Genomic DNA, 57671 nt, shown 5'->3' with positions numbered 1-57671 from the left:
CGCGGCTCGGCGAGGGGCGCTGCTGCGGCTTCCGACATGTCAATGATGGTCACACGGCCCCTGGTTCCGGGGCATCAGGGTCGGTCCCGGAGACTCCCCTGATCTCCGGGACCGACGATTTCTGGGGATCAGGCCTCCCGGACGCTTCCCCGGCCGCCCCTCAGGGCCGATATCAGGGTCCGGCCAGGGTCGTCCCGACTGCCGTCGCGGCGGCTCGCCCGCCACCATGGACCCATGACAGATCACGAGCACGCCGCGACGGGTCCGGGACCCGGCTCCGGCCCGCGCCCTCCCGGGGGTGCCGGGCCGCGGGAGGGCGCGCCTGCCGCAGGTACGGCAGGCGGTGGGGCGGCCGGGGAGACCGCGCCCGCCGGAGCTCCGCGTCCTCCGGGCGAACCACCCGTGCCCGAGCCGTCGCACCGTTTCCGGCGCGACCGCCGGCACCAGATGCTCGGCGGGGTGTGCTCCGGGCTCGGCCGGCAGTGCGACATGGACCCGGTGGTCTTCCGCATCACGCTGGCGGTGCTCTCCGTCACCGGTGGCGTCGGCCTCATCTTCTACGGCTTCGCCTGGCTCGTCGTCCCGTACGAGGGCGAGGAGGAGAACGGGGTCCGCAGGCTGCTGACCGGCCGGGTCGACGGCCACACGCTGGCGGCCGTGCTCTTCGCGCTGGTCGGCTGCGGTGTCTTCCTCAGCATGCTGAACAACGGCGGGTTGCTGAGTTTCGCCGTGATGCTCTCCCTGCTGCTCGCCGGCGCCGGGTACTGGTCGCGGCAGCGCGGTACCCCCAGCCCCGACCCCCTCGCCGCCCAGGCCGCGGCCGACGCCCCGCCGGAGCCCCAGGCACCGCCGGTTCCCGCCGCCTTCTCCTCGTGGTGGCGCGATCCCATCGTGAAGGACGGTACGCACATCGGGGGCACGGGCTACCTGTGGGGTCCCCGGGATTCCCGGGACGTGGACATCGCCTCCGTGGTCGACGTCAGACTCACCCCGCACTTCTCCGCCCGCGGCGGTTCATGCACCCCTCGCCGGCCGGTGAAGCCACGTGGCCCCCGCTGGATCGGCGGCTGGATCTTCCTGCTCGCCCTGCTCGCGGCCGGTCTCGGCACGGGCCTGACCTGGGCGGAGCAGCCGCTCGGCACCAGCCTGCAGACCGGCCTCGCGTGTGCGCTCGCCGTCTTCGGCATCGGTCTGGCGGTCAGCGCCTTCCTGGGCCGCACCGGAGCGGGGTCGATCCTCCTGGCAGTCATCACCGCGGGGCTGCTCGCCGCCTCGTCGGCCGTGTCCAAGGACATCGGCACCGAGTGGACGCGCACCACCTGGGAGCCCGCGTCGGTCGCCCGGATACGCCCGGTCTACGACCTGGGCACGGGCACCGGCATCCTGGATCTGTCCAAGGCACGGATACCCGGGGGAGAGACCGTGTCGACGCGGGCGAACGTCGGTGTGGGCCGCGTCCACGTGATCGTGCCCGAGGGCGTGACCGTGAGGCTCAGCATCGACGTGGGAGTGGGCGACATCCAACTGCCCGGCGACACACAGAAGGACGTGGACGTGGCACCGGGCAAGCACGAGGAACTGACCTTGCGGCCCCCTGCCGGCGTCAAGAGGGCGGGGACGCTCGACCTGGACGTCCACGTCGGTGCGGGACAGGTGGAGGTGAGCCGTGCTACGTCATGAGTTCCAGCCCGGCAGGCTGGTCGCCGGCCTCTTCCTGACCCTCGCCGCCGTGCTCTACGCAGGCGACGCGGGTGGCGCCTGGGAGACACCGTGGTTCGTCGCGATTCCGGTCGTCACGGGCGGTCTGTGCCTGGCCGGGGCAGTGGCCGCCGTGACGGCGCTGATACGCCGGCACAGACGCTCCGGCGGCCGGGAAACCCACGCGAAGTCACCGGCCTGACAAAGCGGCGCGACGCGGCGACAGCTCGGCGGGACGGCCTGGGAGGCGACCCGGCGCGAGGCGTCCCGGCCGACGGAATGGGCGGATCCATCCGGACGAGGGCGGATCCGCCCTGCGGAAAGCGTGGCCCTACCGGTAGTCCCCCGCCCGCTGTCGCCGTCGCAAGCGGAGTGCGGCGTCCACGGAGAGGAGGGGGGCGCCCGCCAGCAGCAGCGGAGTCCAGGCCATGAGGTAAGGGAGATCATTGCCGTAGTAGTAGGGCTCGGCGGCCCAGCTCACCGTCAGCCACAGGCTGAGGGAGATCAGCGCACCGCCGAGGGCGGCCAGCCGGGTGAGCAGGCCGATCAGGGTTCCGATCCCGACGGCCAGCTCGCCGAAGGCCATGGCATAGCCGAAGGCGACGGGACTCTCCAGGGACATGTCGACCAGTGCGGGAAGGGCCGAGGAGTCGCGGACGGCCCGCATCATGTCGCCGATCGACCCGGCCCCGGCGTCCTTCATGAACGCGCTGTCGGTGAGTTTGTCGATCCCCGCATAGAGGAAGGTGACGCCCAGAAATATTCGCAGAGGAAGGAGGGCGTACCGCGTGGCGGTCTCCCGCCGGCCTCTGTCGCCGTCGAGCGGGGGGCCGTAAGTATCCGCTCGCATACCGTGAGTCATCGCCGTCTGCCGCCTCTCGCCGCCGTACCGAGACCCCCCTCACCAGAGCATACGTACGACAATTGACACCGGATCAATCCAGGCCGTCCGGATTTTTTCGGACGTTCACCGGAGAGCGGACGTTCACCGGAGAGCAACGGAGGAGGCTCGAGAGGGACCGGCCTAGTCCGTCACGTCGATCGCGTACCGGTTCGTCTCCACCCCTGCCGCCGTGACGACCTGCACCTCGACCCGCCCCGGTTCCACGTCCGCCGGGACCGGAACCGTCAGCAGGGCGTCCGTCGGGTTGTCGAAGCCGCCTGCCACCGGCACCAGCGGTACGTGGACGTGCACGGCGCCCACCCGGACGACCATACGGGCCAGCCGGTCGGCTCCCTGCGCGCCCAGCGGCACGAAGCCGGCCCCGCGGATCTCGATGTCGTCGCCGGTCCGGATCGGCGCGTCCAGGTCACCGGCCTCCCGTGCCCGTACCACCGACAGGATCACCGGCCGGCCGCCCTCCGCGTACTTCCCGGCGAGATAGGTCGCCGCCGACACCAGCACGACCACGGCGAGCCCCCAGGGCAGGTCCGGCAGTTGGTCCGGCCGCCGCGCCAGCCGCACCGCCGCGAATGCCAGCGCGACGCCGCTGACCACGACGTACTGGATGTCGGCGAAGGCGCCCCGGCCCGCGTCGTCGGTCAGCAGATCGGCCGCCCGGGGCCGGTCCGCACGCACCTTCTGCAGCCGCTGCCCCTGCACGCGCAGCCCGACCACCCGCCGCACCACCACGGCGATCCCGCACACCACGGCGAGGACGGTCACCACACCCGCACCGCGGGCGAGTTCCAGCCCCGCGATCAACGCGTCACGTTGCCGGTGGTCGGAGGCGACGGCCAGTTGTCCGACCAGGACCAGCACCGCGTACGCCAGGAAGAGCACCCAGGCGGACGCCACCGCACGGGACGTGGAGAGGCGGTTGTCCTCCCCGACGACCGGGGCCAGGACCCCGCCGCGCGCCCGGTGGAACCAGGAGGCCGCGGTCAGCGCACCGGCGACCACCAGCGCCGCCAGCAGTCCGGCCGTGCGGGCGGCGCTCCATCCCGGGCCGATCGCCGTGAGCGCCTGGCCCAGGAGCAGCAGGACGACCGCCGACCAGACCACCACCACCGTCCGGCGCCACACGCGCACCAGCCAGACCACCTTCTCGGCCCGGCCGCGCCGGGCGACGAGTTCGGCGGCCTGCGCCAGCTCTTCCGAGATCCATTGGCGGGAGGCGGACGCCGAGTGGGCCACCGCCGCGGGCAGCCCGTGGCCGGCCGCGAACTCCTCGCGTTTCAGCAGGAACGCGGCGACCGCGCGCCGATGCCCCTCACGCGCTCCGTGCGGACAGTCCCCGCAGGCGCAACCGCCCTCGTGGGCGCCCGCCTCCGCGCCGCCCTGTCCCGCCTCCTGCACCGCCACGCCCGAAGCCCGCCTTCCCCGCATACACGTTCATGATCACGACCGCGTTTCCGGCCGCCTGTACCGGTGCAGACAACTCCCCTGCAACGAAAGCGAATTGTGCCCTACGTCCGGCCCTCTTCACCCGACAGGTCCGGTCCGTGGGAGTGAAGTCCGAGGCCTCATGTTGACCCGGCCGCAGGAGTTCCCCCACCCGGCACCTCAGGACGGGGCAGGCACCTCGGATCAGGTCAGGTCAGGTCAGCAGGTCGGGTTCGCTTCGGCCGATGTCCCGCCACATCGGCTGGTAGTTGATCCACGCCACCAGGTCCCCGCCCAACTGCTCCCGCGTCGCCACCGCCTGCCGGTGGTCGATCAGCACGGGCCGGCCCGCCGCCTTCGCGCCGAGTTGCACCTGGCAGGAACGTTCCGTGGACACGAACCACCAGGCCGCCGCGTCCACCGAGTCTCCCACGGTGAGCAGCCCGTGATGGCGCAGCACCAACGCCTTGCGAAGGCCGAGCACGGCCGCGATGCGCCGGCCCTCGTGCGCGTCGACGGTGACACCGCTGCAGGTGTTGTAGAGGGTGTGGTCCTCGTAGCACGCGCAGCTCTCCTGGCTGATCGGGTCGAGCAGGTCGCCGAGGGCGGCGAGCGCGCGGCCGTGCACCGAGTGGCAGTGGGCGACGACGTCGGGCCGCGCCATGTGCACCTACGCGTGCATGGCGAACGCCGCCTGGTTGACGTGGTGGCCGCCCTGGACCACCTGACCGTCCCGGTTGGCGAGCACCAGGTCGCTCACGGTGACGTACCGGAAGGGCATCCCGAACGGATTGCCCCAGAAGCAGTCCGTGAACCAGGGATCGCGTGCGGCGATGTGCCCGGAGACGCCGTCCTCGAAGCCGAGCCGTCCGAACAGCCGCAGTGCGCCCGCGAGCCGCTCCTTGCGGTGCCGGCGCTCGTCCTCGGCCGACTCCTGCAGGGGCGGCATGGCGAACCGCAGCCGGTCGGTGGGCAATGGCAGGGGCGGGGGCGGGGTCTGCCCGTGCACAAGTCCTCCAGCAGGGGGGCGCACGGTGCGGAAGTCACCGTCGTGCAGTCATGGACGACAGATCGATTCCGCAAAGATCCGGTGCGACGCGACAAAGGCGACACCCGGGCGCCGCCATCGGGAAGCCGCCGTCCGGAGGACCCCCGTCCGGAGGACTCGGCGGATACCCGACACAAGACGTCCGGTATCCCCGCCACACTCGGCCCATGAACACGAACTGGGAGGCCTTCGCCACCGCCGAGCCCGCCCTCGCGAAGACCGTGGAGGAGCGCTTCGCCACGCACACCCACCACGTCCTCGCCACTCTGCGCAAGGACGGGTCGCCGCGCACCACCGGCCTGGAGGTGCGTTTCCTGAACGGCGAGCTGTGGCTCGGCATGATGCCGGGCTCGTTCAAGGCACTCGACCTGCGCCGCGACCCGCGCTTCGCGCTGCAGGCGAATCCCGGTTCGGGCACGGGCATGGGCGGCGGGGACGTCCGGATCAGCGGCCGGGCAGTCGAGGTCGAGGACGAGGAGAGCCGGCGCGGATACACCGAGGAGGTGGAACCGCCGGAGCCGTTCCACCTCTTCCGCACCGAGGTGACGGAGGTCGTACGGACCTGTGTGGAGGACGAGACGTATCTCGTCCTCCAGGTCTGGAAGCCCGGTGAGCCGGTGCGCACGCTCAAGCGGACCTGAAAGGCCCGCCAGGCCCTACAAGGGCCTGGCGGGACGTGACAGGGACCACTCCCCGCCGGGCGTCACTCCCACTCGATGGTCCCCGGCGGCTTGGACGTCACGTCGAGGACGACGCGGTTGACGTCCCGTACCTCGTTGGTGATGCGGGTCGAGATCTTCGCGAGGACGTCGTACGGCAGCCGCGACCAGTCGGCGGTCATGGCGTCCTCGGAGGACACCGGACGCAGGACGACCGGGTGGCCGTAGGTCCGGCCGTCGCCCTGGACCCCGACGCTGCGGACGTCCGCGAGCAGGACCACCGGGCACTGCCAGATGTCCCGGTCGAGGCCGGCCTCGGTGAGTTCCTCGCGGGCGATGGCGTCGGCCTCGCGCAGCAGGTCGAGCCGCTCCTTGGTCACCTCGCCGACGATACGGATGCCGAGTCCGGGGCCGGGGAACGGCTGGCGCTGGACGATCTCGTCGGGCAGGCCGAGCTCCTGGCCGACCCGCCGGACCTCGTCCTTGAACAGCTGGCGCAGCGGCTCGATCAGCTGGAACTCGAGGTCCTCGGGGAGCCCGCCGACGTTGTGGTGCGACTTGATGTTGGCGGTGCCGGTGCCGCCGCCGGACTCGACGACGTCCGGGTAGAGGGTGCCCTGGACCAGGAACTCCACGGCCGGGCCCGCGTCCGCGATGATCTCGGCCTGGGCCTGCTCGAAGACCCGGATGAACTCGCGGCCGATGATCCTCCGCTTCTCCTCGGGGTCCGAGACGCCCTTGAGCGCGGCCAGGAACCGCTCCGACGCGTCGACGACCTTCAGCTGGACGCCGGTCGCGGCCACGAAGTCCTTCTCGACCTGCTCGGTCTCGCCCTTGCGCATCAGGCCGTGGTCGACGTACACGCAGGTCAGCTGCGAACCGATGGCCTTCTGGACGAGGGCCGCGGCGACCGCGGAGTCCACTCCGCCGGACAGGCCGCAGATGGCGCGCCGGTCGCCGACCTGCTCGCGGATCGCGGCGACCTGCTCCTCGATGACGTTGCCGGTGGTCCAGTCCGGGCTCAGGCCGGCGCCCCGGTACAGGAAGTGCTCCAGCACCTGCTGCCCATGCGTGGAGTGCATGACCTCGGGGTGGTACTGGACGCCGTAGAGCTTCTTGGCGTCGTTCTCGAAGGCGGCGACCGGGACGACGTCCGTGGACGCCGTGACGGCGAAGCCCTCGGGGGCGGCGGAGCAGGCGTCGCCGTGCGACATCCACACCGTCTGCTCCTCCGGGGTGCCCTCGAAGAGGGTGGAGGCCGCCTTGGAGACGTGCAGTCCGGTGCGGCCGTACTCACGGGAGCCGGTGTTGTCCACCTGGCCGCCGAGGGTCTGCGCCATGAGCTGGAAGCCGTAGCACATGCCGAAGACCGGGACGCCGGCCTCGAAGAGCGCACGGTCGACGGTGGGGGCACCCTCCTCGTACACGGACGAGGGGCCGCCGGAGAGGATGATCGCCGCCGGGTTCTTGGCGAGGATCTCCGCGACCGGCATGGTGCTCGGCACGATCTCGCTGTAGACCCGGGCCTCGCGGACGCGACGGGCGATGAGCTGGGCGTACTGCGCGCCGAAATCGACGACCAGGACGGTGTCGGGCGCGTGGGCAGCGGAAGTCGCTGATGACACGAGGTGCCTTCCGGCGGTGGGGCGGGATCTGGTGCCTTCCGATTCTACCGGGAGGCGCGTGCCCGCCCTCTCCCTCACTCCCGGTGCCCGCGCGGTGGAGCCCGTCTCAGCATGCGACCCGTGTTGGCCGGCCGGGGACCGCGCGGCATACTGGGCCCATGCTCACGCACCCGACCTTCCTCTTTACCTATGGCAACCGGCCCACCGGCTGCCATGGTCGTGCTGCTTGAGTCACTGACGAGCACCTTCCCAGGCGCCCCGGGCCGACAAGGTCCGGGGCGCCTGACGTTTTCGGACCATGTACCCGGGCACTCCGCACCGTCCGACGAGGAGCCCCGACATGACGACAACCACCACAGCCACCACGGCGACCACGGTCACCACCGAAGCCGCGAGCACCGAGAAGACCGGCGCCCGCACCGCCGAGGCCGCCGGTGTGATCACCGGCGCGCGCGAGCGGATCGACGCGCTCGACGATCGGATCATCGGCCTGGTCCAGGAGCGGATGGCCGTGTCGGTCGTCATCCAGCAGGAACGGATCACCTCCGGCGGCCGGCGGGTGAACCTCTCCCGGGAGATGGAGGTCCTCGGCCACTACAGGGATGCCCTGGGCAAGCCCGGCACCACGCTCGCGATGACCCTGCTGGAGCTGTGCCGCGGCAGGATCTGACTCCCGGCCGCCGGCGCCGAACCCCCGTTCCGGTACAGACGTACGCACCCCTTACAGACGTACGCGTCCCTTCTCACCCGTACGGTGCGTGACCGGGACCGGGATCGCGCCGTTGGTACCGGTGTCCGTGTCAGCCAGGGGCGGGCCCGACAGAACCACGCGTGGCTCGCCGGAGCGAGGAGACGTGCGGCTCGTGCCGTGCGTCGTGGGACCTCGCTCCGGACCGGTGACCGGACGGCAGGGGACAGCAGCCCGGTCACCCGGTAGAACGGTCGGCTCCGGGGACGCCCGGAGCCGACCGGCGGGCCAGGCCCCGGTCCGGTCGGAATCACCATCGGACGAGCAGAACCACACCAGACGGCAGACGATCGACACTCAAAACAGTCTCCGCTCATGACCGTCCATGGCCGTTCGAGACCAGCGGCGCCGCCCCCTTGGTGCCGCTCCGGCACCGGCGCTTCCCTGACGCCGGTGCTGACGCAGGAAGGGCCCCGCGACTCCGGCCGGCGGGGCCCTTCCTCTGCCGGGCGACGGAGTTCGCGCCAGGTACGGGAGACCCTGCCGCAGCCCTCATCGGCTCCGCGCACCTCCCTGCCCAGGTCGCACGGGCGCCCGAGCGGACCACACCCCTCAAGTGATCCACATCACATAAAAATTATGTCAGGCCCGGGACAACCCTTCGCAGGGTTCGGTGATCAAACGCACCGGAACCACGGGCCACTCCCGCGCCCCACCGCGGAGGCCTCCACCCGACGCGTGCCGCAACCGGCGGTACACCCGACTTCCTGAGGTCTTCATGAAGCTCCGCCGCGCCATGGCTGTCGCCGCCGCGACAGCAGTGACAGTCCCGGCAGCGCTCCTCGCGGCTCCGGCCGCCTACGCCACCGAGTCGACAAGCCCGTCGCCGACCGTCACTTCGACCGACGCCCCCGGGGCGAGCGAGGAGGAGGAGACGGACGCCCCGCCGGCCACGACCGGTCCCACCGACGGCCCGGGCACCCCCGGCGACACCGAGACCGACGGCACCGAGACCGACGAGCCCGGGAACGACGAGGGGCCGGAGCCCACGCCCAGCGACTCCGAGGACGAGGACGAGGACGAGGCGGAGCCGACTCCGAGCACCTCCGTCTCTCCGACCAGCCCGGCGCCGAGCACGTCCGCGCCGGAGGAGTCGGAGTCTCCGGAACCCGAGCCGTCCGTGTGCGAGGACACCAAGGTCGACGTGGGCGTCTCCGGCCTGCCCGGCAGGATCGTCGCGGGCAGTGGCTGGCACGAGTTCTCGCTGGACGTGGTGAACAACTCCGACTCGACGCTCGAGAACCTCGACTACTTCGCCGGAGCCGCCGCCGGCGCGGACGGCGCGGACCTCTTCAAGAGCAAGCAGATCGAGCTGCAGGTCTGGAACCCGGACGGCAGGAGCTGGGCCACCCTCGACGAGGACGGCTACGCGGTCGGTTACATCGGCTACAGCACCGAACTCGAGGCCGACTACCAGGTCAACATCCCGATGCGGCTCAACGTGAAGGCCTCCGCCCCGGTCGGCGCCGACTTCACCCTCGGCGCGACCATCTACGGCGACAGCGACGGCGCGTGCACCGACTACGGCTCCATGGCGTACAGGTTCCAGATCGTGGGCGCCGGTACGGACACGGACGGCACCAGGCCGCAGGAAGGCGGCAAGGCGCCCGTCGCCGACAAGAAGCCGGTCCGCAGCAACACCCCGAAGGTCACCGGCAGCCTCGCCGAGACGGGCGCCGGCTCCGACCTGCCGATGATCAGCTTCGTCAGCGGTCTCGCCCTCGTGGCCGGCACCGGCGCGGTGTACCTGGTGCGCCGCCGCAAGGCCGGCTCGGTGGCGTAAGCACGCCGTACGGCGGTTGACGCCGGACCAGGCAAGGTGAAGGACCTGCGCTCGGAGGGGGGCGCAGGTCCTTCACCCTTTCCCGCCCCTCCCGGCCTTCCCGTCCGCCCCTTGCCGGCCTACTTCTTCGGCGGCATCGCCGGCATCCCCAGGAACGGCAGCTTCAACGCTCCGAAGGCGTCCGCCGGGACCGCCGGGGACCTGGGCTCGACCGGCTGGAGCCGCTCGTAGGCCGCGCCCTGTTCCGGCCGCCGGTCGGGCTCGCCCCTGTTGGGCCAGTACGACATCGCCCGCTCGGCCTGGGCCGTGATCGTCAGGGACGGGTTCACCCCCAGGTTCGCCGAGACCGCCGCTCCGTCCACGACGGAGATGCCGGGGTGGCCGTAGAGCCGGTGGTACGGGTCGATCACGCCGGTCTCCCGGTCGGAGCCGATGGGGCAGCCTCCCAGGAAGTGGGCCGTGAGCGGCATGCCCGTCAGCTCGCCGATGTTGGAGCCGGCGAAACCGTTGATCTCGGCGGCCAGGGCGGACGCGCCCTCCGTGGCCGCCTTGATCTGCTTGGGGTTGGCGGCACCGTGACCCTGCCGGGCGGTGAGCAGCCCGCGCCCCGGGCCGGACGGCTTCAGGTACGTCGTCAGGGAGTTGTCCAGCGACTGCATCACCAGACCGATGATGGTCCGTTCCGACCAGCGCCGGTTGGAGAGCGAACGCACCAGCAGCCAGGGGTGTTTCGCCGCGTTGCCCAGCCAGCCCAGGACCCTGGCCGGGCCCGATTCGCGGCCCGCGTAAGGAACCTGGAGGATCGAGAGGCCGCCCATCGAGTTCGAGCCGCGGCCATAGCGGACCGGCTCGATGTGGGTGTTCTCGTCGGGGTGGATGGACGACGTGATGGCCACACCGCGGGTGAAGTCGGCCTTGGGCGCACCGGACACCTTGCGATAACGGCGGTCGTCGGTCTGCGCGCCGACGAGCGCCTCGGAGTTGGTCCGGGTCAGCTCCCCCAGCCTGTCCGAGAGGTGCGGCAGTTGTCCGTTCGCCTTCATGCGGTGCAGCAACGTCTGGGTGCCGTAGGTGCCGGCGGCCAGCACGACCCGGCGGGCCCGGAAGGTCCGGCCGTCGCCCTTGCGGCGCTTGTCGGTGGGGAGGGTGGCGACGGCGAATCCGCCCTGCGAGTCCTCCGTCACCGACATGGCCGTCGTCATGGGGTGGACGACCGCGCCGGTCTTCTCGGCGAGGTGCAGGTAGTTCTCGTTGAGGGTGTTCTTCGCGCCGTGCCGGCAGCCCGTCATGCACTCGCCGCACTCGGCGCAGGCCCGGCGCGCCGGCCCCGCCCCGCCGAAGTACGGGTCGGGCACCTCCTGCCCCGGCTTCGCCTTCGCCGTCGCCTTCCCTCCGGCGTCCTCGCCGTCGCCGAAGAAGACGCCGACCGGGGCCATGTGGAAGGTGTCTCCCACACCCATCCGCTCGGCCGCCGCCTTCAGGTGCACGTCGGTCGGGGTCGTCGTCGGATTGAGCCGTACGCCCAGCATGCGCTGCGCCTGGTCGTAGTACGGCTTCAGCTCCTCCTGCCAGTCGGTGATGTCGCGCCACTGCGGGTCCTCGAAGAAGGGTTTCGGCGGTACGTACAGGGTGTTGGCGTAGTTGAGGGAACCGCCGCCGACGCCCGCGCCGGCCAGGACCATGACGTTGCCCAGCAGGTGGATGCGCTGGATGCCGTACATGCCCAGCCCGGGAGCCCACAGATAGTTCTTCAGGTCCCAGGAGTTCTTCGGGAGGGACGCGCGGGTGAAGCGGCGGCCCGCCTCCAGGACACCGACGCGGTACCCCTTCTCGGTCAGGCGCAGGGCCGTGACGGAGCCGCCGAAGCCCGAGCCGACGACGAGGACGTCGTAGTCGTACGCGGAGGAGGAGGCGGAGGAGGAGGCGGCGGAGGCGGTGGACGCGGTGTCGTCTTCGCGTTCGTCGTTCCGTTCCTGGGCGGAGTTCTCCTGTGACACGTGCTCTCCTCGTTGAAAGCTGCGGTGCCGGCCCGGTCGGCGCGGGGTCGGCTAGCGGAAACGGAACGCCTTCATCAGACGCAGGCTGCGGCTCATGAACGCCGCGTACTGCTCGTCGTCCATGCCGAAGGCGGGGGCCATGGGCAACAGCCTCTGGTGGGCGACGGTCTGGGCCTCCGTGTACTTGAGGATGCCCTCGGAACCGTGCCGGCGGCCGAGGCCGGAGTCCTTCATGCCGCCCATCGGCGACTGGACGCTGCCGTAGGCGGGCGCGTACCCCTCGTTGATGTTCACCGTGCCGGTGCGCAGCCGGGCGGCCACCTCGCCGCCGCGCCGGGCGTTCTTCGTCCAGACCGAGGAGTTCAGCCCGTACGGGGTGGAGTTGGCGCGTTCGACGGCCTCGTCGTCGGATCCGAAGCGGTAGACGGAGACGACCGGGCCGAAGGTCTCCTCCGCGCAGACGCTCATGGACTCGTCGACGCCGTCGAGGATGGTCGGCTCGTAGAAGTAGGGGCCGATGTCCGGGCGTGCCGTGCCGCCCGCGAGCACCTTGGCGCCCTTGGCGACGGCGTCGTCCACGTGCCGGGTGACCGCCTCCAGCTGGCGTTCGCCGACCAGGGAGCCCATGTCGGCGCCGTAGGCCAGGGAGGTGCCGAGGCGGATCGCGCGGGTCCGGGCGGCGAAGCGCTCCAGGAAGGCGTCGGCGACCGACGCGTGGACGTACAGCCGCTCGATGGAGATGCAGAGCTGGCCCGCGGAGGAGAAGCAGGCGCGGACGGCACCCGCGGCTGCCCTGTCCAGGTCGGCGTCCTCCAGGACCAGCATGGCGTTCTTGCCGCCGAGCTCCAGGGACACCCCGACCAGCCGGGCGGCGGCGATCTGGGCCACCTCGCGGCCGGTGCGGGTGGAGCCGGTGAAGGAGACGTAGTCGGCGCGCTTGACGACCTCCGGACCGACGACGGGTCCCTCGCCGAGCACGACCTGGAAGACGTCGGCGGGCAGTCCGGCCTCGATCAGCAGGTCACGGGCCCACAGGGCGGTGAGGCAGGTCTCCGTGTCGGGCTTCATCACGACCGCGTTGCCCGCGACGAACGCCGGGAGCGCGTCGCCGACGGACAGTTCGAGCGGATAGTTCCAGGGGGCGATCTGGCCGACGACACCGCGCGGGTGACGCCGCTCGACGGCCTTCGTGAGGGCCGGCATGGCGCCCGCGTGCCGCTTGGGCCGGAGGTACGCGGCGGCCCTGCGGCCGTAGTGACGGGCGGCGACGGCGACGCCCTGGACCTCCTCGTGGGCGTGCAGGCGGGCCTTGCCGGTCTCCAGCTGGATCAGGTCGAGCACCTCGGCCTGGCGTTCCAGAAGCAGGTCGTGGAAGCGGAGCAGCACGCCCGCGCGCTGCCGCACCGGGGTCCGCTCCCACACGGCCTGGGCGGCGCGGGCCGCCTCGAAGGCCCGCCGCACGTCCTCGGGGGTCGACTCGGGCAGGTCGGCCAGCTTCTCACCGGTGAAGGGCGTGTGATTGGCGGTCAGCCCGGACCCGACGACCCCTTTGGTGAGCTGGGCGACCAGCTCGGGTGTGACCACGTCGGCCGCGGTGCGGGCGCCCTCCGGGGCGGCGGCGGGAGGATTGGTACCGGTCGTGTACCGGGTCTGCGCGTCCGTCATGAGCCGCAGGGTATGCCCACGCGAACACTTTGTGTACCCGTCGGTAACAGATTCACCGACTGCTCACACACCGCGCCAGTGAAAGCTGGCAGCAAAGCCGCTGATCAGGGCGTTGCCGACCGGACCGCTCCGATCTCGAGCCGATCGCGGGCGCCCTTGAACACCGCCGTCCCCTCCTTCTCCCTGGGCGTGCCGGCGGGCATGTCGACACGGAGCTCGTACATGCGGCCGCCTTCGACGAGGATCATCAGCTGCATGACCCGGACGCGCCGCTCGTCCGGGCCGTACGTCGTGTCGACGAGGACGGCTTCGTGCCCCTCGAAGTCGGTACGGGTGTACTGCGTGCGCGCGTCCCCCTCGTACGCGTCCCAGTCCGCGTGCGCCTGTCGCGCCTGGGCCATCGGGGACCGGGGGGCCCGGTCCCACTGGGTGAGGCGGACGTCGACGCCGTCCCGGGAGTTTCCGTCGTTGAACCCGTAGACCACGATCCTGGGCTGATCGCGCGCACCGCCTTGCCGGGCGAACTCCTGGTAGTCGTGCGGGAGGGAGAGGACGGCGGCCATGGAGGTCTCGCGGTGGGCGGTCCAGAGGGGCGCGGCGGGGGCGACCGTGGGGGTGGACATCGGGGTGGCGGAAGCGGGAGGGGTCCGCTCGGTGGCCGCCTCCGTGTCCGACACGAGGGTGGCGGCGGACCAGGCACCACCCACGAGCAGAGCACCGAGGGTCGCCACCGGGGCGGGACGGAGAAGACGGCGCGCGAGGGGCGGGAGCACAGGGGTACCGCGGCCTGGGGTGCCGGGACCGGAGGTCCCGGGAGCAGGGGTGAACTCGGGCTCGGGCTCGGGCTCGGAGACGTCGGGCCTCGGCTCGGACCCCGGGATCGACTCGGACATCGACTCCGACTCCGGCTCGGGCTTGGGAATCGGTTCAGGTATTGACTCGGGCCCCGGCTCCGGTCTCGGCTCCGGTACGTGTGGGCCCTCCTCGAGTGCGGGTGCCGACACCGGTACCGGTACCCGTGCTGCGCCGGAGCCGCCCAGCCGCACCGTCCCGGCGTCGTCCGCCAGCTCTCTCATCCCGGAGGCGTCCTGGCTCCTCGCCCCGGATGCCGTGGACGCGGGTTCCGGCCATCTGCTCGTCGCCGCTTCCAGCTCCGCGGCGGCCGCCTCCGCGTCCGGCCGGTCCTCGGGCTCCTTCGCCAACAGCCTCACGATCAGCGGCTCGAGCCCGCCTGCCTGCTTCGGCTCGGGCGTGTCCTCGGTGATGATCGCGGCGAGTGTGGACTCCAACGTCGTACGGCGGAACGGGGACCAGCCCTCGACCGCGGCGTACAGCAGAACACCCAGGGACCACAGGTCGGAGGCGGGGCCGGCGAGGCGGCCGGACATCCGCTCGGGGGCGACGAACTCCAGCGAGCCGATGAACTCCCCGCTGGCCGTGAGGGATTCCTCGCCCTGGACGTGGGCGATGCCGAAGTCGGTGAGGACGACACGCCGGTGCGGTCCGAGCAGGACGTTGGCGGGCTTCACATCGCGGTGCACGATGCCGACGACGTGCGCCGCCCGCAGTGCGCCGAGGACGGCGAGGCCGATGCGGGCGGCCTCGGCGGGCGGCAGCGGACCGCGTTCGAGCAGCTCGTGCAGCGACTCGCCGCGGACCAGCTCCATGACGATCCAGGGGAGTCCGTTGGTGCCGTCCCTCCCCTCCGGCTCCTTGGTCCCGTCCTCCTCGACCACGACGTCGTGGATGGCGACCGCGGCGGGATGGTCGACGCGGGCGGCGGCACGGGCCTCGCGGTGCAGCCGGTGGGCGGCCCGCCGGTGCCTCTCGTCCCCGGGGTGACCCGGTAACCGCGGCTGCTTCACGGCGACCTCACGCCGGACGAGTTCGTCGAGCGCCCGCCAGACCGTGCCCATGCCACCGGAGCCGATCTGCTCGATCAGCCGGTAGCGGCCGCCGACCAGGCGGCCCCGGGCGTCCGTCGCGCCACCGTCGTTGCTCATGCCCCATCAGTACCGTGCGGGGCACCGCGTTGTCGACGCGGTGCCCGTACCGGGCGCGGTGCCCGTACCGGGCGCGGCACGGTCTTTCCCGGGCCGGATCAGGGCTCGTCGACGTCCAGGTTGGCGATCACGGTCTTCGCCACTTCGCGCCCGCGCTCCGTGAAGTCGCCCTTGCCCGGGTAGCTGATGGTGAGCTTGTACATGTCCTCCTCGGAGGTCATGTAGTAGAAGATCCGCATCTCGCGGGGGTGGGGGTTCCGGCTGTCGGTCGTGGTGTAGACGACGGTGTTCTCCGCGGCCTTCCTCCCCTTGTACGTGAGGTCCGGTTTCGGCGCCGTCCTCGCGTTCTCCGGCATGCCGAGGGCGTAGCTGCCGGTCTCCTTGAAGTCCTTGTTGTCGTCGTACATCTCGGCGTCGGCGGAGGCCTCGATCTCGTTGCCGGTGTCCTCGGCCTTCCGGTCCAGCGTCAGACCGACCCAGATGCTGCCGCTGTGGTCCGTGTACCTGACCCAGCGTTCCTTGTCGCCGCCCGGGGAGTCCTCCGGGTCGGGCACGGTGCGCTGGTAGGCCTTCGGCACCGACACGGAGGCCGCGACGCCCTTCTCCTCGTGGGTCTTCCAGTCGTCCGGAAGCGGTCCCGCGAACGGATCCGCGATCACCAGGTACGCGGCCACCGCTCCGGCGACGACCGCCGCGCCCAGTGCGGTCAGTGTTCTGTGGCCGATCCGGGTGCCCTTGCCGCCGGATCCACTGCCGGAGCCGTCGCCGGGGCCCGGGGTGTGGACGATCTGCGTGGGCTGGGGCGCGGGCGGGTTCGCGACCGCGTCCAGCAGCGTGCGGACCCGGGCGGCGTTCGGACGGCGCGCCGGGTCCTTCTGCAGCAGGCCCGTGATGACCTCGGCGAGCGGACCCCGCGCGGCGGCGGGCGGCGCGGGCGCGGCGTTGAGGACCGACTGGAGGGTCGCGGGGGTGTTGCTGCGCCGGAACGGCGAGACGCCCTCCGTGGCCGCGTACAGCACGACGCCGAGGGACCACAGGTCGGAGGCGGGCCCGGGACGCTGGCCCAGCACCCGCTCGGGCGCGATGTACTCGGGCGAGCCCACGAAGCCGCCGGTGTCGGTCAGATGGGTCTCGCCCTCGATCTGGGCGATGCCGAAGTCGGTGAGGACGACCCGGTCGTGCCGGCCGAGCAGCACGTTGTCCGGTTTCACGTCCCGGTGCAGGATGCCGGCCGCGTGCGCGGCCTCCAGCGCGCCGAGCACCTCCAGGCCGACCCTGGCCGCCTCGCGCGCGGAGAGGGTGCCCTCCTCCTGCAGGACGGCACCCAGGGAGCGGCCCTGGACCAGCTCCATCACGATCCACGGCTGCCCGTCCACGACCGCGACGTCATGGACGGTGACCACCGCGGGGTGATCGAGCCGGGCGGCGGCACGGGCCTCGCGGCGCATGCGTTCGAACGCGTTGGCGCGTTCGCGTTCGGGAAGGTGGTCCGGGATGCGGGGCTCCTTGACGGCGACCTCGCGGTCCACCGTCTCGTCCGCCGCCCGCCATACCGTGCCCATGCCGCCGTACCCGAGCTTGGAGAGCAGCCGGTAACGACCGGCGATGAGCCTGCCGGCGCCGGGATCGTCCTGCGACGGCCGAGAGGGCGACGCCTCGAGGCGGGGCGGCGGTGAAGGCGCCGCCGACGGTGCCGGTGGTGCCGACGGCCGGCCGGGCGCCTGCTGCTGCTGCGGAACCACCTGCGTGGGTGCCGCGTACGGGTTGCCCGGATGCGGCACGGACACGGGCGGGTTCGGGTTCGGCGGTTGCAGACCGAAACTCGTTGGTTCGTCGGCCGCGCCGTGGCGGGCTCCCCCGTTGTTGCTCATGCTCCATCCATATCGCGCCGGCTCCTCGCGGAGCCACAGCGGGTGCCGTCCGGTCACAGACCCGTGATTCCGTTCGCGGCTTATCCGCCTTTTATGGGACTACGCGCCCGACAAGGAGGTGCCGGACCCCACGGACCGCGAAGGCGTCACCGAGGTCACCACGGCGGAAGACGTGGTGGGAGAAGGCGCGGGAGAAGCCGACGGGCCCGCCGTACGGGGCGGGTGGAGCCCCGGAGGCCGGCTCGCGGGCGTCAGCGGCCCGGTGCTCGACGGCGTACCGCCCCCGCCACCGCCGCTCCCGTCACCGTCGCGGTCCAGGAACAGGAGCGCGGCAAACGCCCCCGCTCCCATCAGCGCGGCGACGGCCAGCGCGGCCACGAGCACGCTCCTCAGGGGCCGCCCCGGCGAGCGCCCGGCGGCAGGGCCGCCGGACACGCGCCCCCACCCGCGTGACGGGTGGCCGAGCTGCGGGGACTGCGGTGTGCGGCCCGTCTCGAGGAAGGACCGCAGCATCCCCTCGGCGCGGTCCGCGTCCAGCCGCCGGGCGGGGTCCCGTTCCAGCAGGCCGCGTACGACGGGCAGGATCGGCCCGGCTTGCACGGGTGGCCGTATGTCATCGGCCACGACCGCGTGCACGATCCCGCCGATCGAGTCCCGGCGGAACGGCGACTCGCCGCTGAGCAGCGTGCACAGCAGCGCGCCCAGCGACCACAGATCGGACTCGGGCCCGGTCCTGGCCCCGGACATCCGCTCGGGGGCGGTGTACTCGGGCGAGCCGACGAAGGAGCCGGACTCGGTGAGCGTGGGGGCGCCGGCGACCTGGGCGACGCCGAAGTCGGTGAGGACGACCCGGTCGGTGTCGCGTTCCAGCAGCACGTTCGCGGGTTTGAGATCGCGGTGCAGCACGCCCGACGCGTGGGCGGCACGCAGCGCGCCGAGCAGGGCGATGCCGATGCGCGCGGCCTCCACCGCGTCGACCGGGCCCCGGGCGGCAACACGGTCGGCGAGCGAACCGCCGTCGATCAGCTCCAGGACGATGTAGGGACGTTCGTCGTCCTCGACGACGTCGTGGACGACGATGATGTGCGGATGGCTCAGCTGGGCGAGTGCCCGCGCCTCCCGCAGGGTGAGGTCCCGCTGCCGACGGGCCTCCGCCGCGGTGAGCGCCTCGTCCAGGGGGAGTTCCTTGACGGCGACGCCACGCCCGAGCAGTTGGTCCGTCGCCCGCCACACCACGCTCATGCCGCCACGCCCGAGCCTCGCCTCCAGGCGGTAACGGCCCGCGATGACACGGTCGTCGTGCCGCGCGGACCCGCTTCCGGGCTCCCCCTCGGTCACCATGGGCCCATCATGCCTCACCGGATGTCATCCCTCCGGTAGGCCTATTCGGCCAAGCGACGCCGTCGCGGCCCCGAACGGCCGGATTTCCCCCCGGGGCCGGGTCCCGTCTCAGCCGGCTTCCCGCCATCCCCGCAGGACCGTTTCGAACTGCCGGCTCGTCGTGGCCCAGTCCTCGGCCGGGGACGCCATGTAGATCGCGTACTCGACTCCGTCACGGGAGATGTACATCTGGTCCACGGCCCGGTACGGCCCGGGGAACTCCGTGTCCTTCGCCAGCGCGGTCCAGGTGTACTCCAGCCGCGCGCTCTCGCGGTCGCGGTAGACGCGGCGTTCCAGCGTCACCTGCCGGTAGTCGACCAGCCGCTGTCCCACCTGCTCGTCCAGATCGCTCAGATGCTCGTACGAGTCGTCGAAGTCGGGAGGATCGCCGACGGCGATGCGCAGGAGGGTCCTGCCGCCGTCGGGCGTGTAGTCGACCTGGCGGGTCGCCTCGTCGAAGACGACCCGCTCCCAGTCGTCGCCGGGCAGGGCGACACTGAAGCCGAACGGATCGTCGCGACGCACCCAGCCCGCCGGCAGCCCGCCCGTCTGCTCGTCGCCGTCCGCACCGGTCCGGTCGGACGACGACGGCGAGGCCGTGGGGGTCGGTTCGCCGAAGGGCGACGCCGAGCTGCCGCTGTCCTGTTCCTTGCCGTCGCCCCCTTGCACCAGCAGCAGCGCCGTCCCTCCGCCGACGAGCGCGGCCAGGACCGCGACCAGGGCGATCAGGCGCCCGCGCCCGGGCCGCCGCGGCCCGGCGGGGGCGACGCCCCCGGGAGGCGGCTGGACGGCTGTGGCACCGGGACCGGTACCCGGTCCGGGCTCGTACGCCGCCGGACCCGAGGGCCACGGAGACGGCGACGACTCCGACACCGGCGGCGGCTGCGTCGGAGATGAGGCAGAGGCCTGCGAGAGCGCTGCCGCCCGAGACGACGGCGACGTCTGTGCCGAGGCCGGCCGCCGCCCCTCCGCCGCCTCGGCGAGCATCTGTTCGGCAGCCGTCGTGTCGGGCCGCGTGACCGGATCCTTGCGCAGGAGCGCGCTGATGACGGGCGCGAGCGGGCCGGCGTACCGCGGCTCGTCGGCCTCGTCCTCCACGACCGCCTGCATGGTGGTCAGCGGGGACGTGCGGCGGAACGGAGATCTGCCCTCCACCGCCGTGTACAGCGTCGCGCCGAGCGCCCAGAGGTCCGGGGAGGGGCCGGGATCCTGACCGCGGATCCGCTCGGGTGCCAGGTAGTCGACCGAGCCGACGACCTCTCCGGTACGGGTGATCGCCGTGTCGCCCTCGATCTGCGCGATGCCGAAGTCGGTGAGCAGCACGCGTCCGTCGTCGCCGAGGAGCACGTTGCCGGGCTTGACGTCGCGGTGCACCACCCCGGCTGCGTGCGCGGCGCGCAGGGCGCGCAGCACCCACAGGCCGATGCGGGCCGCCTCACGGGGCTCGACGCGCTCCCGCTCCTTGACGGCGTCGGCGAGCGAACGGCCCTCGACCAGTTCCATGACGATCCACGGCCGGCCGTCGTGCTCCAGCACGTCGTGCACGGTGGCGACCGCGGAGTGGTTGATCCGTGCCGCGGCGCGTGCCTCGGCACGGGTCCGCGCCAGCATCACGGCCTGGTCCGCGTCGGAGACGTAGAGCGCGGCGGTCAGTTCCTTGATGGCCACGGACCGGTGCAGCACCTCGTCGTGCGCGCGCCACACCCGGCCCATGCCACCGCTGCCGAGGGCATCGCCCAACCGGTAGCGGCCCGCGACGAGCAGGCCCTGCATCTGATTCACCTTGCCCCGTAATGTTCTTGACAGGGTCAGATTAGGTTTCCGGGTCCGGCCTGGGAACAGCGGGCGGGCCATGGAAACCGCACTGTGATGGTTGCCACTGCGGGGAACGCACGGTGCCGGACGCGACCGGGGCTACTGCTGAGGCGTACGGCGCCGGGTCAGCCGGTGAACCGGTAGGTCGCCGAGGCCTGCTCGAACAGCCGGGTCACCTCGTCCCGTTCGCCCTCCGGACCGCGCACCTGCAGTACGTGGTACCGGCCGTCGATCAGCGCGGCGAGGTTGCGGATGTACAGCTCGCCGCGGCCCCCGGTCCAGGTGAACTGGCCCTCGGCCATGGTCCGTCCGCCCACCTCGATGGTCTTCAGACCGGTGGAGGTCGCCCAGCTGGAGTCGCGGTACGGCTGGAGCTCGCGCTCGTCGTCCCGCTGATAGGCCATCGGGTCGTTCCCGTACTGCGCGGCGCTGTCCCGGCCCGGGACGACGATCAGCTCGAAGTCGCCGCCGGAGTAGAGGACCTGACCGCTGCCGTTCTTCCCGGTGCGCTGCCATCCCTCCGCCACGGCGACACGGAAGCCCTCCGGGTCCTTGCGCAGGGTGAAGCCTTCGGGGACGTCGGGATCGTCGGGGCCGGTGGTCTGCGTCTCGTCGGCCGCGCCGGACTCCCCGGTGCCGCCCTCCGGGTTCTTCGGGTCCCCCGGTTCCGCCGGGAAGTCGCCGGAGCCGGTCCCCGGCGCGCCGCCCGCCTCCTGCGAGGGAGACGCCTCGCCCGCCGCACCGGTGCGGTCGGCCGCCCCCGTGCCCCCGGTCTCCTCGCCGGCCTTCGGCATGAACATCACGGCGTACGCGATCGCCGCGGCCATGGCCAGGAGCACCAGCAGAAGCAGCGTGCGGCCCAGCCGGCGCGGGGACTCCGACTCCCGCTTGGCCCGCTTGTGCCGTCCGTGGTGCGCGGGCAGTCCGGCGCGGCGCCTGCGCACCAGCTCTCCGCGGCGGCGCACGATCGGCAGCCGACTGGTGTCGACCGGCGGCGCCGCTATGACGTGCACGCCGGCTTCCGGCTCCGGCGCCGACCGCACCAGCGAACGCAGCCAGCCCCGCAGTTCCTCGAAGTCGAGCCGCTCGGTGGGATCCTGGCGCAGCAGCGACTCCACGACCGGCCGGAGCGGCCCGCACTCCTCGGCGAACGCGGGCGGCTCGGCACACACCAGCTGCACCAGCTCGGCCGTCGACTCCTCCGGGTAGGGCGCGTGCCCCTGGACGGCCCGGAACAGGAGCGCGCCCAGCGCCCACAGGTCCGTCGCGGGGCCGATGGGGGCGGCCAGCTGCCAGTTCTCGTGCACGGGCCCGGCCTGCTCCGGCGCCCACCGCTCCGTCACGGGGCCGACGACGGCCATCCGCGCCTGTCGCGCCCGCTCGGCGGCCAGCGCGGTGGTGGGGCCCCGGCGCACGGGTGCGTGGGCCACCGGCTCGTCCCAGCGTGCGGTGCCCCGGGCAGCTCCGCCGAAGTCACTGTCCCTGCCACTGCCACTGCCACTGCCACTGCCACTGCCACTGCCACTGGGCAACTGCGGGCTGCCGGTGCCCGGTTCGGCGGCGGGGGAAACACTGCGGGGTGTGGCGCCGTGCCGGCCGGTGGCCTCCACGCCGTACGGGTCGGCTATCTGCCCCGGCGGGACCGTGCCGGTCCCGCTCCCGCCCGGCAGGGCCGACGAACCGCTGGTGTACGGTGCCACGGCGGCCTGGCCGCCGTCCCCGGTGGCGGGAGCGGCCCCGGGCAGGGCTGCTCGGCCCGACCCCTGCACCTCCTGCACCCGGGCGGCGGCACGGGCACCCGCCCGGTACGCGGCGATCGCCCCCGCGCGGGCGGCCCTGACGTCCCCGGCGCTGTCGGCGGCCCGCGCGGCCGATGCCCCGGTGCCCGGGTCCGCCGTCTCGCGCCCGGGCAGCCGACCGGCCCGCGCCTCGATGGCGGCCCGTCGCGAGGCGTCGGGAGGTGAGTCGGAACCGGGACCGGTGTCGAGCCCGGGCGCGGGACCGGAACCGTACCCGGGGTCGGGGTCGGCGGTGAATCCGGGCGGCCATGACGGAGCGCGCCCCGGTTCCTGTGCCGGAAGACCGGTGCCCGTGGGCGCCACGGGCCCCAACGCCCCGGCTGCCGGGCCCGAACCCGCACCCGCCCGCGGCGCCACAGGGTTCGGAGCAGCCCTGCCCGCAGCGGCAGCATCCGGAAGAAACGTGTCGGGAACAGGCACCGGGTCGTACCCGCACAGCGCCTCTTCCGCCGCGCCGACCGCGAGACCGGTCAGCATCACGCGGCCGTCGTCACAGACCAGCACCGTACGCGCGGTGATGTTCCGGTGCACCCAGCCGTGCCCGTGCAGCACCCGCACGGCCATCAGGACATCGGCGGCGACCTCGGCCGCCCGGTACGGGGTCAGCGGCTGCTCGGCCAGCAGCGCCGCCAGCGGCCGGGCGGACACCAGTTCGCTGACGATCCAGAGGGAACCGCCCTCCGCGAACACGTCGAAGACCTGGTCCAGCCGAGGATGGTCGGGGATGGCCGCCGCGGCCTGTGCGGCCTCGACCGCTCGCCGCACCACGGGATCGGTGGGCCGCCGCGTGCCCGCACGGTCCGCCGTACGCCCACCGGCCCGGCGGGCACTTCCGTCGCGCGCCGTGAAACCGTCGGGCAGTCCTTCCGCGTCGAGCACCTCGGCCTCGACGACCTCCGGCAACGGGATCTGCCTGACGAGGACTTCCTGCCCGCTGTAGGTGTCGAAGGCACGGGTCTCGGTCAGTTCGTACTCGTCGGACGGCGGCAACGGCAGGCGGTAGCGGTCGGCGAGAACCCGCCCCGCGTATTCGTCCACTGCGCCTCCCCCGGCATTACGGTCGGTCAGGTCCGCTCGCCCGGCGGCCTGTTCCGGCTGCGTGCGGTCCGCGAACATTCACGATACGTGCCGGAGGCAACCCGGAGAGAGGGGATGCCACATCTCACTCTCCATTCGGCGGCCGCTCGTGCTCAGGACGTGGGTTCGAAGGACTGCGTCAGCGCCTTCCAGGTCTCCTTGCGCTGCTCACCGCTCCAGCCGTCGGCCTTCGCCGTGTACATCAGCGCATACCCGACCCGGCCGTCCACGACGAACCCCCGGTCGATGGTCCGGTACTTCGTACCGCCGTCCACGTAGGTGAACTCCCAGTCGGCAGTGTTCCACCCTCGGTAGTCCACCGCCTCTATCCGGACCCTCTTGTACTGCGAACGCACCATGCCGCGTTCCTGGTTCTCCCAGTCGGCCACCGGGTCGTCCTTCGGCGTGGACGTCCAGGCGATGAGCAGCTTCTGTCCGTCGGGCCCGGTGAACCGGTCCCCGGCGCTGTCCGTCGAGCGGTACTTCCAGCCCTCGGGCAGACCGATCGTGTACCCCTGGGTCCCGTTGTGCGTCGCCACCACCGAGGCGTCCCCGTCGGTCCCGGCCGAGTCGTCCGACCCGCTGTCGCCCGTCCCGGCGCCGGCCTCGGCGTCGGCGTCGCCGGACCCGGCTCCTGTACCCGTGTCCTGCGACTCGGCTGCCTCGCCGTCGGTTCGGGTGCCGTCGTCCGCGCCGCCCTCGGAGCCGTCGTCCTTCTTGGTCTCGGCGCTGGGCGCCTGGCCGGAGGCAACCTGCTCCGAGCCGTCCTTCGCCGCCGCGCCGCCCTCGTCGTCGCCGCCGAGCGTCAGCGCCAGCACGGTACCGATCACGGCGAGCACCACGACCACCGCGATGAGGACCAGCGTCCGCCGCGGCACCACATCGGTGAGCGACGCCTTCGGCGCGGGCCGCGTCGGCAGGTCCGGCGGCGTCATCACCGGCCACCCGGATTTCCGGGCACCCGAAGCCGGGTTCGTCGCCGCCCCGGAAGCCGGGCCGGGTGCCGAGCCACGCACCGAACCGGTCCCGCGGTTCGCCGCCGGACCACCCGGCCGCACCCCGTTCCCCTTCCCGGCCCCGGATCCAGCCCGGGGTGTGGTCGGCGCGGTGGCCGGGGCCACCGGGTCGGCCGGGTTCGCCGAGGTGGTCTTGGCGCCCGTCGAACCGGCTTCGCGGCTACCGGGCCTGGCGCGCGTCGCAGCCGCCGAACCGGCCGCCCCCGCCGACGCCGCGGCCTTCCGCACGGAACGCATCGCGCCGCGCAGCCGCTCCCCGGCCTCCTCGCCGCCCCGCCTGCCTCCGCCACGCCCGCCGGGCTGCTCGGGCAGCGGCACGACCTTCGTCGCGTCCGCCGGTTCCGCGTCGGCGGCCTTGGTCTCGGGCGCGTTGATCACCGCGTTCAGCATGGCCCGCGCAGTGGCGTCGTCGAGCCGCTGGGCCGGGTCCTTGGTGAGCAGCCCGTGGATGACGTCCCTGAGCGGTCCCGCGTTGCCGGGCTCCTCGAGCGGCTCGGTCATCACCGCCGTGAGCGTCGCGATCGCGGACCCCTTGTCGTACGGCGGCGTACCCTCCACCGCCGCGTACAGCAGCCCGCCGAGCGACCACAGGTCGGCCGCCGGCCCCGGCTTGTGCCCGCGGGCCCGTTCCGGGGAGATGTACGAGGGGGCGCCGACCAGCATGCCGGTCGAGGTGATGGACGGGTCGCCCTCGACCTGGGCGATGCCGAAGTCGGTGAGCACGACCCGGCCGTCCTCGGCGATCAGCACGTTCGAGGGCTTCACGTCCCGGTGCAGGATGCCCTCCCGGTGTGCGGAACGCAGCACGTCGAGCACCGCGAGCCCGACCTCGGCGGCACGCCGGGGTTCCAGCAGGCCGTCCTCCCGGATGGCCTCGGCGAGCGACTTGCCCTCGACGAGTTCCATCACGATCCAGGGCCGGTCGTCCTCCTGGACCACGTCGAAGACCGTCACGGCGCTGTTGTTACGGATGCGCGCGATCGCCTTGGCCTCGCGCAGCGTCCGTGTGATGAGCCGCCGCTTCTCCTCCTCGTCGATGCTCGACGGGAACCGAAGCTCCTTGACGGCGACGGTCCGCCCCAAGGTCTCGTCCTCGGCGCGCCACACCGTCCCCATGCCGCCGCGACCGAGCACATCTCCCAGCCGGTACCGCCCGGCGAGCAGACGTGCGCTCTCGTCCTGACGGGTTGTCCCCGCCCGCTCCGGCTCCGACATGCGTCCCCTCATGCAACCCGCCCCGACAGAGCTTTCATTGTCCCTCACCCGACAAGTGCTCCACGCCCAGGGTGCCCCGGGCCCCACCTCGCGCCCGGCGCACCCGGAACCCGGGTGAAGGCCGTACTCAGCGGCCCTGCATGATGTCCCTCCGACAAGAGAGGAACCGGATGCCGCCGCCTCGGACGCTCCTGGCCATCGCCGTGTCCGTGGCCACGCTCGCCCTGGCGCCGACGGTCTCCTCGGCCCTGGCCGCCCATCCCGCTGACGTGCTCCTCCCACTGCTGGTCACACAGGGCGGGGCCCCGGCGGCGGCCCTGCTGGCCGTGGAGGAATCCGGCCCGCGCTACGCCCAGGCCGGTGAGGGCATGGGCCGGACCGACCACTTCCGCGCCGGCAGCATCACGAAGACGTTCATCGCGACGCTCGTGCTGCAACTCGCGGGCGAGCACCGCCTGTCGCTGTCCGACACCGTGGAGAAACATCTGCCGGGACTGGTGCGGGGAGCGGGCAACGACGGCCGTGCGCTGACCCTGCGTTCCCTGCTCAACCACACCAGCGGTCTGTACGACTTCGTCGAGGAGACCCGCGGCACGGTCCCCCTCACTCCCCGTCAGGCACTGCGTATCGCCCTCGCCCACTCCCCGGCCGACCCCGGCCGCTACTCCTACTCCTACTCCTACTCCAACACCAACTACGTCCTGCTCGGCCTGGTCGTCGAACACGTCACCGGCCACTCGTACGCAGCCGAGGCCGAGCGGCGCATCATCGCCCCGCTGCGTCTGACGGGCACCTCCTTCCCCGGCTCCCGCTCCTCCCTGCCCTCCCCGCACGGCCGCGCCTACGCCACCGACGGAACCGATGTCACCGCACTCGACCCGCGGGTGGCCGGCGCCGCGGGCGAGCTGGTGACCACGCTCGCCGACCTGGGCCGCTTCTACGCGGGCCTGCTGGGCGGTGAACTGCTGCCCCCGCGCCTGCTGCGCGAGATGCTCGACACCCGTGCCACACACGGCTCGTACGGCATGGGCCTGTACCCCGTGGAACTTCCGTGCGGCACCACCGTGTGGGGACACAACGGACACATGACCGGCAGCTACGTGCGCAGCGCAGCCACCGTCGGCGGCCGACATGTCCTCACCTTCCGGGTGAACACGGACGCGATAGCGGACCCCGGCCTCGAACCCGCGGTACTCGCGGCCGAGTTCTGCCCTCGCACCCGGTAGAACGGCCGGGTTCCGAACGGAGATCCCTGTTCACGACACTCGTTCGAGTGAACGTGATCCCGGGACCCGGAACCCGGGCTCCGGAACTCGCACTCCGGGGTCCGGGGGTCGATCTCGTCCTGCTCCCGGCCGACGGCCTCCCCCCTACACCTACACCTACACCTACACCTACACCTACAACGGAACGATGTCCGGAGCCCCCAGCCGGGCCGCGTCCGCCGTCAGGTCGTCCGGCTGCCGCTGCGACTCCCGTTCGGCCTCCACCCGCTTCTCGTAGTGCTGCACCTCGCGCTCGATCCGGCCCTTGTCCCAGCCCAGCACGGGTGCCATCAGCTCGGCGGCCTCCCGGGCGCTGCGCGTGCCCCGGTCGAACGTCTCTATGGAGATGCGGGTCCGCCGGGTCAGCACGTCGTCCAGGTGCCCTGCTCCCTCGTGCGAGGCGGCGTAGGTGATCTCGGCGCGCAGGTAGTCGTCGGCCGCCTGCAGCGGTTCGCCCAGCGAGGGGTCCTCCGCGATGAGTTCCAGGACCTCTTCGGCCAGCGACCCGTACCGGTTCAGCAGGTGTTCGACCCGCACCACGTGCAGTCCCGTGCGTGCGGCGATCCGTGCCCGCGCGTTCCACAGCGCCCGGTATCCCTCGGCGCCGACCAGCGGGGTGTCCTCGGTGACGCAGGCGGCGACCCGCACGTCGAGGCCGTGCACGGCCTCGTCCACCGCGTCCTTGGCCATCACCCGGTAGGTCGTGTACTTGCCGCCCGCGACCACCACGAGTCCGGGCACGGGATGAGCCACGGTGTGCTCGCGCGACAGCTTGCTGGTCGCGTCGGACTCACCGGCGAGCAGTGGCCGCAGGCCGGCGTACACACCCTGGACGTCGTCCCTGGTGAGCGGGACCGCGAGGACCGAGTTCACATGCTCGAGCAGGTAGTCGATGTCCGCGCTGGACGCGGCCGGATGCGCCTTGTCGAGGTCCCAGCCGGTGTCCGTGGTCCCGACGATCCAGTGCCGGCCCCAGGGGATGACGAACAGGACGGACTTCTCCGTGCGCAGGATGAGCCCGGTGGTGGAGTGGATGCGGTCCTTGGGGACGACCAGGTGGATGCCCTTGGAGGCCCGTACGTGGAACTGTCCCCGCTCGCCCACCATCGCCTGGGTGTCGTCGGTCCACACACCGGTGGCGTTGACCACCTGCTTGGCGCGGACTTCGTACTCCCCGCCGCCCTCGACGTCCTGCACCCGGGCGCCGACGACCCGTTCGCCCTCGCGCAGGAATCCGGTGACCCGTGCGCGGTTGGCGACCTTCGCGCCGTACGCCGCCGCGGTGCGCACCAGCGTCGCCACGAACCGGGCGTCGTCCATCTGGGCATCGTAGTACTGGAGCGCCCCGACCAGGGCGTCCTTCTTCAGGCACGGCGCCACGCGCAGTGCGTGACGGCGGCTCAGGTGCCGGTGCACGGGCAGTCCCCGCCCGTGCCCGGGGGCCATGGACATGGTGTCGTAGAGCGCGACGCCCGCCCCGGCGTACAGCCGCTCCCAGCCCTTGTGCTGCAACGGGTAGAGGAACGGCACCGGCTTCACCAGGTGCGGGGCGAGCTTCTCCAGCAGCAGGCCGCGCTCCTTCAACGCCTCCCGCACGAGGACGAAGTCGAGCATCTCCAGGTAGCGCAGGCCGCCGTGGATCAGTTTGCTGGACCTGCTGGACGTGCCCGACGCCCAGTCACGCGCCTCGACCAGTCCTGTGGACAGGCCGCGTGTCACGGCGTCCAGCACGGTGCCGGCGCCGACCACGCCACCGCCCACCACCAGTACGTCCAGTTCACGCTCCGCCATGGATGCGAGTGACTCGGCGCGCTCCGCCGGTCCCAGTGTCGCTGTCCTCACCGCTGCCTCCCGCTCGTCGGTCGCATCGGCCGCACCCGTCGGGCGAAGCCCGGTCCCCCTCCCTCATGCCCAGATTCTCGCCGCGTTGCCCGGTTCCAGCCACCACGCGCCCCGCCCTGTGGACGACTCCCACCGCGACTCGACGGAAACCGGAGAAACCCGATGAAACTCGGCGAAACTCAGCCGATCAATACGGCATATCGGTCATATTTACTCCTAGTCTGACATTGCGCTCGCTCGTTCTGTCCACCGGGCTTGCGCGCCTGTCCCGCTTCGGTTACTGGGAAGGACGGCCCACGCCATGCCCGCAGATCTCGCCGTCATCGGACTCGGCCCGTACGGCCTGCCCCTGGCCCAGGCAGCCGTCGCCGCCGGCATCCCCACCATCGGCTACCGGACCGGCCCGGAGGCGGCCTCCCTCAGCCCCGCCGAGCTGCGCCGCATGGCCGCCCGGGGGTTCCGTGTGATCACCGGCCCCGCCGAGCTGGGCCGGGTGCGTACCGCCGTCGTCTGCGCGCCGGTCCCGCGCGGCGCGGAAGGCGGGCTGGATCTCGGCCCGGTGGAAGCGGCCGCCCGCACCCTGGCCGCGCGGCTGCGCCCGCACACCACGGTGATCCTCGAGTCCCCGGTACCCCCCGGAACGACCGAGGAATTCCTCCGCCCCCTGCTCGAATCCGGATCCGGCCTCCGCGCGGGTCACGGCTTCCACCTCGCCTACTCCCCCAGCCGGGTCGACCCGGGCAACCGCGACTTCACCCCCGCCAACACCCCGAAGGTCATCGGCGGTCTCACCCCGGCCTGCACCGAGTCGGCCGCCGCGTTCTACGGGAGGCTCACCGACAAGGTCGTCCGCGCGCGCGGACCGCGGGAAGCGGAGACCGTGCAGTTGCTGGAAACCAACTTCCGGCACGTGAACACCGCCCTCGTCAACGAGATGGCCGTGCTCTGCCACGACCTGGGTGTCGACCTGTGGGACGTCATCCGCTGCGCGGAGACCAAACCCTTCGGCTTCCACTCCTTCCGCCCCGGCCCCGGCGTCGGCGGCCACGCCCTCGCCCAGGACCTCACCGCCCACACGGGCCGCACCCTGCGGATGGCGGAACTCGCCCAGCAGGTCAACGGCAGGATGCCCCCCTACGTCGTCCAGCGCGCCGCCGCGCTCCTCAACGAGCACGGCAAGTCCGCCCGCGGCGCACGCGTGCTCCTCCTCGGCGTCACCTACAAGGCCGACCTCGCCGACCAGCAGGGCAGCCCCGCACGGGAGATCGCGATGCGGCTGATGGAGCTGGGTGCCTCCGTCAGCTACCACGACCCGCACGTCCCGTCCTGGAGCGTGCTCGACCGCCCCCTCCCCCGCGCCGATTCCCTGTACGAGGCCGCCGCCGACGCCGACCTGACGATCCTGCTCCAGCAGCACCGCACGTACGACCTCCAGGGCCTGTCCGTGAAGGCGCAGCTGCTGCTGGACACCCGCGGGGCCACTCCGACGGGCGCGGCACACCGGTTGTGAGAGGGGCGAGAGGGGGCGCCCACGGCGTCCCGTGCTCCAGGAGCTGGTGGTGGACGGCGCCCGGCGCGGGTATTTTGGGATTCAGCCGGGGCTCACCGCAGAGGGCGCTGCGGCAGGCTCCGGATGGATCACGAAGTGTCCACCCCTATGTCTCGTAGGGGTGGCCGCTCACCATCCAAAACCCGCAGAATCCACCTCCTCCGGCACTTCACCGTCCCCCGACGGATCCGGTCCCAGCGGGTGGGCTTGCGGCGGCGCCCCATGGACACGCCCCCTTCCACGAGGCCGTCCGTCAGCCGGTAGGGCGGTCCGTTCGGAATCGGGCCGGGCCCCGAAGGGCGGGGTCCGGATCGTGTCCTTGGAAGGGGGCCTCCCAGAGAACCGGGCCGCCGGACACGGACATTACCGTCCCGAATCGGCCCGTCTCCCGATATTCACGCCGAAGGCAACCGCGCGCCCTCCTCGCGCCCCACCCGCCCCCTCACCATGGCGCCACCCTCGTGGACATGCGGCGGGGCCCGGCCGCCCCTTACGGATGGCCGGGCCCCGTCCTCACTCTCAGGACTTTCGAGGGCGTCGTGCGCGCCGCGCTCCGTGCGGGCGCGGCATCACGTCATCGCCGGTGCTGGGAGTCCGCCACCGTCACCTCGACGCGCTGGAACTCCTTCAGCTCGCTGTACCCGGTGGTGGCCATGGCGCGGCGCAGGGCGCCGAAGAGGTTCATCGAGCCGTCGGGCGTGTGCGACGGACCGGTGAGGATCTCCTCTATCGTGCCGACGGTGCCGAGGTCGACCTTCTTGCCGCGCGGCAGCTCCTCGTTCACCGCCTCCATGCCCCAGTGGTTGCCCTTGCCGGGACCGTCGGTGGCGCGCGCGAGCGGGGAGCCCATCATCACCGCGTCGGCGCCGCATGCGATGGCCTTGGGCAGGTCGCCCGACCAGCCGACGCCGCCGTCCGCGATCACGTGCACGTACCGGCCGCCGGACTCGTCCATGTAGTCGCGGCGGGCGGCCGCCACATCGGCGACCGCGGTCGCCATGGGGACCTGGATGCCGAGCACGTTGCGGGTGGTGTGCGCAGCGCCGCCGCCGAAGCCCACCAGGACGCCGGCCGCGCCGGTGCGCATCAGGTGCAGGGCCGCGGTGTAGGTGGCGCAGCCGCCGACGATCACCGGGACGTCGAGTTCGTAGATGAACTGCTTCAGGTTGAGCGGCTCGTGCGAGCCGGAGACGTGCTCCGCCGAGACGGTCGTCCCGCGGATCACGAAGATGTCCACGCCGGCGTCGACGACGGCCTTGGAGAACTGGGCGGTGCGCTGCGGGGAGAGCGCGGCCGCGGTGACCACGCCCGAGTCGCGCACCTCCTTGAGGCGCTGCCCGATCAGCTCTTCCTTGATGGGGGCGGCGTAGATCTCCTGGAAGCGGCGCGTGGCCGTCTCGGCGTCCAGCTCGGCGATCTCGTCGAGCAGCGGCTGCGGATCCTCGTAGCGCGTCCACAGGCCTTCGAGGTTCAGCACGCCGAGGCCGCCGAGCTCACCGATACGGATCGCCGTGGCCGGCGAGACCACCGAGTCCATGGGGGCGGCCAGGAACGGCAGCTCAAAACGGTAGGCGTCGATCTGCCAGGCGATCGAGACCTCCTTCGGGTCCCGCGTACGGCGGCTGGGGACGACGGCGATGTCGTCGAAGGCGTACGCCCGGCGGCCGCGCTTGCCTCGCCCGATCTCGATCTCAGTCACGTCTGTGGCCTTTCCCTGATGCGTTGCAGCGCCTTCCAGTATCCCCGACCGTCACGCCCCGCATCGCCCCGCGTCACTCCGCATTACCCCGGACGAACAACGCGAGGGCGGCCCGGACCTCTCCCGGGCCGCCCTCGGACGACTGGAACGAGCCGTCGCCCGCGCGTGCGTCACACGCCTGCGCGGGCCGTCGGCGGCTGCGGCTGTGGTGCTGTCAGCGCTTGCTGCTGTAGTTGGGTGCTTCGACGGTCATCTGGATGTCGTGCGGATGGCTCTCCTTGAGCCCCGCGGAGGTGATCCGTACGAACCGGCCGTTCGCCTGCAGGTCGGGCACGGTCCGGCCGCCGACGTAGAACATCGACTGGCGCAGACCGCCGACCAGCTGGTGGACCACCGAGGAGAGCGGGCCGCGGTAGGGCACCTGGCCCTCGATGCCCTCGGGGACGAGCTGCTCGTCGGAGGCGACACCCTCCTGGAAGTAGCGGTCCTTGGAGAACGACCTGCGGTCGCCGCGGGTCTGCATCGCGCCGAGCGATCCCATGCCGCGGTACGACTTGAACTGCTTGCCGTTGATGAACAGCAGCTCGCCCGGCGACTCCGCGCAACCCGCGAGCAGCGAACCCAGCATCACCGTGTCGGCGCCCGCGACCAGGGCCTTGGCGATGTCGCCGGAGTACTGCAGGCCGCCGTCGCCGATGACCGGGACACCGGCCTCCTTGGCGGCGAGCGCGGCCTCGTAGATCGCGGTGACCTGCGGCACGCCCACGCCCGCGACGACACGGGTGGTGCAGATGGAGCCGGGGCCCACGCCGACCTTGATGCCGTCGCAGCCCGCGTCGACCAGGGCCTTCGCGCCGTCACGCGTGGCGATGTTGCCGCCGATGACGTCGACGCCGGCGGAGTTCGACTTGATCTTGGCGACCATGTCGCCGACGAGGCGGGAGTGGCCGTGCGCGGTGTCGACGACGATGAAGTCGGCGCCCGCCTCGATCAGCGCCTGGGCGCGCTCGAAGGCGTCGCCCGCGACGCCGACCGCGGCGCCGACCAGCAGCCGGCCCTCGCCGTCCTTGGCGGCGTTCGGGTACTGCTCGGCCTTCACGAAGTCCTTGACCGTGATCAGGCCCTTGAGGACGCCGTGGTCGTCGACCAGCGGAAGCTTCTCGATCTTGTGGCGGCGCAGCAGCTGTACGGCCTCCGCACCCGAGATGCCGACCTTGCCGGTGACCAGCGGCATCGGCGTCATGACGTCGCGCACCCGCTGTGAGCGGTCGGTCTCGAAGGTCATGTCGCGGTTGGTGACGATGCCGAGCAGTTTCTTGTTGCCGTCGGTCACCGGGACGCCGCTGATGCGGAACTTGCCGCACAGGGCGTCGGCCTCGGCGAGGGTGGCGTCCGGGTGAATGGTGATCGGGTCGGTGACCATTCCCGACTCGGAACGCTTCACCAGGTCGACCTGGTTGGCCTGGTCCTCGATGGACAGGTTGCGGTGCAGGACACCGACGCCGCCCTGGCGTGCCATCGCGATCGCCATGCGCGATTCGGTCACCTTGTCCATGGCGGCGGACAGCAGCGGGACGTTGACCCGCACGTTCCTGGAGACGTGGGAGGCGGTGTCGATCTCGTCGGGCGCCATGTCCGACGCGCCCGGCAACAGCAGCACGTCGTCGTAGGTCAGCCCGAGTGTCGCGAATTTACCGGGCACTCCGTCGACGTTCGCAGTCATGACACCTTCCCCAAATGGCCTTGATCGGTGCGGATGTCCATGCTAACGGGCAGGAGAGCTGTCTCATTCCATGGTTCCACGGGGCTCCGGCCCTTGTACGTGTGTACGGAATCGGCCGCGAGCCCGTTCAGCGCCCCAGGGGCGGCCGGGCGGCGGTCGGTTTCGGCGGCGTCTACTGCTCCGCCAGCGCGCGCAGCCGGCTCAGGGCGCGGTGCTGGGCGACCCGGACGGCACCGGGTGACATTCCCAACATCTGGCCGGTCTCCTCCGCCGTGAGGCCCACGGCGATCCGCAGCAGAAGCAGCTCGCGCTGGTTCTCGGGCAGGTTGGCCATCAGTTTCTTGGCCCACTCGGCGTCGCTGCTGAGCAGAGCGCGCTCCTCCGGGCCGAGGGAGTCGTCGGGACGCTCGGGCATCTCGTCGGAGGGCACGGCCGTCAGCCCGGGGTGGCGCATGGCGGCCCGCTGCAGGTCGGCGACCTTGTGCGCGGCGATGGCGAAGACGAACGCCTCGAAGGGGCGGCCGGTGTCCCGGTAGCGGGGCAGTGCCAGGAGCACCGCTACGCACACCTCCTGGGCGAGGTCCTCGACGAAGTGCCGGGCGTCGCCCGGGAGCCGGGACAGCCTGGTGCGGCAGTACCGCAGTGCCAGGGGGTGGACGTGGGCGAGCAGATCGTGCGTGGCCTGCTCGTCTCCGTCGACGGCACGGTGGACGAGCGCACCGATCGCCCCGCGGGCCGTGCCCGCCTCGTCGTCGCGCATCGGTCCATGGTGCCTTGCGGGCGCCGGCTCCGCGGCACCCCGCCCCGTGTTGTGCACCGAAGCGTTATGAGCAGGTGCGCCGGAACTCATCGCCTGCGCCCTCCCCTTCCGCTCGACCGACTTGTCCCCGAGGAACTCCACACCTCAAGGATGCGTCATCCGCGGCGAAACAGGCACAGGGCGCTCGGCAACCGGCTTCGGCACCCTGGTGGACCAGGCGTTTCACGCCTCTGCCGACGGCATGCGCGCGGACGCCCGCAGGACCTGTCGTCCGGACCGGTCCTGGGCCGGCCGGCGCGGCGCGCGCCCTGCCGGAGCAGCGTCCGCGCCCGGCAGGGTGACGGCAGCCCGCGCCAGGCGCATCGCCCGTGTCCGGCACGCTCCCGCGCTGAAGCGGCCCGCGCCTGCGCGGTCCGGGCGGGTGCGGTCCGGGCGGCGGACACTTCCCCCTGTCCCTGCTCCCGGCCACTGTTCGACGTCGTCCACCGGAGCCGGCCCGGCCCGCTCCGCTCCGGAGGACAAGGCTGGGGTCTGGTGCGGAAGTGGCGTCGTCGCCCGGAGGGCGACCGCGTGGCGTCATGGGGGTCTCTCCTGCTCGAGCGAAGCCGGGAGCCTCGGGGAGCGTGCGCTCGGCGCGCCGCCCGGAAGCCCCCGTACCGGGCGTACCCGGTACGGGCGGGGCACCGGGAGTCGCACGGCAGGCGCCACTTCCGCAACAGCCCCTAGCGCACCAGGCCCCACCGGAACCCGAGCGCCACCGCATGGGCCCGGTCCGACGCGCCGAGCTTCTTGAAGAGCCGCCGGGCGTGTGTCTTGACGGTGTCCTCGGAGAGGAACAGCTCGCGGCCGATCTCGGCGTTGGAGCGGCCGTGGCTCATGCCCTCGAGGACCTGGATCTCACGCGCGGTGAGCGTGGGCGCGGCGCCCATCTCCGCCGAACGCAGCCGCCGCGGGGCGAGCCGCCAGGTCGGGTCGGCGAGGGCCTGCGTGACCGTCGCACGCAGCTCCGCGCGGGAGGCGTCCTTGTGCAGATAGCCGCGGGCGCCGGCGGCCACCGCGAGTGCCACACCGTCGAGGTCCTCGGCGACGGTGAGCATGATGATCCGTGCGCCGGGGTCGGCGGACAGCAGCCGCCGGACGGTCTCGACACCGCCCAGGCCGGGCATGCGCACGTCCATCAGAATCAGGTCCGAGCGGTCGGCTCCCCAGCGGCGGAGCACTTCCTCGCCGTTGGCGGCCGTCGTCACGCGCTCGACGCCGGGCACGGTCGCGACCGCGCGGCGAAGCGCCTCTCGGGCAAGCGGGGAGTCGTCGCAGACGAGGACGGAAGTCATGACCGCCCTCCGCAGCTGATGCGCGTCACCTTGAGCCTCCAGGCTGGTACGAAATCGTCACCTGTGCGGTCGACCGCTTCGGACACCTGCCCGAGCGCTTGTTCCTTCAACCGCCTCGCACTCTCAACGACGGTCACCCGAAAGAGTTACGGGGCCGCCTGCCGACTTCGGCACTCTACGTGAGGGGGCGGACACGGTGCAGACACGCGCGGCGCACCCTCGAACTTTCCTCACAAGCCGTGCCCCGTTCGGACCTTTTTCTTCCCATTCACTGGTGTCTGAGACTAGATTCGCAATGAGTCATATTTTCATCTCCTTTGATCGTAGTTGTACGGTCGTGGACACCGGATCCGCCCAGAACGGCTACAAGGGGTCACGCAATGGCAGATTTCTCCCGCCTTCCAGGACCGAACGCGGACCTGTGGGACTGGCAGCTCCTGGCCGCATGTCGTGGGGTGGACAGCTCGCTCTTCTTCCACCCCGAGGGCGAGCGGGGTGCCGCACGAAGCGCTCGCGAGCACTCGGCCAAAGAGGTCTGCATGAGGTGCCCGGTACGCGCCGAGTGCGCCGCCCACGCACTGGCCGTACGCGAGCCGTACGGCGTGTGGGGCGGACTGACCGAGGACGAGCGCGAAGAGCTGATGGGCCGGGCGCGCCACCGGCTGGTGTCGGCCCCGTCGGCACCGACGCCGGCGGCACCGGGATCACCGACGGTGTCGGCGCCGGTCTCCGCGTCGGCCTCGACGGCCGGCGGGCACGCCGCTTCGAACACCTGAAGGAACGTTTCTCCACATCGGGCACGCACGGGTGCCCTTCGTTTTTCGCAGCAGGTTACCGGGCAAAACCGGACGGAACGGGGCGGGACGGCAGCGCGTCGGCCACCCGCGAGGGCCGGAGGGCCGGAGGGCCCGGCTAGTGACCGCCCGCGCACGCCAGTTGGTCGAGCGTCGCGCCGACCGCGGGCACCTGGGCCAGGTCGGGGAGGGTCAGGGCGACGATCTCCCGCCGCACCGCGGGCTCCAGGGTGACGGTACGCACTCCCCTGGGCCGTACGGAGTCGACGGCGAGCTGGGGCAGGACGGCAACCCCGAGCCCCGCACCCACCAGTCCCGCGACCGCCGGGTAGTCGTCGGTCGCGAAGTCGATGCGCGGAGTGAAGCCGGCCGACTCGCACACCTCGACCAGCTGCCCCCGGCACCGCGGACAGCCGGCGATCCACGGCTCCCCGGCGAGTTCCCCTATGGACAGGGACTCCGCGTGCGCCAGCGGGTGCCGCTCGGGCACAAGCCCCACGAGCCGGTCGGTGAGCAGCGGCCGCACGACGAGGTCGTCCCACTCCTCGGCGCCCGACGCCCCTTCGTAGCGGAAGGCGAGGGCCACGTCGCAGTCGCCCCCGCGCAGCATCTCGACGGACCGGGGCGGCTCGGCCTCCTCCAGGGAGACACGGGTGCCCGGGTGGGCGTCACGGAGCGCGGCGAGGGCTGCCGGGACGAGCGTCGAGCTGCCGCTGGGAAAGGACACGAGCCGTACCCGCCCCGCCCTCAGCCCGGCGATGGCGGCGACCTCCTCCTCGGCGGCCGTCAGCCCGGCGAGGACTCCGGCGGCATGACGCACCAGTGCCTCCCCGGCCTGCGTCATGCGCATCTCCCGTCCGGTGCGGACGAGCAGCGGTGTGCCGACGGACGCCTCCAGCGCCTTCATCTGCTGGCTGACGGCGGGCTGGGTGCAGCCCAGTTCCCTGGCCGCCGCGGAGAACGAACCGGTGGTGGCCACGGCGCGCAGCACTCGGAGATGACGGGCTTCGATCACACTCCGAGGATAAGCCGTCCTTTGGCAGAGCCCTGAATATTGACTCGACGCTTTGATTCGGCATCGCCTACGGTGCGCCCTCATGAAGCTTCTCTCTGTGAATCTGGGGCGCCCCGAGGCCGTGCCGTACACGGACCAGCCCGAGGGCGTGACCGGCATCGACAAGCGGCCGGTGGACGCGCCGGTGCGGGTGGCGGCGCCGGGGCCGAAGGGGGTCGGCGCGAGCGGACTGGCCGGGGACGCGGTGTGCGAGACACGGCACCACGGGGGCAACGACCAAGCGGTGTACGCGATGGCCCGCGAGGACCTCGACGAGTGGGAGGGCGTGCTGGGGCGCACGCTGCCGAACGGCTCGTTCGGCGAGAACCTCACCACGGAGGGGATCGACCTGTCCGGCGCCCGGATCGGCGAACGGTGGGCCATCGGGTCCGAGGTGGTGCTGGAGGTCACCTCGGGTCGCATTCCCTGCCGCACCTTCCAGGGCCATCTGGGTGAGAAGGGCTGGGTGAAGCGGTTCACGCGGCGCGGCGCACCGGGCGCGTACCTGCGAGTGATCCGGCCCGGTGAGATCCGGGCGGGCGACCCGATACGGATCGTGCACCGGCCGGATCACGAGGTGACGGTCGCCCTGCAGTTCCGGGCGGCGACGACCGAGCGGGCCCTGTTGCCGCGGCTGCTGGCCGCGGGGGACGCGCTGCACCCGGAGGCGCTGGCGACGGCGCGGGCGTACGTGGAGAAGTACGAGGAGGGGGACGAGGGGAAGCGCGGGGAGAAGACCGGGGAGAAGTACGCGGCGGAAAGCGGCTTCTGACGGACGGCCACCGCGCACCGGCAGCCGGCACCGGCAGCCCGGCACCGGCTGCCGGGCAGGAAGGCCGGGCGGATGGAGGGGCGGGCGCGGGGGTGACTGATCCGGCCGGACTTCGGTGCACCGGCCGGGGCGGCGGTGCCGACCGGACACCCGGACTCCGGGTAACTAGTCTTGGGCCATGACAACCGCTCTGATTACGGGATCGACGGCCGGGATCGGTGCCGCGTTCGCGCGGCGGCTGGCGGCCGACGGACACGACCTGGTGCTGGTGGCCCGCGACCTCGGCAGGCTCCGGGAACAGGCGACCGAGCTTCACGACCGTCACGGTATCGAGGCGGAGGTGCTGTCGGCCGACCTGTCCGAGGACAAGGGCATCGAGGCGGTGGCCGAGCGGTCGGGCGATCGCAGGAACCCGGTCGACCTGCTGGTCAACAACGCGGGTTTCGGCAACAAGGGCCGGTACCTCGAAGTCTCCGTGGCGGACGAGCTGAGGATGCTCAAGGTGCACTGCGAGGCAGTGCTCCGGCTGACGACGGCTGCGGTGGAGGCGATGCGGGAGCGCGGGCGCGGGGGCGTGGTGAACGTCGCCTCGACCGCGGCGTTCGTGCCGCGCGGGACCTACGGGGCGTCCAAGGCGTGGGTCGTGCAGTTCACCCAGGGTGCGGCGCAGGACCTGGCGGGCAACGGCGTCCGCCTGATGGCGCTGTGCCCCGGGTTCGTCCGCACGGAGTTCCATGAGCGTGCGGGGATGGGGACGGACAACATCCCGAACTGGATGTGGCTGGACGCGGACAAGGTGGCCGAGGCCGCCCTCGCCGACCTGGCCCGCGGCAGGACGGTGTCGATCCCGGACCCGCGCTACAAGACACTGATGGGGGCGGCGAAGCTGGTACCGCGGGGCATGCTGGGCGGGCTCACCTCGCGGTCGGGGCGGAAGTACGGACCGCGGTGACGGCGGGACCGTCCTCTGCGCCGGTCCGAGGGGGCGGCGGGGCCTTCGAGGCCCCGCCCCGCGTGATCGCGGTGCGCGGCCGCCCCTACAGCAGCAGGAACAGCAGGCCGACGGCGAACGACAGGGTCAGCACCGCGTAGAGGTTGACCTTCCACTTCGGGACCTCGTACTCCTCCCCCCGCCGGGCCCCCTCGGCGTACCTCAGCACCTCCGGTCTGACGGCGACGACCAGGAGGGCCACGGAGAGAAGGGAGACGGAGAACATGACCAGGGCCTCTTCCTCCGCGTGCCCTCGCATCCCGCTGTACCCCAGGACGGAAAGAGCTCCGATCGCGGGGCCCACCAGGGAGTACAGCGCACCCTTCCTGCTCCTGAGGCAGTAGTAGAACGCTGCGGGGAAAAGCGCTGAGACGACGAGGGCGACGAACCACCACTGCGTCACCGACAAGTACCCTGCGTCCACTTCTTCCGCCCCTCTCTTTCCGTGACGCCGGGTGGGCGGCACGCTCGCACGGTGCCACCCACCCGGCCGGCTCTCTCACACCCTCACACCTGACGGTGCTTCCCGGGGCCGCTTCCCCGAGTTGCTCGCGGTCAGCTCCAGTTGAGCAATCCGATGGCGGCCGTGGTGGTGTCCTCCAGGAACCCGGACAGCTTGGTGCCGACCTCGTCCGCGATCCCGGAGAGGCCCGGCACCTTCTTGGAGGCCCAGCTGATGGCGCGCCCCTTGCCGAAGAACATGGCGCTCAGGGCGAACGTGCCCAGGGACTTGTTGAAGTCGTCACCCCACCAGCCCGCGGAGAACCCTGTCGCGATGACGTTGATGCCGCCGGCCACCAGGGACACGCCTCCCGCGACGAGGGAGACCCCGCCGAGGACCGCGGCGACGGGCTGGCCACCGGGGATGAGCGCGGCAATGATCGCCGCGCCGCCGGCGACCGCGGAGATCGTCCCGGCCACCGTGCTGACGCGGCCGGACCAGGTGGTCCAGTCGTCCGCGCTGATGCCGAGGAACTCGGCTTCCTTCTTCGCGTCGTTGCTGTCGCTGTCGGGGGTGTCGGCCGGGTTGGTGCCGTTCTCCCTGCTCTCCCTGGCCTTGCGTGCCGCTTCGGCCGCCGCGGCGGCGATCTCCTGCTGCCGCTTGCGCTGGGCGGTGCGGTGCGCCTCGCTGGCCGCGGCCGCCGCGGCCCGCGCGTCCTGGCCGGCCTGGGTCGCCGCGGCGCGTGCCTGTGCCGCGGACCGGGCCGCCGAGACGGCCGAGGCCTGGGCCTGGGTCGCCGAGGCGTAGGCCTGGTTCGCGGAGTAGTTGGCCGCGCGGGACGCGGAGCGTGCCACGGACGCCGCTTTCGTGGCCTGCTCCGCCGAGGCGGCGGCCTTGGCGGCGGAGGCGTCGGCCGCGGTGGCGTTGTCACGGGCCCGTGTGGCCGCGCGGGCTGCGTCGTCGGCGTAGTCCCGGGCCTTGGCCGCCCAGTCGGAGGCCTCTTCGGCCGCGTCCCGCGCCTCCGCCGCCGCCTTGGAAGCACGGGCGGCGTCCTCCAGGGCCTTCTGTGCGACGTGGGCGGCGTGTGCGATGGCGGCCCGTATCGCGGCGACGTGGGCATCGGTGTCGTGGTCGAGGCGGGCGACGTCGTACTGGTCGTGTGCGAGGAACGACCGCCGCATCAGGGCGGACCCCTCCAGCACCACCTTCGCGGCCGACCGGAGGTAGGCCCCTCCCTCGTTGAGGAGCCTGAAGATCTCGACGCTGTCGTCCTCCTTGGTCGCCTCGGCGTACTCGGCGCTCAGGAAGCGGAACAACGCTTCGGCACTGCCGTCGGAAAGGGCTGCCTCCGCCTTGGCCTTGACCGCCGGACCGGGCTCCTGTCCGAGGATCTTGAAGATGGTGACGCGGTTCTCGGTGGCGGCCGCCTGCGTCATCCCGTGTTCGAGGAAGGCCCGCGGGGCGTTCGCGTCGTCGCTCTCCAGGGCCTGCTGAGCGGCTTGTGCGACATCCGGGGCGGCCACCTCGGCGACGGCCAGCACGGTCTCGCGGTCGTCCTGCTGCTGTGCCCCGATGCGGTCGGCGTCGATCCAGTTGAGCACCTCGTAGTCGCCGCCGGCGAGGGCGAACTCGGCTGCCTCACGCGTCCAGGTGCCGTGGCTGTCGAGGAGCTTGACCGCGGCCCTGCGGCCGAAGCCCACCGCCGCCGCCTCGTCCCCGGCGGCGAACGCGCTCTCCGCCTGCTCGACGAGCTCGGTGATCTCCTGGGTCAGCTGGTCGCTCTGGGAACGCTGTTCGGTGATCCGCTCCAGGGCCTCCTGCTCCTCGGCGGCCTTGAGCCGGGCCGCGATGATGCCGATCTCGGTGTCCTGCAGGATGCGGTCGGCCTCCGCCTCACGGGCCGCGGTCTCCACCTCCTGCGCCTCCTTGACCGCGTCGGCGGCGGTCGTCGCCGCCTCCACCGCGGCCTCGGCGTACGCCTTGGACCGCTTGGCGTACTCGACGGCCTCCCCGGCGTGTTCGGCGGCTTCCTCGGCCGCGGCGGCCGCCTTGTCGGCGTGGTCGGCCGCGGAGTTCGCGGCCCGGTGCGCCTCGGCCGCGGCCGCGGCGGCCCGACCCGCCAGACGCTGGGACACGCTCGCCGCACTCGTGGCACGGGCCGCCTGTGCCCTGGCGTCCTCGGCGGCGGCACGGGCCCGGCGGGCCTGGTCCGTGGCGACGCCGGCGGCGTCGGCCGCCTCGGCGGACGCGGTGGCCGCGGCGGCGGCGTTGTTCGCGGCGGAGGCGGCCGCGGAACCGGCGGAGGCGGCCTGCTCGGAGGCGACGGAGGCCTGGCGTGCCGCGGCCGCGGCGGTGCGCGCCTTGGCGGCCGCGTCACGGGCGCCTTCGGCGGCGGTGCGTGCCGCGGACGCCTTGGACGCGTCACCCGAGGCGGCGATGGCGGCGTTGTAGGCACGTGAAGCCGCCCGGCCGGCCTGCGCCGCCGCGGCCGCGGCGGCCTGGGCCGCCCACGCCGCCCGCTGCGAGGCGGCCTGCGCGGCCCGGGAGGCGCTGATCGCGGTCTGCGCCGCACGGGCCGCGCCGCGCGCGGCGTCGGCCGCGTTGTCCGCGGCCTTCGCCGACTTGCGGACGTCGTTCTGCGCGGCCTTCGCCTCGGCGGCCGCCGTGAGGGCCGCCTCCTTCGCCTTGGCCGCGGCCTCCTTGGCCTGGTTGGACGCGGTGACGGCCTTGTCCGTCTTGGACTTGGCCCGCTTGCCCTCCCGTTCGACGATCGCCACGAGCTGGTCGATGGTGGCGGTTTCCTCGTCACGGGCGCGCGCGATGTGCTGTCCGGTGGTGAGGAACCAGTGGATGGCCTCCGGCGAGCCGTCCTCGAGGGCCCGTTCGGCGTACTTCTTCACCTCCGGGGACGCCTTGGCCAGGAGGGTGAAGACCTCGACCCGCTCGTCCTCGTCCCGCGCGGTGAACCGGGTCTCGTCGAGGAAGGTCTGCAGCGCTTCCCGGGTGTCCTTCTCCAGAGCCGCGGCAGCCTCCCGCCGCACCCCCGGGCCCCCGTTGTTCATGACCCGGAAGACCTCGACCCGCAGGTCGGTGAGGAGCCGCGCCCGGTAGCCGTCCTCGAGGTACGCGGCGACCGCCTCGTCACCCCCGGACAGGGCCTGCTGCGCGCCTTCCTGTACGGACTGCCCGGCCCAGGCGAGGCTCCGGAAGATGGCGAAACGGTTGTCGTCGGCCCGGGCCACGGGCAGTTCGCCGGTCAGGAACTCACTGATCCGGGCGTCGCCGCCGGTCAGGGCCGCGACGGCGGCCTCGCGCACGGCACGGCCACCGGTCCGGTAGGCCCACACGACCTGTCCCCGGTCGGTGTCCGGCAGCCGGTCGGGCAGCTCGGGCATGCCGTCCGCCGCGTACGCGGGAGCGGAGGCGAGAGTCAGGGCACCGGGCAGCGCGGGCGCGGCGACCAGCGCGGACAGGGTGGTGAGGAGGCGGCGTCTGCTCCACAGAGTCGGTGGCACGGCCTTGGGTCCTTTCGCTTCGGACGACGAAGGGTTCGGTACGGAGGACGGCGGTGTGCTTCACCCCCGGCTCCCGGCGCCCGGGGAAGCCCCGGGCGCCGGGAGCCGGAAGAACGGCGCGGGAGCGCCGGTACGGCTCCGGGTCGGCCGTGCGACAGCCGACCCGGCCGTGCGGCTGCTGCACGGTGGTGCCGAACGCCTTGCCCGCGGCGGGCAGGCCGTCCTGTCCGGGCTGGTGGGTGACGGCGTCCTGGACCGGGCCGTCGGTGACGTTGGTCCAGGGAATGGTGTGGACGGCGCCGTAGGTGCTGGGGCCGTTGGGCATGCCGAGGTAGATGCGGGTGCCGGTGGCGGTGAGCGCGGTGCCGAGGCGTTCGCCCGCTCCGGGGGTGCCGGGCAGGCCGACGAGGCCGGGCTCGATCCAGCGGTCGTGGTCGCCGGGCAGCCCCAGCAGGGAGAACTTCTGGACCGCGCCGGAGCCGGTGGCACCGTCCACCGTCCCGCCGGGTATGCCGACGGCCAGCAGCATGCTGGTGACGGAACCGGCCGCCCTGGGGTCGGTGTTGGCGACGGCGACCTTCTCGCCGAACCGGTCGCCCTTCTCGGCGACACCGGTGACGTCGGCCTTCTCCTGCTGGATGTCCTGCAGCTCGCTCCAGCCACCGGCGTGGGTGAGCTGGAAGGTGACCACACGTCCGGCGTCGTCCCGGCCGGCCGTGCCGACAGTCAGCGCCTCGCCGGGGGAGCCGACGGCGAGGACCGACCGCGTCGCGGTGCTCTCGCCCTCGGGCCGGTACTCGGTCAGCGCGACGGAGGAGCCGAACTCGTCACCGGCCTCGGCCACTCCGGACACGCCGTCGGTGTCCTGGTGGAGGGAGTGGGCCTGGGTGACGGCGCCGGCCGCGTTGAAGGCGTGGTTCATGACGTGCACGCCCCCGGATTCGGCGAGGGTGCCGATCGCTTCGCCGGGAACCCCGATGGCGACGTAGCGGGAGTCGGCGGCGACGGAGTGGCCGAACCGGTCGCCCGACTCCGCCGTGCCGGCGAGCTCGTCCTTGTCCTGGTTGACCGCGACGCTCCTGTCGCCCTGGACGTAGAAGGCGGCACCGCAGTCGACCGCGCTGCCGATGTCCTCGCCGGGGACGCCGATGACCAGGTAGGAGGCGCCGGAGGCGGTGCGGCCCGCGGCGAGGGAGAAGCCCATCAGGTCGCCGGCCTCGGAGGCCGTGCCGCCGATGTCCCCGCTGCCCTGCCCCTGTTCGAGGTTGAGGGACGCCGGTCCCTTGCCGAGCCCGTCACGGGAGCCGTGGATGACCGAGACCATGCCCGTGTCGGCCTGGCCGGCCAGGTCCTCGTACGGGATGCCGACGATCAGGTCCGTGTAGCCGTCCTGGTTGTGGTCGGCGACGGCCAGGGCCTCGCCGAACCGGTCCCCCGGCTCGGCGCCGCCGGGCACGAAGGAGACGTCCTGGCTGATCTCGTCGGTGCCTCGGTCACCGCCGTACACGACGCGTACCAGACCGGCGTCGGCGTCGCCGCCGACGGTGGCCCGCGGGTCGACGACGGCCAGGTCCTCGACGCCGTCACCGTTGAAGTCGGCGAAGGGGGTCCGCCCGACCTTCGAGGCGACCCAGGAGGCGAGGTCGTCCACCCGGGCGCTGACCGCGTCGGTGCTGGTCTGCGTCTCGTCGACGCCGAAGCAACCGCCCTGGAAGGAGCGGCTGTTGATGCCGACGAGTTCCGTGCCGGCGGAGGTGGTGCGCAGCAGCGGGCCGCCGGTGTCGCCGGCGCACACCGCCGCGCCGTCCTGTCCGGTGACCGGCAGGTCCACCCCGTCGGGGCCTGCTGCGGCGGTGAAGGTGCCGGAGTGCAGCTTGAGCGGCGCCCACTCGTCCGTCGTGCGTCCGTAGCCGGTCGCCGTCAGGTCCTCTCCCGCCGACGGGGCGACGGCGGACAGCGGCACCGGGGGGACGTTCAGCACCGGGCCGGAGAGCCGGGCCAGCACGACGTCGCGGTCCGTGCGGGGCACGAGTTCCACCACCTGGCGGACCTGTCCGGCGGTCGTGGTCAGGTCGGTGCGGCCGATGGTGGCCGTGGTTCTCAGCTCGGGCACGCCCGCGGGCGCGGAGAGCTCGGCGCCCGGGTCCTCGGCGAAGCAACTGACCGCGGTCAGCAGCCATTCGGGGTCGACGAGCGCGGCGGAGCAGGCCCGCTGCCCCTGTCCGATGTCCAGGCGCGCGGTGACACCACGGGTGTTGTCGCTCTCTGCGGTACCCGTCACCGCGTGCGCGGAGACGGGGGCCAGCAGTGTCGCGGACAGCGCGGCGGCCGCGACGGCGGCGGTCCGGCCGACCGCCCGTTGTCGGAGATCAGGCATGAAAGGTCCTCGCACAGACGAATGGCGACCCGGGTCCGGGCGTCCCGAAGCGGGGGCACGGACCGGGAAGTGGTGCGGGTGGCGGCTACTTGGACGTGACGATCTCGACGAGGACGTGCCGGCGGCCCTCCGGGTCGGCGGCCTCCCCCACGGGGGCGAAGGAGTTGGGATCCACCTCGTACTGGTGTTCCTCGTCCTCGACGGTGGTGTGCAGGTCGGCCTGGTACGCGTTGGTCTGCACGCCGTAGACGGCCGGCAGTTCCAGGCTCAGGTAGCCGCTGTCGCCCGTGGTGCGGAAACAGACGGTGCTGTTGTTGCGCGTGTAGACCTTCAACAGCCCCGTCCCGCTGTCACACGCGGCGAGAACGATGTGCCCGTCCCCCCGCTTGAGCAGGATGCCCTGCTCCTCGAGGATCTTGTCGGCCTGCGGGTACGCGAAGTCCTCGACGGCGTACCCCGGGTCCCCCTCCGCCACCGCGGCCATCGGCGGCGCCTCCTGCCCGCCCGGTCCCAAGCCGGAGAGCCCCGCACCCAGCCCCAGGACGGCCGCCCCGGCCGCCGTGCACGACAGCAGTGTCCGCGTAACGCGTTTCCTCATCCTCTTCCTCACATGGTTTCTGCATCCGTTCACCCCGGGCGCGTACGCCGGAACGGAGGGAGGAAGACACGGAATCCGTCGAGCCGAGGACCCATGGAAAACCCTGGAATCGACCCCGACTCACATGACTGGCAACGGAATTGCTCGCATCGCAGAACAGACGCACACCCCCCCGAGCGCGAATTCACCAGTCGGCCCCACAGACGGGGCGACAACAACAGGGATCCCCAAAGGATCTGCCGTCTCGTCAGATTCAAGGTGTCCCGTCGCTCTCTGTCCACCCGAATGAGTCCGACATGCACGTCAAACGCGCATTGCCCGCAGCGAGGAGTGTCACGTTTAGGCAAGGGTTGATCGAAAAACATCACGACATGGCATGCGCTGGGACTCGACGCGGCAACGGAGGCGGGTGGCGGGTCAGGTGCGCGCCGAGGTGCAGGGTGATCCAGCGGTGGCCGAGGTGCGCGGTGCCGGGCGCGGCTCACCTGTCGAATCCGCCCCAAGCCCTGCGCCGAGGCCGAAGGCGAAGGAACCGGTGCCGGTCGCGCCGTCGACGGCACCGCGCAGGACCCACGCCCCGCTGCCTCGGCCGCTCTCACCAGGCGCGCCGATCACCAGCTCCGCCCTGCCGTCACGGGTGGCGTCCACGAGCTGGACGGCCCTGCCGAACCGGTCGCCGCGCGCGGTGGTGCCGTTCTCGACCATGCCGGGTATGCCCGGGGCATCCTGGGGGTCCTGGGGGGCCTGGGGGGCCTGGGGGGCCTGGGGGTCCTGGGGGTCCTGGGTGAAGAGTACGGAGCCCGCCGCAAGCAGGCCTTTCCCTCTTCCCTCTTCCCTCTTCCCTCGAGGAGAAGGACGCTGCCCGTGTTCCGTTGGGCATCCACGTCCTCTCCGTGAGCCCTCACCGCGAGATCGGCACAGCCGTCGCCGTCGGCACCCCCCACCGCGATGGAACTGCCGAACTCGTCAGCGTCTTCCGCGCTGCCCGAGCTGCAACTGCTCTTGAACCGGCTCGGCTCACCAACGGCAGGCTCGCCGCGGTAGCTGCCGGTGGCGTGCGGTCCGGGTCCGGACGCCGGAGAAAAGATCGCTCACCGGCGATGACTTCGCCCCGGAGCAAGAGTCTCCTTTGGGAACGCCCCTGTCGGACGTCCGCTGTTCGGGCCGGGGCACCGCAGATGACGATCCTTGACAGGAGTCCGGCCCACATGACTGATCCTGCACCGACAGCAGACCCCGATCGCGAGACCGGGATCTGGTCCCTGATCCGCACCGAGCGAGCGGCACTGGCGGCCGATCTCGCGGATCTGACGGACGAACAATGGGCAACGCCTTCGCTCTGCACCGGTCTGACGGTGCGTGAGGTGCTGGCGCACCTGACCGCGGGCGCGAGCCTCAACGCCGTGAGCTGGCTGGCGGGTGTGATCCGCTGCCGGTTCGACTTCGACAAGCAGGTGGCCATGCGGCTGGCCGAGCAGCTCGGAGCGACCCCGGGCGAGACCCTTGAACGTTTCCGGCGCGTCGTCCCGAGCACGACCAAGCCTCCCCTTCCTGCCATCGCCATGCTGGGCGAGACGATCGTGCACGGAGAGGACATCCGGCGCCCGCTGGGAATCCGCCGCGACTATCCGATCGGGGTCGTCACGGAAACGGCCGAGTACTACCGGGGCTCGGACCTCGTGGTCGTTGCCAAGGGACGCATCGGCGGCCTGAGACTTGTAGCGGACGACGGCCCGTTCACGACCGGTTCCGGGCCTCTCGTGTCCGGCCGCACCTCAACCTTGGTCATGGCCATGACCGGGCGTGCGACGTACTGCGACGATCTCGAAGGCGACGGGGTGGAACTCCTCCGCAGTCGCTGCGGGACAGCGTGACACGGCCTCGTGGCCTCCAGACGGGTCCCACGAGGCCGTGACTCCTTCCGGGGCTCCGGCCGGATCGACGCCAACACGGCCTCGACCGTGCGGAACCCCCTCCGTACCCACGCATCAGGGCCCGCCCCCGGTCCGCTTCGGGCCGGCACCCCGACGACGCGGCACATCGATGCACTGCCGCCCGGGGCCCGGACCGGGGAGGCCGCGGGGGCGGGGGCGGCAGTGCTGAAAAAACGGTGCGCAGCGCGGCGGCGGGACTGGGACGAGATCCCGGGTGCCACCGCGCCCGACCGAGCGACGGCGCTCCACGGCGGCTTCGTCCCCACGCGGTGCCGCACGTCCTCATCGTCAGCGCCGGAGCCGCGCAGGCAGCTCGACCCAGCGGCGTGGGGCCTGGAGTCCGGCCGCGTCCCGGCCGTCGTCGATACTCAGGCCGGCCGCGGCGCACGCGTAGGCCATGATGTCGGCGCCGTGGGGGAACGCGTGCCCCCGCTGCCAGAAGCGGAAGGTCCAGAAGGCGGCCGGGTCCGACGCGTGCGGCGACAGGCCGATCTCCTCGGACTCGACGACTTCGCCGTCCCGGGCCAGGGTGCCGAAGGTGCCGCCCTTCGGGTTGAAGTACACCCCGTAGGCGGCGGTGCCCGCCGATATCGCCTTCAGCACGGCGTTGTCCCTCGGCATGTACCCGTCCTGCGTGATCGCGCAGCCGCCCGGAGCACCGTCCACACCCAGGACACCCACGTAACGCAGGGACTCGTCGTAGTCCGCCGGGTCGAAGGGCGCGTCGTCGGGTGCCTCCCTCGGGCACCGCGCGGGGTCGGCACCGAGCCGCCGGACCACCTGGTCCTCGCCCAGGCCCCGTACGAAGCAGATGCCGGGCCCTTCCGTCCACAACCGCTCCTCGCCGAAGGCCGCGATGAGCGCGTCCGCCCTCTGCTGGGCGGCGGTCTCCTCGGCGGACGGCTCCACCGCCCCCGGCAGATCACGCACCAGGGGTGCGAGCGGCGTGGTCGACAACAGGCGGCCGGGTGACCAGGGCCCCGACTGCGGTGTCCACACATCCGCCCCGGCGTCGATCAGGGCGCGGACGGTGCCCTCGTCCACGTTCCGGGCGGCGTACCACAGAGGGGTGTGCTCATCGTGGTCGCGTGCGTCGACGACGCCGTACGCGTCCTTGCCGGTGTCCTCGCTCCCGTTCTCGGCCGCCCCGTGCGTCAGGAGCGCCGTCACCGCTTCCGCCGTGCCCCACTCCGCCGCCAGGTGCAGCGGGGTGGTGCCGAGCCGTCCGACGGTGGTGGCCACAGGTGCGCCTCCGGCGAGCCGGGTCCGGATCAGGTCCGCGTCCCCCAGTCCCGGTAGTCCATCTGCTGCCAGTCGGCCCGCGGCACACAGCGCTGCCGTGCCTCCTCCTCACGGCGCAGCGTTTCCAGCTGGTGCCCGGTCAGGGGCGCTGCCAGGAACGTCGGCGGGCCGCTCGTCTCCATCGTTGCGAAGGATCCCGACTGCTGGGCCGGCTCAGGCGGCTCGGGGTCCGGCCACACCTCGAGCGCCCGGCTCGACGCGGCACGCAGCGTCGCCACGTCGACGGCGGTACGGGTCTCGGCCACCGACTCGTCCGGCCACTCGACCACCAGCTCCGCTTCCCCGGGGGGCGGAAGTTCCGCCAGATACAGGTCGACGTCGGTCTTGAACAGCGACCTGTGGAAAGGGTGCAGGCCCGGGTCGAGCGGAATGAGCCCGACCGCCTGGTCCGTCCGGGCCACGCGCGCCTGCCCCTGCGGCCCGGTGAACGGGATCCTCCGCGGCACCTTGCCGTCCAGCGAGGTCACGCGACGGCCGTCGGAGAACAGCAGACCCACCCGGAGCCCGGACTGCCGCGGCGCGTCCGCGCCCTGGCGGCGGACGCTGCGGAAGACCGTCAGATGCAGGGTGACCGACCGCGGCCATACGGACCATCCCGTCAGCAGCACCCTGGTTTCCGGACCGGCACCGACGACTTCCAGCTGCGACACCCGCGCGGGTGCGAACCGGTCGACGGGCGGCGCGTACCGTCCCTCGTCCTCTCCGGGCGGTCGTAAGCTCGCCAACACGGCCCGCTCACCGACCGGTTCCTCCGGCAGCACAAGATCGTCGAAGAATCCCATGCGCCGAGCGTGACACAGGGCACCGACATCGGTACCGGCGTCGGCAGCGACTGCGGGCACGGGCGCAGCACGGAGGCCCGGCGCCGCCGGGGCAGCGGGGCCGGGCCTCCGTGTCTGCTACGGGCGTCGGTCACCGACGCCCGCCGCTGTGAGTGACTCGCTCAGTGGGAGTGGCCGTGGCTGTGACCACCGGCGGCCGGCTCCTCCTCTTCCTTCTTCTCGACGACCAGGGTCTCGGTCGTCAGGAGGAGGGAGGCGATGGAGGCGGCGTTCTCCAGGGCGGAGCGGGTGACCTTGACCGGGTCGATGACGCCGGCCTTGACCAGGTCGCCGTACTCGCCGGTGGCGGCGTTGAAGCCGTTGCCCTTCTCGAGCTCGGCGACCTTGGAGGTGATGACGTAGCCCTCGAGGCCGGCGTTCTCGGCGATCCAGCGCAGGGGCTCGACGGCGGCGCGGCGGACGACCGCGACACCGGTGGCCTCGTCGCCGGTCTTGCCGAGGTTGCCCTCGAGGACCTTGACGGCGTGGACGAGCGCGGAGCCACCACCGGAGACGATGCCCTCCTCGACCGCGGCGCGGGTCGCGGAGATGGCGTCCTCCAGACGGTGCTTCTTCTCCTTCAGCTCCACCTCGGTGGCGGCGCCGACCTTGATGACGCACACGCCGCCGGCCAGCTTCGCGAGGCGCTCCTGGAGCTTCTCGCGGTCCCAGTCGGAGTCCGTGGACTCGATCTCGGCCTTGATCTGGCCGACGCGACCGGTCACGTCCTCCTTCTTGCCGCCGCCGTCGACGATCGTGGTGTCGTCCTTGGTGACGGTGACGCGGCGGGCGGAGCCCAGCACGTCCAGGCCGACCTGGTCGAGCTTGAGGCCGACCTCCTCGGAGACGACCGTGGCGCCGGTGAGGACGGCCATGTCCTGCAGCATCGCCTTGCGGCGGTCACCGAAGCCGGGCGCCTTGACCGCGACGGCGTTGAACGTGCCGCGGATCTTGTTGACGACCAGGGTCGACAGGGCCTCGCCCTCGACGTCCTCGGCGATGATCAGCAGCGGCTTGGAGGAGTTGGCCTGGATGACCTTCTCCAGCAGCGGCAGCAGCTCGGCGATGGAGCCGATCTTGCCCTGCGTGATGAGGATGTACGGGTCGTCCAGGACGGCTTCCATGCGCTCCTGGTCCGTCACGAAGTACGGCGACAGGTAGCCCTTGTCGAAGGCCATGCCCTCGGTGAAGTCCAGCTCCAGACCGAAGGTGTTGGACTCCTCGACGGTGATGACACCGTCCTTGCCGACCTTGTCCATCGCCTCGGCGATGAGCTCGCCGACCTGCTGGTCCTGGGCGGACAGCCCGGCGACGGCGGCGATGTCGGACTTCTCGTCGATCGGGCGGGCCGAGGCGAGCAGGTCCTCGGAGACCGCGGCGACGGCGGCGTCGATGCCCTTCTTCAGGGCGGCCGGGGAGGCGCCGGCGGCGACGTTGCGCAGTCCCTCGCGGACCAGGGCCTGGGCCAGCACGGTGGCGGTGGTCGTACCGTCACCCGCGATGTCGTTGGTCTTGGTCGCCACCTCCTTGACCAGCTGGGCACCGAGGTTCTCGTACGGGTCCTCGACCTCGACCTCGCGGGCGATCGTGACACCGTCGTTGGTGATGGTGGGGGCGCCGAACTTCTTGTCGATGACGACGTTGCGGCCCTTGGGGCCGATCGTCACCTTCACCGTGTCGGCAAGCTTGTTGACGCCGCGCTCAAGGGCGCGACGGGCGTCCTCGTCGAACTTCAGGATCTTCGCCATGGCAGCGGGAGCCCTCTCGGAAATCTGGGGTGAGAAAACACTGCGCCCCGGGCGCCCGGCTCAGTAAGCGTGTCGGGACCAGGGGCGCAGTTCGGAGCAAATCTGCTACGAGGTGACTTACTTCTCGATGATCGCGAGAACGTCGCGGGCCGAGAGGACGAGGTACTCCTCGCCGTTGTACTTCACCTCGGTGCCGCCGTACTTGCTGTAGAGCACGACGTCGCCGACGTTCACGTCGAGTTCGACGCGCTTGCCGTCCTCGATGCGGCCGGGACCGGCGGCCAGGACAACGCCCTCCTGGGGCTTCTCCTTGGCCGTGTCCGGAATGACCAGGCCCGAAGCCGTGGTCTGCTCGGCGTCGAGCGGCTGGACCACAATGCGGTCCTCGAGCGGCTTGATGGCAACCTTGGAGCTGGCGGTCGTCACGATCCGACCTCCCCCTTCGGAGATCTCACGGGGTTAACTGTCTGAGGTGGCGACCAGGTCGATCCGTCGTCGCGGGTGCCGGACCTGCCCGTCGCTGTGTTGGCACTCTCCAGTGGGGAGTGCCAGACCTGAGACTATGACTGCGATTAGCACTCGGTCAAGCGGAGTGCCAATTCACCGCGTGGCGTCGCCGGATTTCCCGTGCGCGCCGACCCGAAAGGCGAACATGCGTTCGGGTGACCGTCCCGAGTGCCGCCGCCCCCGGACCCGTGCTTCGGCCCGAAGAACGGCCCCGTCCTCGGTCCCGAGCTCCACGAGCAGGGCTGCCCCCGGGCGGGCCGGATCGGTGAGCGGTGCCCGTCAGTGACCGCCCGAGGGCTCAAGGGCGCCGGACGTAGTCCTCCAGCCTCCCGACCCTCAGCCCCCGCTCCTCCAGTTCGCGCAGCAGACGCGTCGTCCGTTCCGCCAGGGTCAGGGCCGGGGTCTCGCCCGCGGGGACGGAGATGATGTCGCCGGGCGTCAGACGGTGCGCGCCACGGGTGTACGTGAGGGTGCCGTCACCCTCCAGGGTGACCCGCCAGAGCACGACCGCCGCGATGCCGCAGTCGCCCGCGGCCCGGAGGGTCGTGGTGTCGTACGTGCCGTAGGGCGGGCGGAACAGGTGGGGGCGGATGCCGAAGCGGGACCCGAGCTTGCGCTGCTGGCCGCAGATCTCGGCGCGCTGACCGGCGTAGGGCAGGCCGCGCAGGGCGGGGTGGTCGAGGGTGTGGTTCTGCAGGCTCGCGCCGACCGAGCGCAGCCGGGCGAAGTGGCCGTAGCCGGGCCCCACCACGCTGTCCGTGAGGAACATGCTGACGGGGAGGCGGCGGCCGCGTACGAGGTCGATGAAGCGGGGGTCGCGTTCGGCGCCGTCGTCGTAGGTCAGGAAGACGACCTTGTCCCGGGTCGGGACGTGGTCGACGACGGGCGGGAGGCGGTCCGGCCCGCCGTGGCCGGGCGAGGGGCCCGCGCCGTCGCCCGCCTCCGCCTCGGCCTCCCCGGCCCCGACGCCTTTCCCCGCCCCGGCCCCCGCGGCCGCGTCCGCCCCCCGAACGGCCGGACCCGCCCCCGCCCGGCCTCCGGAAGTGCCCCACCCCGCCAGCACCAGCGGGAGGACGAGACCCGCCACCAGGAGAACCGCCATGGCCGCCCGCTGCCGGATCGGACGGGCCGGCCCGGCAGAACGGGTCGGCCGGATCGGACAGCCGGGCCGGATCCGCCGGATCCGCCGAACGAGGCCGGCCGCCCGCATGCGGCCGGTCGTCCGCGCCGGGCCGGTCACAGGTAGTCCTCCAGGCGCCCCACCGCGTACCCCTCGGCCGTGACCTTGTCCAGGAAGCGGCGGATCATGTCGGGCATGGTGCCCTCCCAGTCGCCGCGGCCCCGGAAGTGGGAGAGGACGATGTCGCCGGGGTGCAACTCCCTGTCCCACTCGCGGTAGTCCCAGCGGTCGACGAAGACCTCCTCGTTCCACAGCGGGGCGTACTCGATGCCGCAGGACTTCGCCGCGCGCAGGGTGTCCTTGTTGTAGTTGCCGAACGGCGGGCGGAAGAGGACGGGGCGTTCGCCGTACCGCTTCTCGATGACGTCCTGCATGCCGCAGATCTCGCGCTTCTGGCGGGCGTAGGACAGGCCGGGCAGGTACGGGTGGTTCAGGGTGTGGTTGTGCAGGCCGACGCCCCTGTCCCGCATCTTCTCGAAGTAGCCGTAGTCCTCCTTGATCACGTAGTCGCTGAGGAACGCGGTGTACGGGATCTTCAGTTCGCTCATCATGCGCAGGAACGCGGGGTCCTTCTCGGCACCGTCGTCGATGGTGAGGAAGACGACCTTGTCCTCGGTGGGGACGGTGGTGAAGACCGGGGGGAGGTCCAGTTCCCGGTGACCGTCGACCTCGAAGCCCTTGCGGGTGGAGATCCGGGGTTTCTCCCGGGGCGCGGACGGGGCGGTCAGGGGCACCCGCTCGAGCCCCCAGCTCTTCGCGGCGGCCACGCGCGCGGCGTGCGCGGCGCGCAGTGTGGTGGCGTAGGAGTCGAGCGCACGGGCCGGGGGCGCGTGGAGGGGCTGGCGACCGCCCGCAGCCGGGTCCGGGGCGGTGGGGTCCTGTCCGCAGCCCGCGGCGAGGGGGGCGAGGGCCGCGAGGGTGAGTACGGCGGCACCGGCCCGTACGCCGCCCCGTGACCACCTTTTATCGTTTTGTCCTACTACTCGCATGGTGCCGGATCCTCGCAGTCCCCCGCACCGTCCCCGGCCCGACACCGCGGCCGGCGGCACACCGTCCACCGACTGGCCGACACCGGACCCGCGCCTGGCCCACAATGAGCCGGTGAACGACCGCACCGCGCCCCACGCCCAGCCCGCCTCGCAGTCCCCCGACGCCTCACCCCTCGCCCTGCTCCTCACCCCCGAGGGCCGCGCCCTCCTCGACGAGGTGCGCGACACCGACCCGACCCGGGAACTCGCCGTCGCGACCCGGCTGCGCCGTGAGCATCCGGCGGAGCTGGTGTCGGCGGCGCTCGGCCAGGCCCGGCTGCGGCAGCGTGCGGTGGCGAAGTTCGGGGCGCAGGACGCCGGGCGGATGTTCTTCACGCCGAACGGGGTCGAGCAGTCGACCCGGGCGAGCGTGGCGGTGTACCGGGCGCGGCGGCTGAAGGAGCTGGGCGTGACGTCGGTGGCCGACCTGTGCTGCGGGATCGGCGGGGACGCGATCGCGCTGGCCCGCGCCGGGATCCGGGTGCTCGCGGTGGACCGGGACCCGCTCACCGCGGCGGCGGCCCGCGCGAACGCGGACGCGCTGGGCCTGGCTGTGCTGATCGAGGTACGGGAGGCCGATGTCACGGAGGTGGACACGGCCGGGTACGACGCCGTCTTCGTCGACCCGGCCCGGCGCGGCGGCCGGGGCCGCGTCTTCGACCCCGAGGCCTACTCGCCCCCGCTGTCCTGGGCGGTCGGGGCGGCCCGCGGGGCACCCCGCGCCGCCGCCCTGAAGGTCGCTCCGGGCATCCCGCACGAGGCCGTCCCCGGCGACGCGGAGGCCGAGTGGGTCTCGGACGGCGGGGACGTGAAGGAGGCGGTGCTGTGGTTCGGCACCGGACGGGCGGCCGCCGGGTCAGGGGGTGCGGTGGCGCCGGCGATCCGCGCGACCCTGCTGCCCGGCCCCCGCACGCTGCTCTCCCGCGGCCTGCCCGACCCCGCGGTGCGTCCGCCCGGCCGGTACCTGTACGAGCCCGACGGCGCCGTCATCCGCGCGCATCTCGTCGCCGAGGTCGCGCAGGACCTCGACGGAGGGCTGATCGACGCGACCATCGCGTACATCACCGCCGACACCCACCGCCCGACGCCGTACGCCACCGCCTACGAGATCACCGACCGGCTCCCCTTCAGCGTCAAGAAGCTGAAGGCACTGCTGCGGGAGCGTCAGGTCGGCACCCTGACCGTCAAGAAGCGCGGCTCGGCGGTGGAACCGGAGGAACTCCGCCGCAAGGCCCTCCCCAAACCGAACGGCACCGCGTCCGTCACCGTCTTCCTCACCCGCGTCGCCGGCGCCCCGACGATGCTGCTCGGGCACCCGGTGCGCTGACCCGCGCACGCGGGACGGCACCCCTGCCTCGGCCCCCTCAGTCCCCCGCCCGTTCCCCCGCCCGCCGCAGCAGCATGTCCCGTTCCCGTTCGTTCCTGGCCAGCGAGGCCGCCCGCGCGCATTCCGCGCGGGCCTCCTCGGTGCGTCCGAGGCGGGCCAGCAGGTCGCCCCGGACGCTCGGCAGGAGGTGGTAGTCCCGGAGCGCCGGTACGCCGGTCAGGGCGTCGACGAGGGGGAGGGCCGCCGCGGGGCCTTCGGCCATGGAGACGGCGACCGCGCGGTTGAGTTCGACGACCGGGGACGGGGCCCGGGCCGCGAGGAGGCCGTAGAGGGCGGCGATGCGGCGCCAGTCGGTGTCCTCGTAGCGGTACGCGTGCGCGTGGCAGGCGGCGATGGCGGCCTGGAGGGCGTACGGGCCCGGGGCGCCGGTGGCGGTGGCGTCGGCGCGGGTGAGGGCGGTGATGCCGCGGGCGATGAGCATGCGGTTCCAGCGGGCCCGGTTCTGGTCCTTGAGCAGCACCGGTTCGCCGTCCGGGCCGGTGCGGGCGGCGGCCCGGGACGTCTGGAACTCCAGCAGCGCGGTGAGGCCGTGGACCTCGGGTTCCCTGGGCATCAGCCCGGACAGCACCCGGGCGAGCCGCAGCGCGTCCTCGCACAGCCCGGGGCGCAGCCAGTCGTCGCCGGCCGTGGCCGCGTACCCCTCGTTGAAGATCAGGTAGATGACGTCCAGGACCGAGCCGAGGCGGGCCTCGCGGTCGGGTCCGTAGGGCACCTCGAAGGCGACGTTCTTCTTCGCGAGGGTCCGCTTCGCGCGCACGATGCGCTGGGCCACCGTCGGCTCCGGGGCCAGGAACGCGCGGGCGATCTCGGCCGTGGTCAGACCGCCGAGCAGGCGCAGGGTGAGGGCGATGCGGGCCTCGGCCGGCAGGGCCGGATGGCACGCGGTGAAGACGAGCCGGAGCAGGTCGTCGTCGATGCCGTCGGGGTCGGCGAGGTCCGCGGGATCCCCGGGCGGGGCGGCGGCCGAGGGGTCCCGGCCGATCTCGGCGAGCTTGCGGGCGTAGTTCTCGCGGCGCCGGACCAGGTCGACGGCACGGTTCCTGGCGGCCCTCATGAGCCAGGCGCCCGGGTTGTCGGGCACGCCGTCCCTCGGCCACTGCTCCAGCGCGGCGACCAGGGCGTCCTGCGCCAGCTCCTCCGCGATACCGACGTCCCGGACGACACGGGCCACGCCTGCGATGACCCGCGGGGACTCCAGGCGGAAGACGGTCTCGACGGTCCGGCGCGCCCGGGCGGAGCCGGGAGTTTCGGAAGTCTCGGCGGACCCGGGAGTCCCGGCGGTCGAGGGCGCCGGGCGGGGAGCGGGGCTGGAGGTGGGCTGCTC

The 57671-nt window shown here is 72.3% G+C and carries 42 protein-coding genes and 2 pseudogenes (1 of these 44 only partly in view); 12 read left to right on the top strand and 32 right to left on the bottom strand.

The window, feature by feature from the left end; genetic code table 11:
• On the bottom strand, window positions 1–38 hold the 5' portion of the coding sequence (locus tag TU30_RS05580) for an ATP-binding protein (protein ID WP_042165626.1). 1255 nt of this gene lie to the left of the window's left edge; the window shows 38 of its 1293 coding nt (coding positions 1–38); it begins with the start codon at window positions 36–38; its stop codon lies off the left edge, out of view.
• Between the two features lie 196 nt (window positions 39–234).
• Here TU30_RS05580 and TU30_RS05575 point away from each other — a divergent pair, with 196 nt between their 5' ends.
• The gene (locus TU30_RS05575) at window positions 235–1680 is read left to right on the top strand and encodes a PspC domain-containing protein (protein WP_042165258.1); all 1446 of its coding nucleotides are present in this window, start codon (window positions 235–237) and stop codon (window positions 1678–1680) included.
• On the top strand, window positions 1667–1900 hold the full coding sequence (locus TU30_RS05570) for a hypothetical protein (RefSeq protein WP_042165256.1): 234 nt from the start codon (window positions 1667–1669) through the stop codon (window positions 1898–1900). Before TU30_RS05575 ends, TU30_RS05570 begins: the two co-directional genes overlap by 14 nt.
• A 129-nt stretch (window positions 1901–2029) precedes the next feature.
• On the opposite strand, the gene TU30_RS05565 is transcribed toward TU30_RS05570, so the two are convergent.
• From TU30_RS05565 to TU30_RS05555, 3 genes and pseudogenes are all read right to left on the bottom strand, one after another.
• The gene (locus TU30_RS05565) at window positions 2030–2548 is read right to left on the bottom strand and encodes a DoxX family protein (protein ID WP_234307787.1); all 519 of its coding nucleotides are present in this window, start codon (window positions 2546–2548) and stop codon (window positions 2030–2032) included.
• A 174-nt stretch (window positions 2549–2722) separates the two neighbouring features.
• Window positions 2723–4003, bottom strand: a complete 1281-nt coding sequence (locus TU30_RS05560; RefSeq protein WP_042165252.1) for a hypothetical protein — start codon at window positions 4001–4003, stop codon at window positions 2723–2725.
• Between the two features lie 235 nt (window positions 4004–4238).
• Window positions 4239–5033 (bottom strand): annotated as a pseudogene (locus TU30_RS05555) (class II aldolase/adducin family protein).
• Between the two features lie 206 nt (window positions 5034–5239).
• On the opposite strand from TU30_RS05555, the gene TU30_RS05550 reads away from it, so the two are divergent.
• A complete protein-coding gene (locus tag TU30_RS05550; protein ID WP_042165250.1) occupies window positions 5240–5713 on the top strand; it encodes a pyridoxamine 5'-phosphate oxidase family protein in 474 nt (157 codons plus the stop codon).
• 62 nt (window positions 5714–5775) lie between these two features.
• Here the strand turns inward: TU30_RS05550 and guaA are convergent, their stop codons facing one another.
• On the bottom strand, window positions 5776–7356 hold the full coding sequence (gene guaA / locus TU30_RS05545) for a glutamine-hydrolyzing GMP synthase (RefSeq protein WP_042165248.1): 1581 nt from the start codon (window positions 7354–7356) through the stop codon (window positions 5776–5778).
• Window positions 7357–7696: 340 nt separating this feature from the next.
• Here guaA and TU30_RS05540 point away from each other — a divergent pair, with 340 nt between their 5' ends.
• Window positions 7697–8026 (top strand): chorismate mutase, encoded by a 330-nt coding sequence (locus tag TU30_RS05540; protein ID WP_042165245.1) that lies wholly within the window; start codon window positions 7697–7699, stop codon window positions 8024–8026.
• A gap of 796 nt (window positions 8027–8822) precedes the next feature.
• Window positions 8823–9887 (top strand): hypothetical protein, encoded by a 1065-nt coding sequence (locus TU30_RS36405; protein ID WP_042165243.1) that lies wholly within the window; start codon window positions 8823–8825, stop codon window positions 9885–9887.
• A 119-nt stretch (window positions 9888–10006) separates the two neighbouring features.
• On the opposite strand, the gene TU30_RS05530 is transcribed toward TU30_RS36405, so the two are convergent.
• The 8 genes from TU30_RS05530 to TU30_RS05495 all read right to left on the bottom strand — a co-directional run bounded on the left by TU30_RS05530 (window position 10007) and on the right by TU30_RS05495 (window position 25725).
• Window positions 10007–11884, bottom strand: coding sequence for a GMC oxidoreductase (locus tag TU30_RS05530; RefSeq protein ID WP_078878126.1), 1878 nt, complete (start codon window positions 11882–11884; stop codon window positions 10007–10009).
• A gap of 51 nt (window positions 11885–11935) precedes the next feature.
• Window positions 11936–13549 carry a succinic semialdehyde dehydrogenase gene (locus TU30_RS05525; protein ID WP_042165242.1) on the bottom strand — a complete coding sequence of 538 codons (1614 nt, stop codon included), beginning with the start codon at window positions 13547–13549 and terminating at the stop codon, window positions 11936–11938.
• 104 nt (window positions 13550–13653) lie between these two features.
• Window positions 13654–15552, bottom strand: coding sequence for a serine/threonine-protein kinase (locus TU30_RS05520; RefSeq protein ID WP_042165239.1), 1899 nt, complete (start codon window positions 15550–15552; stop codon window positions 13654–13656).
• Window positions 15553–15650: 98 nt separating this feature from the next.
• Window positions 15651–17423: a serine/threonine-protein kinase gene (locus TU30_RS05515; RefSeq protein WP_042165236.1), complete on the bottom strand. Its 1773-nt coding sequence runs from the start codon at window positions 17421–17423 to the stop codon at window positions 15651–15653.
• Between the two features lie 99 nt (window positions 17424–17522).
• Window positions 17523–18764 (bottom strand): serine/threonine-protein kinase, encoded by a 1242-nt coding sequence (locus TU30_RS05510; protein ID WP_078878125.1) that lies wholly within the window; start codon window positions 18762–18764, stop codon window positions 17523–17525.
• A gap of 108 nt (window positions 18765–18872) precedes the next feature.
• Window positions 18873–20576, bottom strand: coding sequence for a serine/threonine-protein kinase (locus tag TU30_RS05505; RefSeq protein ID WP_042165234.1), 1704 nt, complete (start codon window positions 20574–20576; stop codon window positions 18873–18875).
• Between the two features lie 167 nt (window positions 20577–20743).
• On the bottom strand, window positions 20744–23455 hold the full coding sequence (locus TU30_RS05500; RefSeq protein WP_042165621.1) for a protein kinase: 2712 nt from the start codon (window positions 23453–23455) through the stop codon (window positions 20744–20746).
• Window positions 23456–23607: 152 nt separating this feature from the next.
• Window positions 23608–25725 (bottom strand): serine/threonine-protein kinase, encoded by a 2118-nt coding sequence (locus tag TU30_RS05495; protein WP_042165231.1) that lies wholly within the window; start codon window positions 25723–25725, stop codon window positions 23608–23610.
• Window positions 25726–25895: 170 nt separating this feature from the next.
• Here TU30_RS05495 and TU30_RS05490 point away from each other — a divergent pair, with 170 nt between their 5' ends.
• The gene (locus tag TU30_RS05490) at window positions 25896–26951 is read left to right on the top strand and encodes a serine hydrolase (protein ID WP_042165229.1); all 1056 of its coding nucleotides are present in this window, start codon (window positions 25896–25898) and stop codon (window positions 26949–26951) included.
• Window positions 26952–27125: 174 nt separating this feature from the next.
• Here TU30_RS05490 and TU30_RS05485 read toward each other — a convergent pair whose 3' ends face one another.
• Window positions 27126–28832: a glycerol-3-phosphate dehydrogenase/oxidase gene (locus TU30_RS05485; protein ID WP_078878124.1), complete on the bottom strand. Its 1707-nt coding sequence runs from the start codon at window positions 28830–28832 to the stop codon at window positions 27126–27128.
• Between the two features lie 301 nt (window positions 28833–29133).
• Here TU30_RS05485 and TU30_RS05480 point away from each other — a divergent pair, with 301 nt between their 5' ends.
• Complete coding sequence (locus TU30_RS05480) at window positions 29134–30342, top strand: nucleotide sugar dehydrogenase (RefSeq protein ID WP_042165222.1); 1209 nt, start codon at window positions 29134–29136, stop codon at window positions 30340–30342.
• Between the two features lie 613 nt (window positions 30343–30955).
• Here the strand turns inward: TU30_RS05480 and TU30_RS05475 are convergent.
• The 4 genes from TU30_RS05475 to TU30_RS05460 all read right to left on the bottom strand — a co-directional run bounded on the left by TU30_RS05475 (window position 30956) and on the right by TU30_RS05460 (window position 35897).
• On the bottom strand, window positions 30956–32080 hold the full coding sequence (locus TU30_RS05475) for a GuaB3 family IMP dehydrogenase-related protein (RefSeq protein WP_042165218.1): 1125 nt from the start codon (window positions 32078–32080) through the stop codon (window positions 30956–30958).
• Between the two features lie 214 nt (window positions 32081–32294).
• The gene (guaB, locus tag TU30_RS05470; RefSeq protein WP_042165215.1) at window positions 32295–33803 is read right to left on the bottom strand and encodes an IMP dehydrogenase; all 1509 of its coding nucleotides are present in this window, start codon (window positions 33801–33803) and stop codon (window positions 32295–32297) included.
• A gap of 172 nt (window positions 33804–33975) precedes the next feature.
• Window positions 33976–34563 carry a sigma-70 family RNA polymerase sigma factor gene (locus tag TU30_RS05465; RefSeq protein WP_042165213.1) on the bottom strand — a complete coding sequence of 196 codons (588 nt, stop codon included), beginning with the start codon at window positions 34561–34563 and terminating at the stop codon, window positions 33976–33978.
• Between the two features lie 722 nt (window positions 34564–35285).
• Window positions 35286–35897 carry a response regulator transcription factor gene (locus tag TU30_RS05460; protein WP_003948568.1) on the bottom strand — a complete coding sequence of 204 codons (612 nt, stop codon included), beginning with the start codon at window positions 35895–35897 and terminating at the stop codon, window positions 35286–35288.
• Window positions 35898–36277: 380 nt separating this feature from the next.
• Here TU30_RS05460 and TU30_RS05455 point away from each other — a divergent pair, with 380 nt between their 5' ends.
• The gene (locus TU30_RS05455; RefSeq protein WP_042165211.1) at window positions 36278–36673 is read left to right on the top strand and encodes a WhiB family transcriptional regulator; all 396 of its coding nucleotides are present in this window, start codon (window positions 36278–36280) and stop codon (window positions 36671–36673) included.
• A gap of 136 nt (window positions 36674–36809) precedes the next feature.
• Here the strand turns inward: TU30_RS05455 and TU30_RS05450 are convergent, their stop codons facing one another.
• Complete coding sequence (locus TU30_RS05450) at window positions 36810–37706, bottom strand: LysR family transcriptional regulator (RefSeq protein ID WP_042165209.1); 897 nt, start codon at window positions 37704–37706, stop codon at window positions 36810–36812.
• Window positions 37707–37788: 82 nt separating this feature from the next.
• Here TU30_RS05450 and TU30_RS05445 point away from each other — a divergent pair, with 82 nt between their 5' ends.
• Window positions 37789–38517: an MOSC domain-containing protein gene (locus TU30_RS05445; RefSeq protein WP_042165207.1), complete on the top strand. Its 729-nt coding sequence runs from the start codon at window positions 37789–37791 to the stop codon at window positions 38515–38517.
• A 178-nt stretch (window positions 38518–38695) separates the two neighbouring features.
• Window positions 38696–39469 carry an SDR family oxidoreductase gene (locus TU30_RS05440; protein WP_042165205.1) on the top strand — a complete coding sequence of 258 codons (774 nt, stop codon included), beginning with the start codon at window positions 38696–38698 and terminating at the stop codon, window positions 39467–39469.
• 85 nt (window positions 39470–39554) lie between these two features.
• On the opposite strand, the gene TU30_RS05435 is transcribed toward TU30_RS05440, so the two are convergent.
• The 6 genes and pseudogenes from TU30_RS05435 to TU30_RS36400 form a co-directional block, all read right to left on the bottom strand.
• The gene (locus TU30_RS05435) at window positions 39555–39932 is read right to left on the bottom strand and encodes a hypothetical protein (protein ID WP_042165203.1); all 378 of its coding nucleotides are present in this window, start codon (window positions 39930–39932) and stop codon (window positions 39555–39557) included.
• Between the two features lie 131 nt (window positions 39933–40063).
• On the bottom strand, window positions 40064–43465 hold the full coding sequence (locus TU30_RS05430; RefSeq protein WP_052479748.1) for an ALF repeat-containing protein: 3402 nt from the start codon (window positions 43463–43465) through the stop codon (window positions 40064–40066).
• A 1321-nt stretch (window positions 43466–44786) separates the two neighbouring features.
• A pseudogene (locus TU30_RS38220) lies at window positions 44787–45842 on the bottom strand (trypsin-like serine protease); the annotation flags it as partial.
• Between the two features lie 85 nt (window positions 45843–45927).
• Window positions 45928–46440 carry a hypothetical protein gene (locus tag TU30_RS05420; protein ID WP_234307786.1) on the bottom strand — a complete coding sequence of 171 codons (513 nt, stop codon included), beginning with the start codon at window positions 46438–46440 and terminating at the stop codon, window positions 45928–45930.
• Between the two features lie 417 nt (window positions 46441–46857).
• Window positions 46858–47145, bottom strand: coding sequence for an FG-GAP repeat protein (locus TU30_RS35930; RefSeq protein WP_052479747.1), 288 nt, complete (start codon window positions 47143–47145; stop codon window positions 46858–46860).
• On the bottom strand, window positions 47052–47390 hold the full coding sequence (locus TU30_RS36400) for a hypothetical protein (protein WP_267889328.1): 339 nt from the start codon (window positions 47388–47390) through the stop codon (window positions 47052–47054). The genes TU30_RS35930 and TU30_RS36400 overlap by 94 nt, the downstream gene beginning before the upstream one ends.
• A gap of 258 nt (window positions 47391–47648) precedes the next feature.
• Between TU30_RS36400 and TU30_RS05405 the strand changes: the two genes are divergently transcribed.
• Window positions 47649–48314: a maleylpyruvate isomerase family mycothiol-dependent enzyme gene (locus tag TU30_RS05405; protein ID WP_042165194.1), complete on the top strand. Its 666-nt coding sequence runs from the start codon at window positions 47649–47651 to the stop codon at window positions 48312–48314.
• A gap of 348 nt (window positions 48315–48662) precedes the next feature.
• Here the strand turns inward: TU30_RS05405 and TU30_RS36925 are convergent, their stop codons facing one another.
• The 6 genes from TU30_RS36925 to TU30_RS05380 form a co-directional block, all read right to left on the bottom strand.
• Window positions 48663–49616, bottom strand: a complete 954-nt coding sequence (locus tag TU30_RS36925; protein ID WP_234307784.1) for an ankyrin repeat domain-containing protein — start codon at window positions 49614–49616, stop codon at window positions 48663–48665.
• A 29-nt stretch (window positions 49617–49645) separates the two neighbouring features.
• Window positions 49646–50458: a hypothetical protein gene (locus TU30_RS36920; RefSeq protein ID WP_234307783.1), complete on the bottom strand. Its 813-nt coding sequence runs from the start codon at window positions 50456–50458 to the stop codon at window positions 49646–49648.
• 161 nt (window positions 50459–50619) lie between these two features.
• A complete protein-coding gene (gene groL, locus TU30_RS05395) occupies window positions 50620–52245 on the bottom strand; it encodes a chaperonin GroEL (protein ID WP_042165192.1) in 1626 nt (541 codons plus the stop codon).
• A 117-nt stretch (window positions 52246–52362) separates the two neighbouring features.
• A complete protein-coding gene (gene groES / locus TU30_RS05390; protein ID WP_042165190.1) occupies window positions 52363–52671 on the bottom strand; it encodes a co-chaperone GroES in 309 nt (102 codons plus the stop codon).
• A gap of 379 nt (window positions 52672–53050) precedes the next feature.
• Window positions 53051–53854 (bottom strand): polysaccharide deacetylase family protein, encoded by an 804-nt coding sequence (locus TU30_RS05385; protein ID WP_370626557.1) that lies wholly within the window; start codon window positions 53852–53854, stop codon window positions 53051–53053.
• 134 nt (window positions 53855–53988) lie between these two features.
• A complete protein-coding gene (locus TU30_RS05380) occupies window positions 53989–54921 on the bottom strand; it encodes a polysaccharide deacetylase family protein (protein WP_042165187.1) in 933 nt (310 codons plus the stop codon).
• 112 nt (window positions 54922–55033) lie between these two features.
• Here TU30_RS05380 and TU30_RS05375 point away from each other — a divergent pair, with 112 nt between their 5' ends.
• Complete coding sequence (locus TU30_RS05375; protein WP_042165605.1) at window positions 55034–56287, top strand: methyltransferase domain-containing protein; 1254 nt, start codon at window positions 55034–55036, stop codon at window positions 56285–56287.
• Between the two features lie 37 nt (window positions 56288–56324).
• Here the strand turns inward: TU30_RS05375 and TU30_RS05370 are convergent, their stop codons facing one another.
• Window positions 56325–57545: an RNA polymerase sigma factor gene (locus TU30_RS05370; RefSeq protein WP_042165604.1), complete on the bottom strand. Its 1221-nt coding sequence runs from the start codon at window positions 57543–57545 to the stop codon at window positions 56325–56327.
• Between the last annotated feature and the right edge of the window lie 126 nt (window positions 57546–57671).

Origin of the sequence: Streptomyces sp. NBRC 110035, assembly GCF_000829695.1 — a bacterium.
In the GTDB taxonomy this organism is placed as follows: Bacteria; Actinomycetota; Actinomycetes; order Streptomycetales; family Streptomycetaceae; genus Streptomyces.
This window is presented reverse-complemented; position numbering and strand designations above follow the sequence as displayed.

Bases quoted from the DNA above. Each gene is read 5' to 3' on its own strand.
- TU30_RS05575 (WP_042165258.1), top strand. From the start codon at position 235: ATGACAGATCACGAGCACGCCGCGACGGGTCCGGGACCCGGCTCCGGC.
- TU30_RS05565 (WP_234307787.1), bottom strand. From the start codon at position 2,548: ATGCGAGCGGATACTTACGGCCCCCCGCTCGACGGCGACAGAGGCCGG.
- TU30_RS05550 (WP_042165250.1), top strand. From the start codon at position 5,240: ATGAACACGAACTGGGAGGCCTTCGCCACCGCCGAGCCCGCCCTCGCG.
- TU30_RS05540 (WP_042165245.1), top strand. From the start codon at position 7,697: ATGACGACAACCACCACAGCCACCACGGCGACCACGGTCACCACCGAA.
- TU30_RS36405 (WP_042165243.1), top strand. From the start codon at position 8,823: ATGAAGCTCCGCCGCGCCATGGCTGTCGCCGCCGCGACAGCAGTGACA.
- TU30_RS05525 (WP_042165242.1), bottom strand. From the start codon at position 13,549: ATGACGGACGCGCAGACCCGGTACACGACCGGTACCAATCCTCCCGCC.
- TU30_RS05520 (WP_042165239.1), bottom strand. From the start codon at position 15,552: ATGAGCAACGACGGTGGCGCGACGGACGCCCGGGGCCGCCTGGTCGGC.
- TU30_RS05515 (WP_042165236.1), bottom strand. From the start codon at position 17,423: ATGAGCAACAACGGGGGAGCCCGCCACGGCGCGGCCGACGAACCAACG.
- TU30_RS05510 (WP_078878125.1), bottom strand. From the start codon at position 18,764: ATGGTGACCGAGGGGGAGCCCGGAAGCGGGTCCGCGCGGCACGACGAC.
- TU30_RS05505 (WP_042165234.1), bottom strand. From the start codon at position 20,576: ATGCAGGGCCTGCTCGTCGCGGGCCGCTACCGGTTGGGCGATGCCCTC.
- TU30_RS05495 (WP_042165231.1), bottom strand. From the start codon at position 25,725: ATGTCGGAGCCGGAGCGGGCGGGGACAACCCGTCAGGACGAGAGCGCA.
- TU30_RS05490 (WP_042165229.1), top strand. From the start codon at position 25,896: ATGCCGCCGCCTCGGACGCTCCTGGCCATCGCCGTGTCCGTGGCCACG.
- TU30_RS05480 (WP_042165222.1), top strand. From the start codon at position 29,134: ATGCCCGCAGATCTCGCCGTCATCGGACTCGGCCCGTACGGCCTGCCC.
- guaB (WP_042165215.1), bottom strand. From the start codon at position 33,803: ATGACTGCGAACGTCGACGGAGTGCCCGGTAAATTCGCGACACTCGGG.
- TU30_RS05465 (WP_042165213.1), bottom strand. From the start codon at position 34,563: ATGCGCGACGACGAGGCGGGCACGGCCCGCGGGGCGATCGGTGCGCTC.
- TU30_RS05460 (WP_003948568.1), bottom strand. From the start codon at position 35,897: ATGACTTCCGTCCTCGTCTGCGACGACTCCCCGCTTGCCCGAGAGGCG.
- TU30_RS05455 (WP_042165211.1), top strand. From the start codon at position 36,278: ATGGCAGATTTCTCCCGCCTTCCAGGACCGAACGCGGACCTGTGGGAC.
- TU30_RS05445 (WP_042165207.1), top strand. From the start codon at position 37,789: ATGAAGCTTCTCTCTGTGAATCTGGGGCGCCCCGAGGCCGTGCCGTAC.
- TU30_RS05440 (WP_042165205.1), top strand. From the start codon at position 38,696: ATGACAACCGCTCTGATTACGGGATCGACGGCCGGGATCGGTGCCGCG.
- TU30_RS05420 (WP_234307786.1), bottom strand. From the start codon at position 46,440: ATGAGGAAACGCGTTACGCGGACACTGCTGTCGTGCACGGCGGCCGGG.
- TU30_RS35930 (WP_052479747.1), bottom strand. From the start codon at position 47,145: ATGGTCGAGAACGGCACCACCGCGCGCGGCGACCGGTTCGGCAGGGCC.
- TU30_RS05405 (WP_042165194.1), top strand. From the start codon at position 47,649: ATGACTGATCCTGCACCGACAGCAGACCCCGATCGCGAGACCGGGATC.
- TU30_RS36920 (WP_234307783.1), bottom strand. From the start codon at position 50,458: ATGGGATTCTTCGACGATCTTGTGCTGCCGGAGGAACCGGTCGGTGAG.
- groL (WP_042165192.1), bottom strand. From the start codon at position 52,245: ATGGCGAAGATCCTGAAGTTCGACGAGGACGCCCGTCGCGCCCTTGAG.
- TU30_RS05385 (WP_370626557.1), bottom strand. From the start codon at position 53,854: ATGGCGGTTCTCCTGGTGGCGGGTCTCGTCCTCCCGCTGGTGCTGGCG.
- TU30_RS05380 (WP_042165187.1), bottom strand. From the start codon at position 54,921: ATGCGAGTAGTAGGACAAAACGATAAAAGGTGGTCACGGGGCGGCGTA.